The organism is Streptomyces lincolnensis, from assembly GCF_021173675.1.
Lineage (GTDB): Bacteria > Actinomycetota > Actinomycetes > Streptomycetales > Streptomycetaceae > Streptomyces > Streptomyces lincolnensis_B.
In genome coordinates, this window is the sequence record NZ_JAIHON010000002.1 from 399296 (window position 1) to 455837 (window position 56542).

The window sequence follows — 56542 nt, forward strand, 5'->3', positions numbered from 1 at the left end:
CGGGCAGCGCGGGTCCTCGTAGACCTTCAGGGTCTTCTTCGCGCTGCTCTTGCCTATGACGACGGTCGTGCCGTCGGTGCCCGTGGTGTTGGCCGGGGCGACGACCTTCTCGTCCTTGAGGGCCTCCCAGTGGCCCGGCTTGTTGGACTGCACGACGGCGTAGCCGATACCGCCGGCCAGGGCCAGCACACCGACGACCGAGCAGGCGACGACGACCTGCCGCTTGATCTTCGCGCGCTTGGCCTGCTTCTCGCGCTCCAGACGCAGCCGCTCCCGCGCGGCCGACTTCGCTGCCTGGCTGTTCCGCTTGCTCATGGTGATGTTCTCCGTAGGGGGACGCGCACACGTCGTGATCGCGTGCGGATACGTATGGGGACCGACTGGTGCTCAGACACTCGGACACGCAGATGCTCAGCCGCCGTGCGGGGTCGCTCGGGCTCAGGCGGCGGCGACCGGGCACGGCGGTCCACGCCGTCCCAGGGAGTGCACGAGGATCCGCTCGCGCGCGGTGGACGTACGACGGGCCGGGCGCCGCACGGAAGGTGCCGCGGGGGCCGTCCGTACCGTGACGGCTGCGACCGCCAGCAGCAGTGGCCGGAACGTGGTCGCGGCGACCGCGCTCAGCAGTTGGGCCAGCGCCCGCTCGCCGCGGCGCAGCCAGGCGGCGGCGGCCAGACCCACGCCGATGTGCGCGCCCAGCAGCAGCCAGGCGGTCCCCGGGCCGGACTGGGCGAGCAGGCTGCCGAGCCGGTCGGTGTCGGTGCCCGTCATCCGGGCCAGCGGGGCACCGACACCGGTACCGTCGCCGCACAGCACGTCGAAGCCGACGGAGCGCAGGGGACCGGTGACCGGGCCGCCGGCCGCGCCGTAGCAGACGTGCTGGCCGGTGGTGAACACCGTGTCGGCGGCCAGCTCCAGCGGGATCAGCACGGTGGCGATCCGGCCGAAGCCGCGCTCGCGGCCCGCGAGGGCGTAGGCGAGGAGGAACACGACGGCGGCGATCCCCGCCACCGTGTTCAACGGCAGCGGGGCCCGGGACAGCAGGACGTGCGACGCGCTGCTGAGCGTCACGACGAGCGCCGTGAACAGTGCCGCGCGGAGCACTCGTAGCTGGGTCCCGGATATGTCCATAGCGAAGAGAGTCTGTCATGTGGCCCTGTAAGGGACCCCTAAAGGATCCCTGTGAAGGGCCTACCGGCAGCGGATCGTCACAGACCCGGGATCCGGCCGTTGCGGAACAGGTCCACGAAGGTCTGGTGGTCGGCACGCGCGCGGGCGCCGTAGCCGTGCGCGAAGTCGACGAGCAGGGCCGCGAATCCGTCCTCGTCGGCGGCGATCGCCGCGTCGATGGCCCGCTCGGTGGAGAACGGCACCAGGGACTCGCCGGACTGGTCGTCCGCCGCCGCGTGCATGGTGGCCGTCGCCCGGCCCAGGTCGGCGACGACGCCCGCGATCTCCTCCGGGTCGTCTATGTCGCTCCAGTCGAGATCCACGGCGTACGGCGAGATCTCGGCGACCAGCTGGCCCGCGCCGTCCAGTTCGGTCCAGCCCAGCCACGGGTCGGCGTGCTGCTGGAGGGCGCGCTGGGAGATCACCGTGCGGTGGCCCTCGTGCTGGAAGTAGTCGCGGATCGCCGGGTCGGTGACATGGCGGGAGACGGCCGGGGTCTGGGCCTGCTTGATGTAGATGACGACGTCGTTCTCCAGGGCGTCGGTGTGGCCCTCCAGCAGGATGTTGTACGACGGCAGGCCGGCCGATCCGATGCCGATGCCGCGCCGGCCCACGACGTCCTTGACGCGGTAGGAGTCCGGGCGGGCCAGGGACGCCTCCGGGAGGGTCTCCAGGTAGCCGTCGAAGGCCGCGAGGACCTTGTAGCGGGTGGCGGCGTCCAGCTCGATGGAGCCGCCGCCGGGCGCGAAGCGGCGCTCGAAGTCGCGGATCTCGGTCATCGACTCCAGCAGGCCGAACCGGGTGAGCGAGCGGGCGTCCCGCAGCGCGTCCAGGAGCGGGCCCTGCGCGGTGTCCAGGGTGAAGGGCGGCACCTCGTCGCTCTTGGCGCCGGTGGCCAGGGCGTGGATCCGCTCGCGGTACGCGCCCGCGTACACCTGCACCAGCTCGGTGATCTGGTCGTCGCCGAGCGCCTTCGCGTAGCCGATGAGCGCCACGGAGGCGGCGAAGCGCTTGAGGTCCCAGGTGAAGGGGCCGACGTAGGCCTCGTCGAAGTCGTTGACGTTGAAGATCAGCCGGCCGTTGGCGTCCAGGTAGGTGCCGAAGTTCTCGGCGTGGAGGTCGCCGTGGATCCAGACGCGGGAGGTCCGCTCGTCGAGGTACGGTCCGGCGAGTATGCCGTCACTGCCGCGCGCGCCGCTCTCCGCGTCCAGGTCGTGGTAGAAGAGGCACGCCGTGCCCCGGTAGAACGCGAAGGCCGAGGCCGCCATCTTCCGGAACTTCACGCGGAACGCGGCCGGGTCGGCGGCGAGGAGCTGGCCGAAGGCGGTGTCGAAGACGGCGAGGATCTCCTCGCCGCGGTGCTCGTCGTTGAGCTGCGGGACCGACATCGCTGGGTGCCTCCTGGTACGGGTGGTGCGTGACGTGTGGAGCGGATCTTCTGCCCGGACCAACGTGCGGGGGTCCCGGGGAGTGCCCGTTCTTCTTCACACGAAGGTACGTGGGGGAGCCCGCCGAGTGTCAGTGCCGAGGCATAGACTTCGACGCTGTCCGCCAGACTGTCCGCAGCCTGTCGGGCCCTCGTCGACGCCCGTTTTCCTTGGAGGCCGAAGCCGTGTCAAAGCCGCCGTTCACGCACCTGCACGTCCACACCCAGTACTCGCTGCTGGACGGTGCCGCACGGCTGAAGGACATGTTCAACGCGTGCAACGAGATGGGCATGACCCACATCGCGATGTCCGACCACGGCAACCTGCACGGGGCGTACGACTTCTTCCACACCGCGCAGAAGGCGGGCGTGACGCCGATCATCGGGATCGAGGCGTACGTGGCGCCGGAGTCGCGGCGCAACAAGCGCAAGATCCAGTGGGGGCAGCCGCACCAGAAGCGGGACGACGTCTCGGGTTCGGGTGGTTACACCCACAAGACGATCTGGGCGGCGAACAAGACGGGGCTGCACAACCTCTTCCGGCTGTCCTCGGACGCCTATGCCGAGGGCTGGCTGCAGAAGTGGCCGCGGATGGACAAGGAGACCATCTCCCAGTGGTCGGAGGGGCTGATCGCCTCCACCGGCTGTCCGTCGGGGGAGCTGCAGACCCGGCTGCGGCTGGGCCAGTACGACGAGGCGCTGAAGGCGGCCGCCGACTACCAGGACATCTTCGGCAAGGACCGGTACTTCCTGGAGCTGATGGACCACGGCATCGACATCGAGCACCGGGTCCGTGACGGGCTGCTGGAGATCGGCAAGAAGCTCGGCATCCCGCCGCTGGTCACCAACGACTCGCACTACACGTACGCCCACGAGGCGACCGCGCACGACGCGCTGTTGTGCATCCAGACCGGCAAGAACCTCTCGGACCCGGACCGGTTCCGCTTCGACGGCACCGGCTACTACCTGAAGTCCACGGACGAGATGTACGCCGTCGACTCCTCGGACGCCTGGCAGGAGGGCTGCCGCAACACCCTCCTGGTGGCCGAGCAGATCGACACCACCGGCATGTTCGAGGCGAAGAACCTCATGCCGAAGTTCGACATCCCCGAGGGCTTCACCGAGGTCACCTGGTTCAAGGAGGAGGTCCGCCGGGGCATGGAGCGCCGCTTCCCCGGCGGTGTCCCGGAGGACCGGCAGAAGCAGGCCGAGTACGAGATGGACGTCATCATCCAGATGGGGTTCCCGGGCTACTTCCTCGTCGTCGCCGACTTCATCATGTGGGCCAAGAACCAGGGCATCGCGGTCGGCCCCGGCCGAGGCTCCGCGGCCGGTTCGATCGTCGCGTACGCCATGGGCATCACCGACCTCGACCCGATCCCGCACGGTCTGATCTTCGAGCGGTTCCTCAACCCCGAGCGTGTCTCGATGCCCGATGTCGACATCGACTTCGACGAGCGTCGGCGCGTCGAGGTGATCCGGTACGTGACGGAGAAGTACGGGGCCGACAAGGTCGCCATGATCGGCACCTACGGCAAGATCAAGGCCAAGAACGCGATCAAGGACTCCGCGCGCGTGCTGGGCTACCCGTACGCGATGGGCGACCGCCTCACCAAGGCCATGCCCGCCGACGTCCTCGGCAAGGGCATCGACCTCAACGGCATCACCGACCCCTCGCACCCGCGCTACAGCGAGGCCGGCGAGATCCGCGCGATGTACGAGAACGAACCGGACGTCAAGAAGGTCATCGACACCGCCAAGGGCGTCGAGGGCCTGGTCCGGCAGATGGGTGTGCACGCCGCCGGCGTGATCATGTCCAGCGAGCCCATCGTCGACCACGCCCCGATCTGGGTACGGCACACCGACGGCGTGACCATCACGCAGTGGGACTACCCGCAGTGCGAGTCGCTCGGCCTGCTGAAGATGGACTTCCTGGGCCTGCGCAACCTGACGATCATGGACGACGCCGTCAAGATGGTGAAGTCCAACAAGGGCATCGATCTCGACCTGCTGGCCCTGCCGCTCGACGATCCGACGACCTTCGAACTCCTCCAGCGCGGCGAGACCCTCGGCGTGTTCCAGTTCGACGGCGGCCCCATGCGCTCCCTGCTGCGCCTGATGAAGCCCGACAACTTCGAGGACATCTCCGCCGTCTCCGCGCTCTACCGTCCCGGCCCGATGGGCATGGACTCGCACACCAACTACGCGCTGCGCAAGAACAAGCTCCAGGAGATCACCCCCATCCACAAGGAGCTCGAAGAGCCCCTCAGGGAGGTCCTGGACGTCACCTACGGCCTGATCGTCTACCAGGAGCAGGTGCAGAAGGCCGCCCAGATCATCGCCGGGTACTCGCTCGGCGAGGCCGACATCCTGCGCCGCGTCATGGGCAAGAAGAAGCCCGACGAACTGGCCAAGAACTTCGTCCTCTTCCAGAAGGGCGCCCGCGACAAGGGCTACAGCGACGAGGCCATCCAGGCCCTGTGGGACGTGCTGGTCCCCTTCGCCGGCTACGCCTTCAACAAGGCGCACTCCGCCGCGTACGGCCTGGTCTCCTACTGGACCGCCTACCTCAAGGCCAACCACCCGGCCGAGTACATGGCGGCGTTGCTGACGTCGGTGAAGGACGACAAGGACAAGTCGGCGGTCTATCTGAACGAGTGCCGGCGCATGGGCATCAAGGTGCTGCCGCCGAACGTGAACGAGTCGGTGCACAACTTCGCCGCGCAGGGCGACGACGTGATCCTCTTCGGCCTGGAGGCGGTGCGCAACGTGGGCACCAACGTGGTCGAGTCGATCATCAAGAGCCGCAAGGCCAAGGGCAAGTACGCCTCCTTCCCCGACTACCTGGACAAGGTCGAGGCGGTGGCCTGCAACAAGCGGACCACGGAGTCGTTGATCAAGGCGGGCGCGTTCGACACCCTGGGGCACACCCGCAAGGGGCTGACCGCGCACTTCGAGCCGATGATCGACAACGTGGTGGCGGTCAAGCGCAAGGAGGCCGAGGGCCAGTTCGACCTGTTCGGCGGGATGGGTGAGCAGGAGTCCAGCGAGCCCGGGTTCGGCCTGGACGTGGAGTTCACCACCGAGGAGTGGGACAAGACCTATCTGCTCGCCCAGGAGCGGGAGATGCTCGGCCTGTACGTCTCCGATCACCCGCTGTTCGGTCTGGAGCACGTGCTCTCCGACAAGGCGGACGCGGGCATCGCGCAGCTGACCGGCGGTGAGCATGCCGATGGTGCGGTGGTGACGATCGGCGGGATCATCTCCGGGCTCCAGCGCAAGATGACCAAGCAGGGCAACGCCTGGGCGATCGCCACGGTGGAGGACCTGGCCGGCTCCATCGAGTGCATGTTCTTCCCGGCGACCTACCAGCTGGTCTCCACCCAACTCGTCGAGGACGCGGTGGTGTTCGTCAAGGGCCGCCTCGACAAGCGCGAGGACGTGCCGCGGCTGGTCGCGATGGAGCTCCAGGTCCCCGACCTGTCGAACGCGGGCACCAACGCGCCCGTGATCCTCACCATCCCGGCCACCCGGGTGACCCCGCCGATGGTCAGCCGCCTCGGCGAGATCCTCAGCCACCACAAGGGCGAGAGCGAGGTCCGGATCAAGCTCCAGGGGCCCCGCAAGACGACCGTGCTGCGCCTCGACCGGCACCGGGTCAAGCCCGACCCGGCCCTCTTCGGTGACCTGAAGGTGCTGCTGGGACCGTCCTGCCTGGCGGGCTGAGGCCGGGCGCCTGACGTGCGCGAGGGGCGCATCCGTGATCGGACGCGCCCCTCGCCGTGTGCCTGGCCTTCAACGGCCCGATATGCAGATGTCAGTTGTGGCCGAAGCGCTTCTGCTTGCCCTTGCGGGCCATGTCGCTCGGCGTCACCTGCGTCATGCGCTGTTCGGCCTGCGCCTCCATCGAGGACTGCTGCGCCTGCTGCTGACCACGCTCGGACTGCGGCTGCTTACGTTCACGGTTCTTGTTCTTGGCCATGGTGATCTGCCTCCTGTGGGGGATCTAGGGGCCAGGGCCGGGACCAGATTCACATAGGCTGACAAAGAGCGCATGTCGGATAATTACGGTGTGTGACAGGGAATGTCGCCGGGCGATGCCCCGAAACGCCACGCCGAAGATCGAGTTCCGGCCGTTAACCCCCGTACGGTCGGGCAGACTCGAAGCAAGCCCGAAGCAAACCTCCCGGGAAGAGGGTGAGTCGTGTGGACCGCTGCATCGTCCTGGTGGACGCCGGGTATCTGCTGGGGGCGGCGGCCAGCCTCCTCGCCGGGGAACCCTCGCGGTCCCGGATCACCGTGGATCACGCCGCCCTCATCCAAGGGCTGCGCGACCGTGCCGAGTCCGACACGGAACGGCCGTTGCTGCGCATCTACTGGTTCGACGGCGCCCCCGACCGCGTCCCGCAGCCCGAGCACCGCAGGCTGCGCGTGATGCCCCGGGTCACCGTCCGGCTGGGCGCCCTGACCCGCAGCGACGGACGCTGGGCCCAGAAGGGCGTGGACGCCGCCATGCACGCCGAGCTCACCGAACTGGCCCGCAACCGTGCCTGCTCCGACATCGTCCTGGTCACCGGCGACGGCGACCTGCTGCCGGGCATGATGGCCGCCAAGGAGCACGGCGTCGCCGTACACCTGTGGGCCGTGCAGGCGGCCGACGGGGACTACAACCAGTCCGAGGACCTGGTCGCCGAGGCCGACGAGCGGCGGGTGCTGGACCGGGCTTGGATCATCAAGGCCGTACGGGCCAAGGAGATCGGCGGGATCTGCGCGCCGCCGCCCGCGCCGCGGCCCGAGATCGCCGCGATCCTCTCCGCGCCGCTGCCCGAGTCCGCGCTCTCCTCGGGGGAGCGGCCCGCCGAGGAGAGCGAGCACGCGGCCGCCTCCGCCGCCTCGGAGAACGGCACCCAGGAGCGGGTGCCCGCGCCCAAGGGTGTGCCCACCCCCAAGGACCTGGCCGCGCTGCGCGCCCCCGGCGTCCAGCCCGCCCAGCCGCCGCAGACCGCGACCCTGCGCTGGTCCTCCGACAAAGGGTGGGTCGACCGGCCCGGAGTCACCGCGGAGCCCCCCGAGATCGCCACCATGCCGACGCTCGCCCAGCTGACCACCGCCGAGCAGCGGTGGGCCGACCGGGAGGAGGACATCACCACCGTCGGCGGCGATCCGTTCGAGGTGGGGCAGGTCTTCGCGCGCCGGTGGATGGAGCGGCTGGGCGACCCGAGCCATGTCCAGAAGCTGTCCGGCATGTACCCGCGGATCCCGCACCGCATAGACGGCGAGCTGCTGCGGTACGCCGCCCGCTTCGGCCTGCTCGCACACAAGGACGACCAGATCGACGAGCACGACCGTTACGCCATCCGGGCCGGCTTCTGGCGGGAGATCGACGCGCGTACGGCGGCCGAACACGCGCCCGCCGGTGAATGAGATCCTTACCGGCGGATCGACCGTCGTGAGCCGACCCGAGGGTCGGTGGGCGTTCCCGACCCCGTAGTCTCGTCCCTTGTGAGTACGCGCGCGGCACAGGCACTTCGACACGGTGGTGGCGTCGTGTGCGCGGTGCGCGGGCTGACGAAGACCTATCCGGCGGTACGGGGACGGCGGGGCACACCGGCAACACCCGAGGTGAGGGCCACCGACGACGTACGGCTGGACATCCGGGGCGGTGAGATCTTCGGGCTCCTGGGCCCGAACGGCGCCGGGAAGACAACCCTGGTGCGCCAGCTGACCGGGCTGATGCGGCCCGACCGCGGCAGCGTCGAGATCCTCGGCCACGACATCGTGCGCCACCCCGAGCGGGCCTCCCGGATCCTCGCCTACCTGGGCCAGGAATCCACCGCCCTCGACGAGCTGACCGTCTCGCTCGCCGCCGAGACCACCGGGCGGCTGCGCGGCCTGGAGGCCGCCCGGGCGCGGGCCGAGCGGGACGCCGTACTGGAGGAGCTGGGGCTCACCGCGCTCGCCGGGCGGCCGCTGAAGAAGCTCTCGGGCGGGCAGCGGCGGCTGGCGTGCTTCGCCGCCGCGCTGGTCGGGGAGCGGCCGCTGCTGGTGCTCGACGAGCCGACCACCGCGATGGACCCCGTGGCGCGGCGCGCGGTGTGGTCCGCCGTCGACCGGCGCCGGGCCGAGCGCGGTACGACCGTCCTGCTCGTCACCCACAACGTCATCGAGGCCGAGACCGTCCTCGACCGGGTCGCCGTCCTCGACCGGGGACGCGTCATCGCCTGCGACACGCCCGCCGGGCTCAAGGAGCAGGTCGCCGGGGACGTCCGGGTCGACCTGGTCTGGCGCGAGGCGGCCCCGCTGAACGTGCCCGAGGTCGCCGCGCTGCGCGACCGGGTCGTGGAGTCCGGGCGCCGCTGGACCCTCCGGCTCGCGCCGGAGGAGGCACGCGCGGTCGTCGCCACCGTCACCGGCGGGGCCGCCTTCGCCGCGCTCGACGACTTCACGCTGACCACGCCCAGCCTGGAGGACGTGTACCTGGCCCTGGGCGGTGCCGCACGGCAGGGGCTGGTGAAGGGGTGAGACGGGGTGAGCGCGTCTTGAGTGCACGGGCCGTCGAATCCGTACAGAACAAGCGGAACAGGACGTCTGCCGGAGTGAAACCGAGAGAGGGGAGCCGCACGAGGTGAGTGTCGTACCCGCCGAGGTTCTGCCGGGCAGTGCCCTGGCCGTGGAGGAGCCGGTCCGTGAGGCGGCCGAGCTCGGCCCGCGCGCGCGACTGTGGCCGGCGCTGGCGGCCGTGTACCGGGCGCAGCTGTCCCGGGCCCGGGTCGCGCGCATCCCGCTGCTGTTCGTGGCGACCTTCCAGTCCGTCGGGATCATGATCCTGATGCGCGGGGTCGTGGACGGTGGCGGTGAGGCGCAGGCGGTCGTGGCCGGCTCGGCGGTGCTCGTCGTCGCCTTCGTCGCGCTGAACCTGCTCGCGCAGTACTTCGGGCAGCTGCGGGCCAGCGGCGGGCTCGACCACTACGCGACCCTGCCCGTGCCGCCGGCGGCCGTGGTGCTCGGGGCGGCGGGCGCGTACGCCTCCTTCACCGTGCCCGGGACCGTCGTGACGGCCGTCTTCGGCTGTGTGCTGTTCGGGCTGCCGATCGCGCACCTGTGGGTACTCATCGCCGTGATCCCGCTCGCGGGCGCGGCCCTCGCCGGGCTCGGGGCCGCGTGCGGGCTGCTCGCGCCGCGGCCGGAGCTGGCCACGCTGCTCGGGCAGCTGGGGATGTCCGCCGCGCTGCTGCTGGGCGTGCTGCCGGCCGACCGGATGCCGGAGGCGGTGCGGTTCCTGCGGGATCTGCTGCCGTCGACGTACGGCGTGGATGCCTTTGCGCGGACCTTCGGGCCGCATCCCGACTGGGCCCTCGTGCTCGGGGATCTCGCCGTGTGCGGGGTGGTGGGCGTGGTGTCGTTGGCCGTCGCCACCTGGGCGTACCGTCGGGCGGCCGTCCGATGACGCGCCGCACAGGTGGGACTGGCACGATGTCAGGGTGACCGCACCGTTGACTCCTTCTCCGTCGCCGCACGAGCCGTCCTCCCAGGCCTCGCCGTCCTCGCAGAGCTCGTGGCAGGGGGCTGCCGACGGGTATGCCGCGCCGGCGCCTTTCGACTCCGGGTATGGACAGGATGGTCCCGGGATGAAGACCGAAGTGCGGGAGGCCGCGGTCGTCGCTGTCGCGGTGGCGCTCGGTGGGGTGTTGCTGGGGGTGCTGTGGTGGTGGCTGGCGCCGCGGGTGCCGCTGGTGGGGGATGTCGTCGACCAGAACTGGGTCGTCTATCTCAAGGACACCGAGGGGGAGCAGGCCGTCGGGGTGGATGGAACGTTCACTCTGCTGGGGCTGGCGTTCGGGGTGGTGACCGCGTTCGTCGTGTTTCTCGTGCGGCGGCGGGGTGGGGTGCCGCTGGTGGTGGCGCTCACTGTCGGGGGGCTGTTGGGGTCCTTGCTGGCCTGGCGGCTGGGGGTGTGGCTCGGGCCCGCGCAGGATGTGGTGGCGCATGCTCGGTCGGTGGGCAAGGGGGTGACGTTCTCCGCGCCGTTGAAGTTGGGGGCGAAGGGGGCGTTGCTGGCGTGGTCGCTGGCGGCGGTGCTGGTTCATCTCGGGCTGACGGGGTTGTTCGGGCCGCGGGATCCTGAGCCGGGGGGTTATGAGGCGGTGCCCAAGGATGGGTACGGGGCGCCGCTGGCCTAGGGGGTGGGGTGTGGTTGCTGTCTTTGGGTTTCGCCCCCGCCGCCCCTACCCGTCCCATCCCCAGGGGCTGCCGCCCCTTCGACCCCGCTCCCAGGGGGCTCCGCCCCCTGGACCCCCGATCGGCCCTGAAGGGGCCTCGTCCTCAAACGCCGGACGGGCTGGCAGTGCGGGTGGGTGGGGGATTGGGACGGTAAAGCCTGCGGCCTCGAACGCCGGACGGGCTGATAGTGCGGGACGGGCTGGCGGTGCGGGTGGGTGGGGGATTGGGACGGTAAAGCCTGCGGCCTCGAACGCCGGACGGGCTGATAGTGCGGGACGGGCTGGCAGTGCGGGTGGGTGGGGGATTGGGACGGTAAAGCCTGCGGCCTCGAACGCCGGACGGGCTGATAGTGCGGGACGGGCTGGCAGTGCGGGTGGGTGGGGGAACGGGACGGCCAGGCTCGCGGCCTCAAACGCCGGACGGGCTGGCAGTGCGGGTGGGTGGGGGACTGGGATGGTAAAGCCCGCGGCCTCGAACGCCTGATGGGCTGAAGACGCGGGCGGGTGGGGATGGGGGCGGCAGTAGCTCGTCCTCAAGCGCCGGACGGGTTGAAAACTGGTGGGTCAGGCTGGGCGGCTGCCGTGGTTGGAGCGGCCTTTTTTGGTGCGCCACTTGCGTTTTCGGGTTCGCTTCGACATGTCTTTGGTACTTAGCCGAGGAACGGGGGGCCGTCGAGGGGTCAGGCACGTCCGATGGGGGCGAGGACGGCGTCGGTGAGGTGGGTGAGGTCGGTGGGGGAGAGTTCGACTTCGAGGCCGCGGCGGCCGGCGGAGACGCAGATGGTGGGGTGGGTGGAGGCCGAGGCGTCGAGGACGGTGGGGAGCTTCTTGCGCTGGCCGAGGGGGGAGATGCCGCCGCGGACGTAGCCGGTGGTGCGTTCGGCGAGGGCGGGGTCGGCCATGGTGGCGCGTTTGCCGCCGACCGCCGCGGCGAGGGCCTTGAGGTCGAGGGAGCCCGCGACCGGGACCACGGCGACCGTCAGGGCGCCGTCGACGTCCGCCACCAGGGTCTTGAAGACCCGCTCCGGGGAGACGCCCATGGCCTCGGCGGCCTCCTCGCCGTAGGAGGGGTGGGCGGGGTCGTGGTCGTAGGAGTGGAGGGTGTACGGCGTGCCGGTGGCGGTGAGGGCGACCGTGGCCGGGGTGCCGCCCGCCTGCTGTTGCTTCTGCTTCTGCTTCTTCGCCATGACTGTTCCCGGGCTCAGTTCAGACTCGTCGGGCCGCGCGTCAGTTCCGACGCCGGCAACGACGGCAGATTACGGATGATCGCGGTCTCGGCGCGAAGGAGTTTCAGCTCGTCGCGCAGACGGGACGCGGTGTCCGGGGCCTGGAGCAGGCGCTGCTTCGTCGGGGTGTCGAGCATCATCGCGGCGGCCACCAGGTAGGAGACGACCGAGGGCTCGTCCGGCAGATCCGCGCCGGTCGACAGGGAGCGCTCGCGAGCGCCCGCCAGGCGCTTCTGGTACTGGCGGAAGGAGCGCAGGACGCCTTCCGCGAGGGCGCCGGCCTCCTCGCCCGGGTCTTCCGGAAGTTCCTCCAGCTCCGCGGTCAGGAAGGGGCCCGACGCGTCGACCGACAGCAGGCGGACGCGGCTGGTCCCGGTGGCCAGCACCTCGAAGGTGCCGTCGGCCCGTTCCCGGATCGTCGCCGCGTCCGCCACACAGCCGACGGAGTGGAACGCTTTGAGCGGGTCGTCGCCGAAACCGGCCGCGGGGCCGCGCTCGGGGACGGCCGTCTGGTCCGGCAGGCCGGGTCCGCTCGGCGCCACCTCGTGGCCGTCGCGGATCGTCACGACGGCGAACCGGCGCGGTTCCTCCTCGGGGGTCTTCTGCAACTCGCGCATCATGGCGCGGTAGCGCTCCTCGAAGACGTTCAGAGGAAGCACGAGCCCCGGGAACAGTACTGAGTTCAGGGGGAAGAGCGGGAGCCGCACGGTGGTCACGACGCAAGAGCCTAATGGTCGTCGGAGCGCGCGCGTCCGGCGTGCTCACTCCGTGGATGCAGGGAGGGCTCCCGCGGCAGATCCGAGCCCGTGCCCTGGTGGACCGCGTCGCGGACCTCCAGGAACCGGCCGAGCGGGTCGTCCGAGAACAGCTCCCAGGGGAACGAGGTGGCGTACGGGCCGATCAGGCACAGCTGTTCGTCGGCGTCCGCCCAGCGCTCCAGGCGTACCAGGACGTACAGCAGCTTGTTGCGGATCTCGGCCGGCCACGGGTCGGCGGCCGGGAGACGGGCGGAGAACGTGATCGCCCGGTCGGCCGCCGCGTCCAGCCGCTCGCGCGGCACCACGGGACCGCAGCCGTCGGTCAGATAGGACAGCGCGGCCCGGGCGGGCAGCGCCTGGACGAGCGAGCCGGCCGGGGCGTCCTGCGCGGCCCGCTCGGCGAAGTCGAAGCATGCCGGGTGGGCGCCGTGCCAGGCGGAGGCGAGGTACTTCAGCGCGGCCACATGGCAGCCGTAGTGGTGCGGGGCGCGGCGGATCGCCGCTTCCCACAGCTCCTCGAAGTACTTGTGGCCGGCCTGCGCGCCGCGGGCGTGGTCCAGCGCGATCCGCCACGGCACCGGGTCCCGGTCCTCGGCGCGGGCCGCCGCCGTGATCAGGGGGCTCACCTCGCGCAGCATCTCCGCCCGGGCCGGTGAGCGCCAGGCGCGGTCCACGGCGAGCTGGGCGCCGAGCAGCAGGGCGTCCGGGTCGTGCGGGGCGGCCGTACGCCAGTCGTCGAACCACTCGGGGCGGGAGCCGGCGAAGGAGGCGAGGCGACGCGCGTAGCGATCGCGGTTCTCCCAGTCGGTGTCGGCGCGGGTGCCCGCCAGCAGGGCGGACGCGGGCTCGTACTCGCCCCGGCCGGCCGCGACCAGCGCGGGGCCGAGCCGGTCGTCGGGCGCGTCGAGGAGTACCTCGTCGGCGGGCGGTCCGGCGGCGGGGTACGGGTCGTTCCGGTGCATCCGGGTCGCCCGGATAAACGGGGGCAGCAGAGCCATGGTGTCGACCATTGAAAGTCCCCTGGTCACGGCCGCGCCAGCCGGAACGCTGAACTCGCGGAAAGTTGTATGGCCCAAAGTCAAGGAACAGTAAAATGGTTACTGTTCAACAACTGGTGTGCCCATGGTCCCATCAGCGGTTTCACCGGTTCCTGCCATTCGGTTCACCAAGTCGGCGCACATGGGTGGGTTTGCTAATTTCGCCGCAGCAGGCGCGTCGCCCCCGCCGCCACCGTCGTCGCGAGGACCCAGCCCAGCAGGATCATCACCGTGGCCAGCCACTGCCACCCGCCGCTCAGCCGCCAGAACCCGACCTGCCCCAGATCGATGACCGGGAGCAGCAGATCCAGGGAGAAGAGGGCCGGATTCCACGGCGGGTGCTCGCCCCTCTTGAGCGGGGGGTGACCGGCGTGCGTGAAGGCCACCGAACTCGCCGCCCACAGCACGGCCATCCATACGGCCGCCCGGCCCGGCCGGTATCCGTAGGCGACCGTCCAGTCCTGGACGTACCCCCACAGCTTGGCGGCGATCGGCAGGCTCTCGCGGCGCCGGCGCTGCTTGGCGAGCAGTACCTCGCGCGCGTCCTCGTCCTCGCCGCCCGCCCGCAGTACGGCGGCCAGCCGCTCGTACGGTTCCGGGTTGTACTCGGCGGTCGCGGCGGCGACCCACTCCAGCCGCTCCTGGAGCGGGAACGGGCCGCGCGGCACCAGGTTCTCGTAGCCGAAGCCGCCCATGTGCAGCCGGCCCGGGCCCGGCCAGGCGTCCGCCCGGTCCATCAGGTTGACCACCTTCGCGCCGGACAGCACGACCGCGCCGCGCGCCGGCCGCTCCCCGAGGAAGCGCAGCTCGGGCGTCTGCACCCGGCGCAGCGACAGCTCCTGCTCGTCGGTGAGGGTGAACCGGGCCCGCTCCAGGTCGACCGCGTCCCCGAACCGTCCGTCGTCCAGACGCACCCCGCCCCGGCACTCGAAGCGCTGGATGCGCGTCCCGCGCGCGGGTGTCGTCCCGCTCAGCAGGATGTTGCCGACGCCCGCCGGCGTCAGGTACAGCGAGCGCCCCACGGTCAGCTGGGGGGCGTTCAGCGCGAACCGTGTGTACGGGTTGGCCAGCCGGGCGCCGCGCAGGCTCAGCGAGACACCGATCGTCGCGGCGCGCAGCCGCAGTTCGCCGTGCGACTCCAGCATCTCGGCCTGGAGGTCCTGGCCGATGGTCATGCCGTCCGCGGCGACCGAGCGGCCGGTGCGGTCGCGGTAGACGATCGCCTGGTTGAGCAGCAGGTCGGTGCCTATCTGCGCGTCGGTCAGCCGCACGCCGTTGTGGAACCGGCAGCGCGGCAGGTGCAGATCGCCCTCGGTGTGGATCCGGGCGGCCTCCAGGCGCGGTACCGCGCAGTCCACCAGTCGCAGGGTGGTGAACCGGGCCTCCGGCAGCAGGACGTCCTGTTCGAACCGGCAGCCGCGCATCTCGACGTACGGCACGACGGTGCCGCCCGCGAGGTCCAGGGAGCCGCTGATCCGCACCCCGGTGAGCTTCAGGGACGACACCCGGCCCGCGAGCGCGGGCGGTCCGTCCAGGAGGAGCCAGCACACGATGCGGGCCCGCACGGTCCGCTCGGGCCCCCAGGGGTGCCCGCCGTGCGGATCGTCGACGAGTGCGTCGCCGCTGCTCAGGTCGTACACGCTGCCGTTGCGGAAGGCCTGCCACATGCCGGCCTCGGTGGCGGTCAGATCGTCCGGCAGGTCTCCGCCCCGGATGCCGGCCCCTTCGGTCACGTCTCTTTCATCCCCCTCATCTACTCACGGGTTCGTACACCTGTTCATGCCCGCTGAGTAACCACTCGAACACCAAACGTGAAGGCGATCTTCCGAGTTCCCGCCGGTATCCGTATCAGCCAATGGAATGCGCGAACAGGCCCTGAGCGGCGTCTGAGAGAATTGACCACGTGATCTCCCGAATCGATCTGCGCGGCGACGCCCTTCCCGAGGGACCCGCCCTGCGCGACCTGCTGCCCCGAGCCGACTTCGACGTTGCGGCCGCCCTGGAGAAGGTGCGTCCGATCTGCGAGGCCGTGCATCATCGGGGCGACGCGGCGCTGATCGACTTCGCGGAGAAGTTCGACGGGGTCAGGCTCGACCAGGTGCGGGTGCCCGCCGAGGCACTGACCCGCGCCCTCGAAGAGCTCGACCCGGCCGTGCGCGCGGCCCTGGAGGAGTCCATCCGCCGCGCCCGCCTCGTCCACCGCGAGCAGCGCCGCACCACCCACACGACCCAGGTCGTGCCCGGCGGCTCCGTCACCGAGAAGTGGGTGCCGGTCGACCGGGTCGGGCTGTACGCGCCCGGCGGCCGGTCCGTCTACCCGTCCTCGGTGATCATGAACGTCGTCCCGGCCCAGGAGGCCGGCGTCGCGTCCATCGCGCTCGCCTCGCCCGCCCAGGCCGAGTTCGGCGGCCTGCCGCACCCGACGATCCTCGCCGCGTGCGCGCTGCTCGGCGTCCACGAGGTGTACGCCGCCGGTGGCGCGACCGCCGTCGCGATGTTCGCCCACGGCACCGAGTCCTGCCCGCCCGCCAACATGGTCACCGGCCCCGGCAACATCTGGGTCGCCGCCGCCAAGCGCTACTTCACCGGAAAGATCGGCATCGACGCCGAGGCGGGCCCGACCGAGATCGCCGTCCTCGCCGACGACACCGCCGACCCGGTGCACGTCGCCGCCGACCTGATCAGCCAGGCCGAGCACGACCCGCTGGCCGCCGCCGTGCTCGTCACCGACTCGGTCGCGCTGGCCGACGCGGTGGAGAAGGAACTGGAGCCGCAGGTCGCGGCCACCAAGCACATCGAGGACCGGATCCGCCCCGCCCTCGCGGGCCGCCAGTCCGCGATCGTGCTCGTCGACGGCGTCGAGGAGGGCCTCAGGGTCGTCGACGCGTACGGCGCCGAGCACCTGGAGATCCAGACGGCCGACGCCGCCGCGGTGGCCGACCGGGTCCGCAACGCGGGCGCGATCTTCATCGGCCCCTGGGCGCCGGTCTCCCTCGGCGACTACGCCGCCGGGTCCAACCACGTCCTGCCCACCGGCGGCTGCGCCTGCCACTCCTCGGGCCTGTCCGTCCAGTCCTTCCTGCGCGGCATCCACATCGTCGACTACACGAAGGACGCGCTGGCGGACGTCGCGCATCACGTGGTGACGCTGGCGGAGGCGGAGGACCTGCCGGCCCACGGGGCGGCAATCAAGGCGCGGTTCGGATGGAAGGTTCCCGAGAGCAAGTGACAGGCATCGACGATCTCCCCGTACGGGACGAGCTGCGCGGCAAGTCCCCCTACGGCGCGCCCCAGTTGGACGTCCCCGTACGGCTGAACACCAACGAGAACCCCTACCCGCTGCCCGAGGCGCTGGTCGAGCGGATCGCCGAGCGGGTGCGCGAGGCGGCCCGCAACCTCAACCGCTACCCCGACCGGGACGCCGTCGAACTGCGCACGCAGCTCGCCAAGTACCTCACCGACACCGCGGGCCGCCAGGTGGGCCTCGCCAACGTCTGGGCCGCCAACGGCTCCAACGAGGTCATCCAGCAGCTGCTCCAGACCTTCGGCGGACCGGGCCGGACGGCGATCGGATTCGAGCCGTCGTACTCGATGCACGGCCTCATCGCGCGCGGGACAGGCACCGGATGGATCTCCGGTCCTCGCAACGAGGACTTCACGATCGACCTGGCCGCCGCCGAGCAGGCGATCGCCGAGCACCGGCCGGACGTCGTCTTCGTCACGACCCCCAACAACCCCACGGGCAACGCGGTCCCGCCCGGGACGGTCCTCGCGCTGTACGAGGCCGCGCAGGCGGCCAAGCCGTCGATGGTGGTCGTGGACGAGGCGTACATCGAGTTCAGCCACGGCGACTCGCTGCTGCCCCTCATCGAGGGACGCCCGAACCTCGTCGTCTCACGGACGATGTCCAAGGCGTTCGGGGCGGCCGGCCTGCGCCTGGGCTACCTCGCCGCGCACCCGGCCGTCGTGGACGCCGTGCAGCTCGTACGGCTGCCCTACCACCTGTCGGCCGTCACCCAGGCGACCGCGCTGGCCGCCCTGGAACACACCGAGACGCTGCTGAAGTACGTCGAGCAGCTGAAGTCCGAGCGGGACCGGCTGGTGGGCGAGCTGCGGGCGATCGGCTACGACGTCGTCGAGTCCGACGCGAACTTCGTGCAGTTCGGGCGATTCGACGGCGCGGGCGGCTCGCACGCGGCCTGGCAGAAGATCCTCGACCGGGGCGTCCTGGTCCGGGACAACGGCATTCCGGGGTGGCTGCGGGTCTCCGCCGGAACCCCCGAAGAGAACGACGCGTTCCTCGACGCGGTACGTGAACTCAACAAGGAGCAGAGCACATGAGCCGCGTGGGACGCGTGGAACGAGTCACGAAGGAGACCTCCGTACTCGTCGAGATCGATCTCGACGGATCCGGCAAGGTCGATGTGTCGACAGGGGTCGGTTTCTACGACCACATGCTCGACCAGCTCGGCCGGCACGGTCTGTTCGACCTGACGGTCAAGACCGAGGGCGACCTGCACATCGACTCGCACCACACCATCGAGGACACCGCCCTCGCCCTCGGCGCCGCCTTCAAGCAGGCGCTCGGCGACAAGGTGGGCATCTACCGCTTCGGCAACTGCACGGTCCCCCTGGACGAGTCCCTCGCCCAGGTCACCGTCGACCTGTCGGGCCGCCCCTACCTCGTGCACACCGAGCCCGAGAAGATGGCGCCGATGATCGGCGAGTACGACACCACGATGACCCGGCACATCCTGGAGTCCTTCGTGGCCCAGGCGCAGATCGCGCTGCACGTGCACGTGCCCTACGGGCGCAACGCGCACCACATCGTGGAGTGCCAGTTCAAGGCGCTGGCCCGGGCCCTGCGGTACGCCTCCGAACGCGACCCGCGCGCGGCCGGCATCCTCCCCTCCACGAAGGGCGCGCTGTGAACAGCCTGTCGACCCTGCTGATCGTCGTCGGCCTTTTCCTGGCCGGGGGCGTGTACTCCTTCGTCAAGCAGAAGATGCCGAAGAGCCTGGTCGTGCTGCTCTCGATCGGCTCGGCGCTGTGCCTCGCCGCGGGCATCCTGAGGCTGGAGGTGTTGTGGAGTTGAGTACGTCCAAAAAGGTCGTCGTCTTCGACTACGGCTTCGGCAATGTGAGGTCCGCCGAACGCGCTCTCGCGCGCGCGGGAGCCGACGTCGAGATAACGCGCGACTTCGACACGGCCATGAACGCCGACGGCCTGCTGGTGCCGGGCGTCGGTGCCTTCGCCGCCTGCATGAACGGCCTGCGCGCGGCGCGCGGCGACTGGATCGTCGACCGCCGGCTGGCCGGCGGCCGCCCGGTGATGGGCATCTGCGTCGGCATGCAGATCCTCTTCGCGCGCGGTATCGAGCACGGCGTGGAGAGCGAGGGCCTGGACGAGTGGCCCGGCGCCGTCGAGCCGCTCCAGGCCGACATCGTGCCCCACATGGGCTGGAACACCGTCGAGGCGCCGGCCGGCTCCGAGCTGTTCGCCGGCCTGGACGCCGACGCCCGCTTCTACTTCGTGCACTCCTACGCCGTCCACGACTGGACCCTGGAGACGCGCAACGAGGCGATGCGGGCCCCCAAGGTCACCTGGTCGACCCACGGCAAGCCCTTCGTGGCCGCCGTGGAGAACGGCGCGCTGTGGGCCACGCAGTTCCACCCCGAGAAGTCCGGCGACGCCGGCGCCCAGCTCCTCACCAACTGGATCGGAACACTGTGAGCAAGCTCGAACTCCTCCCCGCCGTCGACGTCCGCGACGGCCAGGCCGTCCGTCTCGTGCACGGCGAGTCCGGGACCGAGACCTCCTACGGCTCCCCCCTGGAGGCCGCCCTCACCTGGCAGCGGGCCGGCGCCGAGTGGCTGCACCTGGTCGACCTGGACGCCGCGTTCGGCACCGGCGACAACCGGGCCCTGGTCCGTGAGGTCACCGAGGCGATGGACATCAAGGTGGAGCTGTCCGGCGGCATCCGGGACGACGCCTCCCTGGCCGCCGCGCTCGCCACCGGCTGCACCCGGGTGAACCTCGGCACGGCCGCCCTGGAGACCCCGGAGTGGGTCGCCAAGGTCATCGCCGAGCACGGCGACAAGATCGCGGTCGGTCTCGACGTACGCGGTACGACCCTGAAGGGCCGCGGCTGGACCCGGGACGGCGGCGACCTCTTCGAGACGCTGGAGCGGCTCAACTCCGAGGGCTGCGCGCGGTACGTGGTGACGGACATCGCCAAGGACGGCACGCTCCAGGGCCCCAACCTGGAGCTGCTGCGCACGGTCTGCGCGGCGACGGACCGTCCGGTCGTGGCCTCCGGCGGCGTGTCCTCGCTGGACGACCTGCGGGCCATCGCCGAGCTGGTCCCCCTCGGTGTCGAGGGCTCCATCGTCGGGAAGGCCCTGTACGCGAAGGCGTTCACCCTGGAAGAGGCCCTGGAGGCGGTGGCGAAGTGAGCGATCTGCGACGCGTCACGACCGGCGCGCCCTGGGAGGAGACCTTCGGCTACTCCCGCGCGGTGGAGCTCCCCAACGGCCTGGTGCTCGTCTCCGGCTGTACGTCGATCGTGGACGGCCAGATCGCCGGCGGCGACCCCTACGAGCAGACGGTCAATGCCTTCGGTGTCGCGTTCGCGGCGCTGGAGGAGCTGGGTCTGGGCCGCGAGGACGTCGTGCGCACCCGCATGTACCTCACCCACGCGCGGGACGTGGAGGAGGTCGGACGCGCCCACAAGGAGCTGTTCGACGCCGTCCGGCCCGCCGCATCGATGATCATCGTCTCCGGCTTCGTGGACCCGAGTCTGGTCGTCGAGGTCGAGGTGGAGGCGTTCCGAGGAGAAGCAGCCGTATGACCCTGGCCGTACGAGTCATCCCCTGCCTGGACGTGGACAACGGCCGGGTCGTCAAGGGCGTCAACTTCCAGAACCTGCGCGACGCGGGCGATCCCGTCGAGATGGCCAAGGTCTACGACGCCGAGGGCGCCGACGAGCTGACGTTCCTGGACATCACCGCCTCGTCGGGCAACCGCGAGACGACCTACGACGTGGTGCGCCGGACCGCCGAGCAGGTGTTCATCCCCCTCACGGTCGGCGGCGGTGTCCGCACCGCCGAGGACGTGGACAGGCTGCTGCGGGCGGGCGCGGACAAGGTCGGCGTCAACACCGCCGCCATCGCCCGTCCCGACCTGATCCGCGAGATCGCCGAGCGCTTCGGCCGGCAGGTGCTGGTCCTGTCGGTGGACGCCCGCCGGACCGAGTCGGGCTCCTTCGAGGTCACCACCCACGGCGGCCGCAAGGGCACCGGCATCGACGCCGTCGAGTGGGCGCACCGGGCCGCCGAGCTGGGCGCGGGGGAGATCCTGCTCAACTCGATGGACGCGGACGGCACGAAGGACGGCTACGACCTGGAGATGATCGCCGCCGTCCGCAAGCACGTCACCGTCCCCGTGATCGCCTCCGGCGGCGCGGGCAGGCTGGCCGACTTCCCGCCGGCGATCGTGGCGGGCGCGGACGCGGTCCTGGCCGCCTCCGTCTTCCACTTCGGAGACCTGCGGATCGGCGAGGTGAAGAACGCGCTGCGCGAGGCGGGGCACACCGTGCGCTGACGTCGGACCGAGCCCCGGTCGCCCTGGAGGCGGCCGGGGCTTTCTCATGGGCGGATGCGCACGCATGGGCAGATACGAAAGAGAAGTTGCGCAAAATATATTGCGCAACTTTTTCTTCGTATCTACCGTGGAGGCATGGCCGAGAAGGAGAGAGACCGCCGGATCAAGGACGTGGGCACGCTCAAGGCGCTCGCGCACCCGCTGCGGATGAAGCTGTACCGGGCCCTGACCCTCGCCCGCACGGCGACCGCCTCGCAGCTGGCCGACCAGGTCGACGAGGCCGTCTCCCTGGTCAGCTACCACCTGCGCAAGCTCGCCGAGCACGAGCTGATCGAGGAGGCCGAGCCGCAGAGCGCGGACGCCCGCGAGCGCTGGTGGCAGCCCGCCTCCCACGGCGTGTCCATCCATGACGAGGACTTCCGCGACGCGCCCGAGAAGGCCGCCGCCCACACCGCCGCCAGCCGCCTCTTCTTCGAGCAGCGCGCCGACATGTACCGCCGCTTCCTGGACGAGCGCGCCCACTGGAGCGCCGCCTGGAACACGGCCTCCGACTCCTCCGAGTGGCTGATGCGGCTCACCTCGGACGAACTGAGCGAGCTGTCCAAGGAGTTGTACGCCGTCTGCCGCCGGTACGAGGAACTCGGCCGCGCCGCCGACACCGCGGGCGACAGCGAGGGCCGCGAGAACGTCGCGGTGCACACGTACGGCTTCCCGTTCCGCCCCTGAGCCTCCCGTTCCGTCGCCGAGTCTTCCCCTCCGCCTCCGAGAGGACCGCCCCCTCGTGACCACCACGCTCGCGCGCCCGGCCGCCCTGGACGACAGACCGGCCCACCGCGACCCCAACGTCCTGCGCTGGCTCGGCGCCTACGGCGCGTCCGCGATCGGCGACAACGTCTACTACATCGCCCTGTCCTGGGCGGCCGTGCAGGCGGGGACCCCGACCCAGGCCGGGCTGGTGACCGCGGTCAGCGCCGTACCGCGGGCACTGCTGATGCTCGGCGGGGGAGTGGTCGCCGACCGCTACGGGCCGCGCCGGGTCGTCCTCGGCAGCAGTGCCGCACGCTGCCTGCTCGTCGTCGCCGCGGCCGGGCTGCTCCTGGCCACCAGCCCCGGACTCTGGGCGCTCGGCGCGGTGGCGGTCCTGTTCGGGATCGTGGACGCGGTGTTCCTGCCGGCCGCCGGCGCCCTGCCCACCCGGATCACCGGCCGGAGCCAGCTGGCGCGGGTGCAGGGCATGCGGGGCTTCGCCGTCCGGCTCGCCAACGTCCTCGGCGGACCGCTCGGCGGTCTCGGCGTGGCGGTCGGCGGCACCGCCGGAGCGTTCGGGCTCGCCGCCCTGCTGATCGGGGTGTCGCTGCCGCTGCTGTGGGCGGTACGGGTCGGGCCGCTGCCGCCGGACGACGCCAAGGCCCGGGGCGCGGTCCTGGACGACCTGAAGGACGGGCTGCGGCACATCGCCCGGGACCGGGTGCTCCGCCCGCTCGTGCTCGCCATGGCCCTGGTCGACCTCGGCTTCGTCGGGCCGATGAACCTGGGGCTGATCCTGCTCGCCGAGGAGCGCGGCTGGGGTTCGGCCGGCATGGGCTGGGTGATCGCCGGATTCGGCATCGGCGCCGGGGCCGCGTCCCTGCTGCTCACCTGGCGCGGCCGGATACCCCGCGCCGGGCTCGTCATGGCGGTGGCGGAACTCGGGGCCTGTGCGGCCATCGCCGCCCTCGCCCAGGTCGCGTCGGTGCCCGGCGCGGCCGGTGTGGCCCTCCTCGTCGGCCTGCTGGCCGGACTGGGCGGTGCGCTCAGCGCGGCCCTGGTGCAGGCACAGGCGGGCCCCGCCTACGCCGGCCGCGTCACCGCGGTCTCCACCCTGGTCGGCTTCGGTGTCGCCCCGCTCACCTTCCCGCTGGTCGGCGCGGCGGCCGACCGCTGGGGCACCGGGCCCGTCTTCGCGTCCTGCGCCGCCCTGTGCGCGACGGGCTCGCTCCTGGCCCTGTGCACCCGCTCGCTCCGCCGCGCCGAACTCCCCGGCTGACCGCTCGCCCCCTCGCCTCGGCTCCTCGCCGCTCAGATCCCCAGCTGCTTGGTGTCGTGCAGGCGGGCGATCGCGTCCTTGTCGCCGTCCAGTTCGACCTCGGCCGCGTTCTGCCGGCCGTACAGGAACAGCAGCAGCTCCGAGGGCTCGCCGGTGACCGTGACGACCGGGGCGCCGCGGTGGGCGACCGCCGTCTGGCCGTCCGGGCGGCGCAGCACCAGGCCGGTGGGGGCGCCGCGGCCCATCAGGCGGGCGCTGCGTTCCAGGCGGGACCACAGGGCGTCCTGGAAGACCGGGTCGAGCTCGCGGGGCGCCCAGTCGGGCCGGGCCCGGCGGACGTCCTCGGTGTGGACGTAGAACTCGACCGTGTTCGACAGCTCGTCGAGCTGCTTGAGATTGAACGGCGAGAACCGCGGCGGTCCGGTCCTGATCAGCTGGATCAGTTCCTCGTACGGCTTGGCCGCGAACTCCTCCATCACCTTGTCCAGGCGGGAGGCGAGCTGCTTGAGGAGCAGACCGCCGGCGGCGTCGGGGCGACGCTCACGCACCACCACGTGCGCGGCGAGGTCACGGGTCTGCCAGCCCTCGCACAGGGTCGGGGCCTCGGGGCCCTCGGCCTCCAACAGGTCGGCGAGGAGAAGTCGTTCACGCTTGGCGAAAGTCGACATGGCAGCCAGCCTACGACCGCCGGGGCCGTCCGCACAGCGGACGGCGCGCCAGGTCTGTCAGTGGCACGCGGCACAATGGCACCCATGACCAGCACGCCCCCGCCCAGCAACCTCGCCCCGGACATCGCGGCGCGCCTCAAGCGCAGCGCCGACGGGCTCGTCCCGGCCATCGCCCAGCAGTACGACACCGGTGAGGTGCTCATGCTCGGCTGGATGGACGACGAGGCGCTGCACCGCACCCTCACCACCGGCCGCTGCACGTACTGGTCGCGCAGCCGCCAGGAGTACTGGGTCAAGGGCGACACCTCCGGCCACTTCCAGTGGGTCAAGTCCGTCGCCCTCGACTGCGACGCGGACACCGTGCTGGTCAAGGTCGACCAGGTCGGCGCCGCCTGCCACACCGGCGCGCGCACCTGCTTCGACGCGGACGTGCTGCTCAAGGACGCCGATTCCGGTGTCGCGACCCCGGATCAGTAAGGTCTGCCGCCATGGACCTCGAGACCTTCCGCAAGCTCGCCACCGACCGGCGCGTCATCCCGGTCACGCGCAAGCTCCTCGCCGACGGTGACACCCCCGTCGCGCTCTACCGCAAGCTCGCCGCCGAGCGACCCGGCACCTTCCTGCTGGAGTCCGCGGAGAACGGCCGCTCGTGGTCCCGGTACTCCTTCGTGGGCGTGCGGTCCGCGGCGACGCTGACCGCACGCGACGGCCAGGCCCACTGGCTCGGCACCCCGCCCGTCGGCGTCCCCACGGACGGCGACCCGCTCGCCGCCCTGCGCGCCACCATCGAGGCCCTGCACACGCCCCACCAGGAGGGCCTGCCGCCCTTCACCGGCGGCATGGTCGGCTATCTGGGCTACGACATCGTGCGCCGCCTGGAGAAGATCGGCCCCGGCGAGCGGGACGACCTCGCCCTGCCCGAGCTGACCATGCTCCTGACCAGCGACCTCGCCGTCATGGACCACTGGGAGGGCTCGGTCCTGCTGATCGCCAACGCGATCAACCACAACGACCTCGACACCGGCGTCGACGAGGCCTACACCGACGCGGTGGCCCGCCTGGACGCCATGGAGGCCGACCTCTCGCGCGCGGTCGCCCAGCCCCCGGCCGTCCTGCCGCCCTCCGAGCTCCCCGAGTACACGGCCCTGTGGGGCGGCCCGGACTTCCAGGCGGCCGTCGAGGACATCAAGGAGCGCATCCGCGCGGGCGAGGCCTTCCAGGTCGTCCCCTCGCAGCGCTTCGAGACGCCGTGCACCGCGAGCGCGCTGGACGTCTACCGGGTGCTGCGGGCCACCAACCCCTCGCCGTACATGTACCTGTTCCGCTTCGACGGCTTCGACGTCGTCGGCTCGTCCCCCGAGGCCCTGGTGAAGGTCGAGGACGGGCGGGCCATGGTGCACCCCATCGCCGGCACCCGGTGGCGCGGGGCCACCCCGCAGGAGGACCAGGCCCTCGCCGACGAACTCCTCGCCGACCCCAAGGAGCGCGCCGAGCACCTCATGCTCGTCGACCTCGGCCGCAACGACCTGGGGCGGGTCTGCGAACCCGGCTCGGTCGAGGTCGTCGACTTCATGTCCGTCGAGCGGTACTCCCACGTCATGCACATCGTCTCGACGGTCACCGGCAAGGTCGCCGCGGGCCGCACCGCCTTCGACGTCCTGACGGCCTGCTTCCCCGCGGGCACGCTCTCCGGCGCCCCCAAGCCGCGCGCGATGCAGATCATCGACGAACTGGAGCCGTCCCGGCGCGGGTTGTACGGCGGCTGTGTCGGCTACCTCGACTTCGCGGGCGACTCCGACACCGCCATCGCCATCCGCACGGCCCTCCTGCGCGGCGGCACCGCCTACGTCCAGGCGGGGGCCGGCATCGTCGCCGACTCCGACCCGGTCGCCGAGGACACCGAATGCCGCAACAAGGCGGCGGCGGTCCTGCGGGCGGTGCACACGGCCAACCGGCTCGGAAACTAGGACGCTTCCGGGGAAGTGGGGCGCTTCTCACGTGAACCCCGGGTGACGGTTCGGCCGGGGTTCGGGTGATAGTGGAGTACGTGACTGCTGTTCCTCACCCCCGTTCCGAAGCCGCAGGACCCGCAAGGGCCGGCCGCCGGAGTCTCGCCGTAGCCCTCCTGTCCGGTGCGCTCGGCGCCGCCGTGGCGTTGCTGGCGACCCGCCAGCAGTGGTCGGAGGGCACCGCGACCGTGGCCGGCGGCGCCTTCCCCCTGACCGCCAAGGGCAGCGACGTCACCGGCGTCCCCGCCGCCCTGGCGATAGTGGGCCTCGCCGCGCTCGTCGCCGTCTTCGCCGTCCGCAGGGCCGGGCGCGTCCTGGTCGCCGCGCTCCTCACGCTCTCCGGCGCGGGGATCGTGGCCGCCGCCCTCCTCGGCGCGTCCGACAGCGCGGCGCTCGACGAGCAGGCGGCGCGCGCGTCCGGTGACACCTCCGCCACCGTGCACGCGCTGAGCCACACGGCGTGGCCGTACGTGGCGGTGGCCGGCGGCGCGCTGATCCTGCTCGCCGGGTTGCTCGCCCTGCGGTACGGCCGCTCCTGGCCCGCGATGTCCGGGCGGTACGAGCGGGACGGGGCGCCCCGGGTGCGGCGCAAGCCGGTGGTGGTGGATCCCGACCGGCCCGAGGACATCTGGAAGGCGCTGGACCGCGGGGAGGATCCGACGGGCGCGTAAGAGGCGACCCCCGGGTACGACGCACCCTCGCGTGCGGAACAATGGACGTCGAGCGTTCCGCTCAGACACGCATACAGCAACGAGGAGCAAGTCATGGCGGGCAGCAGCCACGGTCACACCCCGGCCGCCTGGACCGGTGTCACCATCGCAATCATCGGTTTCTGCGTCGCGGGCGCCTTCATGGTGCTGGCCAACCCGTTGGGCTTCTGGGGCGGCATGGCGATCGTGATCCTCGGTGGCGTCGTCGGCTGGATCATGAGCGCGATGGGCATGGGGCAGCCGAAGAAGACCCACCCCGTGCACCGCACCGCGGAGCAGCGCGAGCCGGCGAGCGCCGAGAGCTGAACCGCGGACGAACCTCGTGGAGGGGCGGACCGGCCACCGTGCCGGGAACCGCCCCTCACGCGCGTTCGGGGCCGCGGCGCGGCACAATGCCAGACGTGGACGCCGACAGCCCGAGCGTGGCACCGAACACCTCCCTCGCGGGACGGCTGGCCGTACCCGTGGGGGTGCTGGCCGCGGTGGCCGGGGCCTTCGCGTACGTGGGGACGGTGGACCCCAACGAGGCCGGCCACTACCCCGTCTGCCCGCTGCTGCGCTACACGGGTATCTACTGCCCCGGCTGCGGCGGACTGCGCAGCGCGCACGCCTTCGTCCACGGGGACCTCCTCACCGCTCTCCAGGCCAACGCGCCGGCCGTACTGGGCTATCTGGCCTTCGCCGTGCTGTGGACCGTCTGGGTGGTCCACGCGGCGCGCGGACGACGGCTGCGGATCGATCCCCCGCCCGCGCTGCTGTGGTCGCTGGGCGCGTTGCTGCTGGTCTTCACGGTTGTCCGGAACCTGCCGTTCGGTGGCTGGCTACATCCTTGATCAACTCGTGAATGTCCAGGTAATGGAACCGGCGTCAACCGGATGCGAGGGCTACGCCCTCCTGCGGATACCATCACAGTGACCATCGGTTTCGTCCGAGTGAGGCGGGCCGGTCACCAGAAGCTCAACCGCTTGAACAGTCAACCGTCTGGAAGGGGGCCGCTCGCGTGAGTGTGCTCGACGAGATCATCGACGGAGTCCGTGCCGACCTCGCGGAACGGCAGGCGCGCGTCAGCCTCGACGAGCTCAAGGAGCGCGCGGCGAAGGCTCCCGCCGCCAAGGACGGCGTGGCGGCCCTCCGCGGCGACGGCGTCAAGGTCATCTGCGAGGTCAAGCGCTCCAGCCCGTCCAAGGGCGCGCTGGCCGCGATCGCCGACCCGGCCGGGCTCGCCGCGGACTACGAGGCGGGCGGCGCGGCCGTCATCTCCGTCCTCACCGAACAGCGCCGCTTCGGTGGCTCGCTGGCCGATCTGGAGGCCGTCCGCGCCCGCGTGGACATCCCCGTCCTGCGCAAGGACTTCATCGTCACCTCGTACCAGCTGTGGGAGGCCCGCGCCTACGGCGCCGACCTCGTCCTGCTGATCGTGGCCGCCCTGGAGCAGCCCGCCCTGGAGTCCCTCATCGAGCGCGCCGAGTCCATCGGGCTCACCCCGCTCGTCGAGGTCCACGACGAGGACGAGGTCGAGCGTGCCGTCGACGCGGGCGCGAAGATCATCGGCGTCAACGCGCGTAACCTCAAGACCCTTGAGGTCGACCGCGGCACCTTCGAGCGCGTGGCCCCCGAGATCCCCGCCCACCTCGTCAAGATCGCCGAGTCGGGCGTCCGCGGCCCCCACGACCTCATCGCCTACGCCAACGCCGGCGCCGACGCCGTCCTGGTCGGCGAGTCCCTCGTCACCGGCAAGGACCCCAAGTCCGCGGTCTCCGACCTGGTGGCGGCGGGCGAACACCCGGCCTTGCGACACGGCCGCGGATGATCATTCGATAGGCTTGCCACGATGAACCTCACGACGACCACCACGGACAGGTACGCCCGCCTCGCGCGCGGCTGCCGCCCCCGTGGCTGCCGCGCGCCCGCCCGCAGGGTGCACGGCCGTCGTGTGCGGTACGTGATCGGTGACGAACCTGGTCAAGTGAATGGCATGCGATGGCAGCGCCCCGTCAGGGGTGCGGGGAACTGCGCGACCAGACACAACGGTCCCGCAGCCGTCTGACGATCTCCGCCCCCACGGCGATTAGTGCTCTCCACACACCACTCACCGTGAGGTACACGCATGCCCAGCGAATTCTTCATCCCCGACCCGGAGGGTCAGATCCCCAGCCCCGAAGGCTACTTCGGAGCGTTCGGCGGCAAGTTCATCCCGGAGGCCCTCGTCGCCGCCGTGGACGAGGTCGCCGTCGAGTACGACAAGGCCAAGCACGACCCCGAGTTCGCCAAGGAACTCGACGACCTGCTGGTCAACTACACCGGCCGCCCGTCGGCGCTCACCGAGGTCCCCCGATTCGCCGCGGAAGCGGGCGGCTGCCGCGTTTTCCTCAAGCGCGAGGACCTCAACCACACCGGCTCGCACAAGATCAACAACGTGCTCGGCCAGGCGCTGCTCACCAAGCGCATGGGCAAGACCCGTGTGATCGCCGAGACCGGCGCCGGCCAGCACGGCGTCGCGACGGCCACGGCCTGCGCGCTGTTCGGCCTCGAATGCACCATCTACATGGGCGAGATCGACACCCGGCGCCAGGCGCTGAACGTGGCCCGGATGCGCATGCTCGGCGCCGAGGTCATCGCCGTGAAGTCCGGCAGCCGCACGCTCAAGGACGCGATCAACGAGGCGTTCCGCGACTGGGTCGCCAACGTCGACCACACGCACTACCTCTTCGGCACGGTCGCAGGACCGCACCCCTTCCCGGCCATGGTCCGCGACTTCCACCGGGTGATCGGCGTCGAGACCCGCCGCCAGCTCCTGGAGCGGGCCGGCCGGCTGCCCGACGCGGCCGTCGCCTGCGTCGGCGGCGGCTCCAACGCCATCGGCCTGTTCCACGCCTTCATCCCGGACGCGGGCGTCCGTCTCATCGGCTGCGAACCGGCGGGCCACGGCGTCGAGACCGGCGAACACGCGGCCACCCTGACCGCAGGCGAGCCGGGCATCCTGCACGGCTCCCGCTCCTACGTCCTCCAGGACGAGGAGGGCCAGATCACCGAGCCGTACTCGATCTCGGCCGGTCTGGACTACCCGGGCATCGGGCCCGAGCACTCCTACCTCAAGGACAGCGGCCGCGGCGAGTACCGCGCGGTCACCGACGACGCGGCCATGCAGGCCCTGCGCCTGCTCTCGCGCACCGAGGGCATCATCCCGGCCATCGAGAGCGCGCACGCGCTGGCCGGGGCCCTGGAGGTCGGCCGTGAACTGGGCGAGGACGGCCTGATCGTCGTCAACCTGTCCGGGCGCGGCGACAAGGACATGGACACGGCCGCGCGCTACTTCGGCCTGTACGACACCGACGCCGCCGTCGCGGCGGACGAGGCCGGCACCGGCGCGGAGATCGAGGGGGACGCCAAGTGAGCGGGAACATCCAGCTGTTGAGCGACACCCTGGCCGCCGCCAAGGCCGAGGGCCGTTCCGCGCTCATCGCCTACCTCCCGGCCGGGTTCCCGACCGTGGACGGCGGCATCGAGGCGATCAAGGCCGCCTTCGACGGCGGCGCGGACGTCGTCGAGGTCGGACTGCCGCACAGCGACCCCGTCCTCGACGGCCCCGTCATCCAGACCGCCGACGACATCGCCCTGCGCGGCGGCGTCAAGATCGCGGACGTCATGCGGACGGTGCGGGAGGCCTACGAGGCCACCGGGAAGCCGGTGCTCGTCATGACGTACTGGAACCCCATCGACCGCTACGGCGTCGAGCGGTTCACCGCCGAGCTCGCCGAGGCGGGCGGCGCCGGGTGCATCCTGCCCGACCTGCCCGTGCAGGAGTCGGCGCTGTGGAGGGAGCACGCCGAGAAGCACGGGCTCGCCACGGTCTTCGTGGTCGCGCCCAGCAGCAGGGACGCGCGGCTCGCCGAGATCACCGCGGCGGGCAGCGGCTTCGTCTACGCCGCGTCGCTCATGGGCGTCACCGGCACCCGTGAGTCGGTCGGCGCGCAGGCGCAGGACCTGGTCGAGCGCACCCGGGCCACCGGCACCGGCCTGCCCGTCTGCGTTGGCCTCGGTGTCTCCAACGCGGTGCAGGCCGCCGAGGTGGCCGGCTTCGCCGACGGCGTGATCGCCGGCTCGGCCTTCGTCAAGGGGATGCTGGACGCTCCGGACGACGCGGCCGGCGTCGAGGCGGTCCGCGCGCTCGCCGGGCAGCTCGCCAAGGGCGTGCGGGGACAGGCGTAACAGAGAACGCCAGATAACGTTACGGACAATACGGTCACCCGTACGGGTGGACCTGGGACCGGGGAGGCGCGCTGCGCCTCCCCGGTTCGTTTCCGGGGTGTGAGTGAGAAGAACCGTGAGGGAAAGCGCACCGCCCGCGAGCGACTGGCGGAAGAGCGCGAGAAGCAGAAGTCCGCGGAGAAGCGCCGCCGGGTGCTGATCGTGGGCGCGAGTGTCGTCTGCGTTCTGGGGCTCGCGGCGGTGATCGGCGTGGTCGCGGCGAACGCGGGCAAGGACGACGGCAGCGAGTCCAAGGGCCCGGTCGTGGCGCCCTCGGGGGCGAACGGCAAGGACGGCCTGGCCATCCCCGTCGGCAAGGAGAGCGCCAAGTCGACGCTCACGGTGTGGGAGGACTTCCGCTGCCCGGCCTGCAAGTCCTTCGAGACGACGTACCGCCCGGTCATCCACGAGCTGGTCGACTCCGGTGAGCTGAAGGTCGAGTACCACCTGGCCACGATCATCGACGGCAACATGGGCGGCACCGGCTCCCGCAAGGCCGCCAACGCCGCGGCCTGCGCCCAGGACACCGGGAAGTTCACCGCGTACCACGACGTGCTCTACGACAGCCAGCCCGCCGAGACCGACGACGCCTACGCCAAGGACAGCAAGCTCGTCGAGCTGGCCGGCAAGGTCGACGGTCTCGACACGCCCGCGTTCCGTACGTGTGTCGAGAAGGGCACGCACAACAGCTGGGTGGAGAAGTCCGCCGCGGCCTTCCGCAACGGCGGTTTCAGCGGCACCCCGACCGTGATCCTCAACGGCACGAACATCTACGCGGACCAGTCGATGACCCCGATGAAGCTGAAGCAGCTGGTCCAGCAGGCAAGTAAGGGATAAGGAGGAGGGCGGGTTCTCACACCCGCCCGTTATGGACCCGTAGCCGGGCCGCCTGCCGTGGGCCCGGTCCGGCACGGTAGCGTCGACCCTGCCATGGAACTTGCCTACATTCCCAGCCCGTCGCGCGGAGTGATCCACCTCGGTCCCATTCCGCTGCGCGGCTACGCGTTCTGCATCATCATCGGCGTCTTCGTAGCCGTCTGGATCGGCAACAGGCGCTGGGTCGCCCGGGGCGGGCAGGCCGGCACGGTGGCCGACATCGCTGTCTGGGCCGTCCCCTTCGGTCTGCTCGGCGGTCGGCTCTACCACGTCATCACGGACTACGAGCTGTACTTCAGCGAGGGCCGTGACTGGGTGGACGCCTTCAAGATCTGGGAGGGCGGTCTCGGCATCTGGGGCGCGATCGCGCTCGGCGCGGTGGGCGCGTGGATCGGCTGCCGTCGCCGTGGCATCCCGCTGCCCGCCTACGCCGACGCCATCGCACCCGGTATCGCCGTCGCGCAGGCGATCGGCCGCTGGGGCAACTGGTTCAACCAGGAGCTGTACGGCAAGCCGTCGGATCTGCCCTGGGCGCTGGAGATCACGTCCTCCTCGGACGGGCGGATCCCGGGCACCTACCAGCCGACGTTCCTGTACGAGTCGCTGTGGTGCGTCGGCGTCGCCCTCCTCGTCATCTGGGCGGACCGCCGCTTCAAGCTGGGCCACGGACGGGCGTTCGCGCTGTACGTCGCCGCCTACTGCGTGGGCCGGTTCTGGATCGAGTACCTGCGCATCGACGACGCCCACCACATCCTGGGCCTGCGCCTGAACAACTGGACCGCGCTGATCGTCTTCGTACTCGCGGTGGTCTACATCGTGATGTCGGCGAAGAAGCGGCCGGGCCGGGAGGACGTGGTCGAGCCGGGTGCCGCCGGTGGTCCCGCCGAGGACGGCGCCAGGACCGACGCGGCGGGCGAGACCGACGAGGCCGAGAAGACCGAGGCGGAGAAGACCGAGGGCGTGAGGTCCGAGGCGAAGGACGAGGCCGAGTCGGCCAAGAAGACCTGACGGTTCGTCGTACGTCGCTGAGGGCGCCCCGGGAATCCCGGGGCGCCCTCAGTGTGTGCGGCGGTCAGCGGCGGCGGGCCAGGGACAGCGTGCGCTGGGCCGTCGCCACCACGGCCGCGTCGACGAACCGGCCGTCGGGCAGGGCCTGGGCGCCCTGGTCCGCCGACGCCGCCTTGACGATCGTCTCCGCCGCCTCGATCTCCGCTTCCGTGGGCAGGTAGGCGCGCTCGATCACCGGGAGCTGGCGGGGGTGGATCGCGGCGCGGCCGAGGAAGCCGAGGGCACGGCCGCGGGCACAGGAGGCGGCGAGCCCTTCCAGGTCGCGGATGTCGGGATGCACGGACTGCGGCGGTGGGGCGAGGCCCGCCGCCCGCGCGGCCACGATCACGCGGGAGCGGGACCAGTCGAGGCCGCTGTCCTCACGTACGCCGAGGTCGGCGCGGAGGTCGGCCTCCCCGAGCGCGACACCGCGCACGGCGGGGTGGGCGGAGGCGATCGCGTGGGCGCGTTCGACACCCAGGGCGGTTTCCAGCAGGGCGTAGAGCGCGGGCGCGCCGCCGTCGGCGGGGGACGTGCGCGCGGCGACGCGGACGATCTGCTCGGCGGAGGTCACCTTGGGCAGGCGCAGGCCCGAGACTCCGGGGAGGGCGGCCACCGCCGCCAGGTCCGCCGCGGCGGCCGGGGAGTCCAGGGCGTTCACGCGGACGTGGACCGGGACCGGGTGCGGTGCGGCGAGGAGATCGGCGGTGGCCGCGCGGGCGTACTCCTTGCGGTCGGGGGCGACCGCGTCCTCCAGGTCGACGATGACGACGTCGGCGCCGGCGGTCAGGGCCTTCGCGACGACCTGCGGGCGGTCGCCGGGGGCGTACAGCCAGGTCAGCCAGGTCGGCGTGGTCGACGTGGTCATACGGCGCCCTCCTCGCGCAGCGCGGCCACGTCCGCCGGGGTCAGGCCCAGCTCGGTCAGGACCTCCTCGGAGTCCGCGCCGTGCGGGCGGCCCGCCCAGCGGATGCCGCCGGGGGTGGCGGATAGCCGGAAGAGGACGTTCTGCATGCGCAGCGGGCCCAGGTCGGGGTCGTCGACCGTGGTGACGGTGCCGAGGGCCTGGTACTGCGGGTCCGCCATGACGTCCCGGACGTCCTGGATCGGGGCGACCGCCGCCTGGGCCTTCTCGAACGCGGCCAGCACCTCGGTGCGGGTGCGCTCGGCGATCCAGGCGCCGACCGCCTTGTCGAGGACGTCGGCGTGGGCGGCGCGGCCGGCGCCGGTGGCGAACCAGGGTTCGTCGATCACGTCCGGGCGGCCGACCAGGCGCATCACGCGCTCGGCGATCGACTGCGCGGAGGTGGAGACGGCCACCCAGGTGCCGTCCGCCGTGCGGTAGGTGTTGCGCGGGGCGTTGTTGGCGGACCGGTTGCCGGTGCGCTCCTGGACGTAGCCCAGCTGGTCGTACCAGGTCGGCTGGGGGCCGAGGACGGCCAGCATCGGTTCGATGATGGCCATGTCGACCACCTGGCCCTCGCCGGTGCGGTCGCGGGCGGCGAGGGCCGTCAGCACCGCGTACGCCGTCGCCAGGCCCGCGATCGAGTCGGCGAGGCCGAACGGCGGGAGCGTGGGCGGCGCGTCCGGCTCGCCGGTGATCGCCGCGAAGCCGCTCATCGCCTCGGCCAGGGTGCCGAAGCCGGGACGGTGGGCCGAAGGGCCGAACTGGCCGAAGCCGGTGACCCGGGTGAGGACCAGGCGCGGGTTGGCGGCGGAGAGCTCCGGCCAGCCGAGGTCCCACTTCTCCAGGGTGCCGGGGCGGAAGTTCTCGATGATCACGTCGGCGGTGGCGGCGAGCCGCAGGAGGGTGGCGCGGCCGCCCGGTTTCGACAGATCGAGGGTGAGCGTGCGCTTGTTGCGGCCCAGCACCTTCCACCACAGGCCGATCCCGTCCTTCGACGGGCCGTGGCCGCGGGACGGGTCCGGCTTGCGGGGGTGCTCGATCTTGATGACCTCGGCGCCGAAGTCGCCGAGCATGGTGGCGGCGATCGGACCGGCGAAGAGCGTGGCGAGGTCGAGGACGCGCAGGCCGGTGAACGGTGGGAAGGTGTCCTCGGTCATGACGTGTACCTCGCCTCGATCTCCGGGCGGTACGGCATCGACGCCGACGCGCCCTCCTTCTGGACGGAGAGGGCGGCCGCCGCGGCCGCCCAGGTCAGCGCCTCCCGGATCGGCCGTTCCTCGCCGAGGGCCACCGCGAGCGCGCCGACGAAGGTGTCGCCCGCGCCGGTGGAGTCCACCGCGGTGACCGGTGGCGCCGGGATGGCGAGCGGGCCGGCGTCCCGGGTCAGACGGAGGCTGCCCGCCGCGCCCAGGGTGATCACCACCTGGGGGACGCTGTCGAGGAGGGCGGTGCCCGCCTCGAACGGGTCGGTGCGGCCGGTGAGCGTGGTCGCCTCGTGTTCGTTCGGCACCAACAGGTCGGTGGCGGCGAGGAGTTCGGGGGGCAGCGGCCGGGCGGGCGCGGGCGTGAGGATCGTACGGACGCCATGGGCGCGGGCCGCCCGCGCGCCCGCGAGGACCGCGGCCAGGGGGATCTCCAGCTGGAGGAGGAGGGTGTCGGCGGAGGCGATGAGGGCCTCGTCGCCGGGCGCGAGGTGGTCGACGGTGGCGTTGGCGCCGGGGACGACGACGATCGCGTTGCCGCCCTCGTCGTCCACGACGATGTGGGCGGTGCCGGAGGGGCCCTCGACCGTGCGCAGGTGGTCGGTGGTGACGCCGGACTGTTCGAGGGTGGAGCGGAGCCGGGTGCCGAAGGCGTCGTGGCCGACCGCGCCGATCATCGAGACGGTGGCGCCGGCGCGGGCCGCGGCGATCGCCTGGTTGGCGCCCTTGCCGCCGGGGATCGTGCGGAACTCGCGGCCCGTCACCGTCTCCCCGAGCTGCGGGGCCTTCTCGACGTACGTGACGAGGTCCATGTTCGTGCTGCCGAGCACGACGATGTGGGTCATGGGCGCGTTGCCTCCACGAGTGTGAGGTGGGCCAGGGTGTCGAAGCCGGTGCCGTCGAAGTCGCCGACGGTGGTGGACAGGCGGTTCTTCAGGGGTGCCGTCCAGCGGTCGGGGAGCTCTTCCGGGGTGCCGGTGAGGAGGGCGGCGATGCTGCCCGCCGTGGCGCCGTTGGAGTCGGTGTCCCAGCCGCCCGACACGGCGCGGCAGACGGAGCCGGTGAAGTCGCCGTGCGCGTGGGTGAGGGCGGCGGCGATCAGCGCGGTGTTGGGGATCGCGTGGACCCAGTGGTGGGTGTCGGCGTAGGTGGCGTGGAGTTCGTCCACGACCGTGTCGAAGTCCTCGTGGTCGTGGGCGAGTCGGATGCCGTGCGTGATCGCTGTGGCCAGGCGGCTGTGCGGCGGGATCACCGTCAGGCCCGTGCGGAGGCAGCTGTGGATGTCGGCGGTGCCGGTCGTCGCGTGGGCGATGGCGGCCGCGATGAACATCGCCGCGTAGACGCCGTTGGCGGTGTGGGTGAGGGTGGCGTCCCTGTGCGCCTGTTCCGCGGCGGCGGCCGGGTCGCCGGGGTTCGTCCAGCCGTGGACGTCCGCGCGGATCAGGGCGCCGATCCATTCGCGGAACGGGTTGCGCTGCCGGGCCGTTCGTGGGGGGTTCAGGCCGAGGAGGAGGTTGCGGTAGGCGATGCGTTCCGCGGTGAACGTGCGGCCCGCGGGGAGTTCTTCCAGCCAGAGGGTGGCCACGTCCGTGGTCGTGAAGGTCCTGCCGTGCCGTTGCAGCAGGAGGAGGTTGAGGAGGGGGTAGTTGAGGTCGTCGTCCTCGGGCATGCCGTCGATGTTCTCGGCGAGGGATGTGGGGGCGGAGCGGCGGTTCCAGGGGTGGGCGGCGAGGAGGTCTTGGGGGACGCCCTTTGCTGTGAAGTAGGTGGTGAGGGGCCAGTTGCCGGTGGATCTGGCGAGGGCGCGGATGGCGGTGAGGGGGAGCTTTTCGACCGGCTTGCCGAGGAGGCAGCCTGCTGCTCGGCCCAGCCAGGCGGCTTCGAGGGCGGCGTGGGTGGGGGGTGCTGTGGGGGTGGGGGGCGGAGTGGGCCAGTTGGGGCAGGCGGCCCTGATGTCGGCCAGGGATGTGGGTTCGGACTCGGCCAACGTGCTGGGCAGGTCGGCCAGTTCGTCCAGTAGGTCGTTCGCGAGGTGCCGTAGGTATCTCGTTGCCGGTTCCGGGGAGGCGCCCGCCCGCAAGGGGGCTTCTTCGCCGCCTGCCGCTTTCCACCGTGCCGCGATCGCCGACGGCTGTCGGCCGTCCTGTGTCGCCTGGCGCAGTTCGTGGCCGAGGAGGTCTTCCGGTTGGACCCAGGTCAGGCGGTGCATCCGGGGCCTCCGAGGGCGGTGAAGGCGGTCTCGTGGGCTCGGCGGTGGTGGGTGTCGCGGGTGAAGATCTCGCGGGTCACGGCGGTGAGGGCGGCCGCCGGTTCCCAGAGGTCCAGGCGGCTGGCCTCCGCGACCGTCTTGGACCAGTCCTCGGGGACGGGGGAGCCGAGGGCGCCCGCGAGTGCTCCGGCCATCGTGGCGATCGAGTCGCAGTCCCGGCCGTAGTTCACGGAGCCGAGGACCGCGTGGCGGTAGTCGCCGGCCGCCACGACCACCATGCCCAGCGCGATGGGCAGTTCCTCGATCGCGTGCAGGCGGGAGGGGCGGCGGGCGGCCAGGGAGGGGCTGCGGTAGTCGTCGCCCACGGTGTCGTACGGGGCGACGGCCGCGCGCAGGGGTCGTAGGGCCGATTCGAAATCCGTGTGACGGGCGGCCACTTCGCAGACGCGGTCGATCGCTTCCCGGGTGCCGTCCTTCGCGAGGCGCAGACAGGCGGTCACCACGGAGTCCGGGGTCGCGCCCGGTGCGGTCGCCGCCGCCACCGCCGCCGCGAAGACGCCCGCCGCCTCGCGGCCGTAGGAGGACTGGTGGGCGGAAGCGATGTCCAGGGCCTCGGTGTAGGCGGCCGTGGGGTTGGCCGCGTTGACCAGGCCGACCGGGGCCATGTACATCGCGGCGCCGCAGTTGACGATGTTGCCGACGCCGGCCTCACGCGGGTCGACATGGCCGTAGTGGAGGCGGGCGACCAGCCACTTCTCCGCCAGGAAGACGCGGTGCAGGGGGAGGGCCTCCGCCTCCAGCTCCGGGATCCAGCGCGGGTTCGTCATCAGGTCCGGGACCAGGTGGTCGGCGATCGCGTACGCGTCGAGGTGGTCGCGGACCCGGGCGTAGACGCGGACCAGCGCGTGGGTCAGCAGGGTGTCGTCGGTGACGTGGCCGTCGCCCTTGTGGTACGGCGCGATGGGGCGGGCGGTGCGCCAGGCGTCGCCGTTCCAGGGGCCGACGATGCCGTGGACGCGGCCGGCGTGACGTTCGAGGATCTGGTCGGGGGAGTAGCCCTCGACGGGGCCGCCGAGGGCGTCGCCCACCGCCGCGCCCACGAGGGCTCCGGTGATCCGCTCCTCAAGGGTGATTTGTTGGTTTTCGGGCGTCATGCAGCGAATCATCCTCCTGGGAGGGGCCGTTGTGTGGCTTCCAGGAGTTCGGCGAGTTCCACCAGGTCGGTGCCGGTGAGGCGGGGGAGGGCGCAGCCGGAGAGGGTGCGGCAGGCCTCGCGCCAGGAGGCGGGGATCGAGGCGCCGCCGCCCAGCGCGCCGGTGAGGGCGCCGGCGAGGGCCGGGGCGGAGTCGGCGACGCGGGACAGACAGGCCGCCGCCGGGACCGCCTCGGCGATACGGCCGCCCGCCGCGGTGGCCAGGGCGAGGGCCACGGGGACCGTCTCGGCGGCTGCGATGCCGTAGCTGTAGACGTGGTCGACGATCTGGTGTTCGAGGAGGGGGATCAGGGCGAAGGCGTTCTCCGCGTCGTGGGCGAGTTTCAGGGCGTGGCGGGCGTTGCGGCCGATCTCGGTGTGCTCGGGGAGTTCGTCGAGGGCCGCGTTCACGCAGGTCGTCACGTCGGCGCCGGTGAGGGCGAGGGAGACGGCCGCCGCCATCGCCCTGGCGCCGTGCACGCCGTCGCCGTCCTGGGTGTAGCGGGCGTCGAACTCGGCGAGGTCGGCGGCGGGGCGGGGGGCGCCGGGGTGGGCGACGGCGAGGACACAGGCGCGGACGCAGGCCGCGTCGTCGAAGTAGTGGGGGTTGTCGTGGCCGGTGGCGGGTGGGCGCAGGCCGGTGGCGAGGTTCCCCAGGCCGGCTCTCACCGAGATGCGGGCGCGGAGTTGGAGGACGGCGGACTCGATCTCGGGGGCGCGGTCCGCTGCCGCGGCGACTTCGCAGGCCAGGGCGTTCCATGTGAGGTCGATGGCGGCTCTGGTACGGCGTTCTCGGCTGAGGTCGGCGAGGGCGGTGGCGTCGCCTGCGCGGAGGAGGGCCTCGGCGGTGAAGGTGGCCCATTCGGCGTCGTCGGAGGGGCCGAGGCGGAGGGGTTCGGGGGGTTGGTTGAGGGCGATGGGGACGGGGAGGGTGGTCGTCGCGTTCTGTTCGGCGAAGGTGTCGAGTTCTCGGGTGAGGCGGCGGGTCCAGTCGGGCATGCGGGTGGCTCTGTGGCGGGCGGCGGGCCAGCCGGCGGCGTCGCCTGCGGCGAGGCCGAGGAGGAGGCCTTCGGTGCGTTTCTCTGTTCTGGCCTCGGCTTCGCCTTCGGCCTGTTGTTTCCCACCCGCACCACCCGTGCGGCCATCGTTGTCGGGTGCGGGTGGCCCCTGTGGGGCGGACCCGCCGTCGGCGGCCGCGGGGTCGACGGGCTTCGCCCCGAACGCCGTTTCAAGGGACACGACCCTGCCGGCTGACTCCGCGCCGCCGGTCCTGCGCGCCGGTTCCGCGCCTCCGGTCCTGCCCCGGGGGTCCGCGCGGCCGGTCCTGCCTGCTGCCTCGGCGCCGGTGGTCGTCCCCGTCGATTCCGCGGCGCCGCTCCTGTCTGCTGACTTGGCGCCTTCGGTGCTGCCCCCTGGGTCCGCGCCGCCACTCCTGCCCGCTGCCCCCGCGCCGCCGGTCCTCCCCGTCGATTCCGTGCCGCCGGTCACTCCCTCGTCCCATGGTCCCGGTGGTCTCATGACAGGGCTCCCGGCTTGTCGTCCGCGGCCAGGGTGAAGGTGGTCGGGTCCGGTGGGGGTGGGGTCCAGGGCTCGTCGCCGCCCGGGGTCAGGAGTTCTGCCACGTCCAGGATGTGGTGGCCGGCCATGGAGGGGAGGCAGCTGCCGCGGGCGGGGCCGATGGCGGTCGCCCAGTCGGTGGGGATGGCACAGGCGCCGTGGGTGGCGCCGGCCAGGGCGCCCGCGACCGCGGCCGTGGTGTCGGCGTCGCGGCCCATGTTGACGGCGGTGAGGACGGCTTGGGTGAAGTCGCCGTCGGCGGCGGCGTAGGCGCCGAAGGCGAGGGCGACGGCCTCGGGGGCGAGGTCGGTCCAGGGGTAGCCGCCGATGACGACCGCCGAGCGGACCGCGCGTTCGCCGCGGTGGGCCACCGCCACGGCTCGGCGCAGGGAGCGGGCGGTCCAGGAGTCGTCGGGGATGACGGCCAGCGCCGAGGCCACCACCGCGATCGTCGGTGCGCCCGCCATCGCCGCCGCGACGCCCGCCGCGACCGCCTGGCCGCCGTAGATGCCCTCGCCGGCGTGGCTGACCGAGCCGTCGATGGCCACCAGGCGGGCGGCCTCGGCGGGGCGGCCCGCGGCGAAGACGCCGAAGGGGGCCGCGCGCATGGCCAGGCCGTCGCTCCAGGCGTGGCGGTGCTGGGCGGAGATGGGGGCGGCCAGGCCCCGGCGGAGGTTCTCCAGGGTGCCGCGTTCGCTGAAGCCGGCGCCTCGGAAGGGGCCCTCGTCGAGGTCCGCGATCCAGGCGTGCCAGGCGGCTTCCACGCGCGCCGGGGTGAGGGCGGAGCCGTGCCGGGCCAGCAGCAGGCCCGAGAAGATCGCGTACTCGGTGTCGTCCGTGCCGGCGGGGTGTTCGGCGACGTAGCCCGTGATGCGGCCCCAGCGGGCTCGGATCTCCGAGGGTTTCATGTTCTCGGCGGGGGCCCCGAGGGCGTCTCCGACGGCCAGGCCGAGCAGGGCGCCGCGGGCCCGGTCACGGAGTTCGGCGGCGTCACCGGGCGCCGGGACCGAGGGAATGCAGGCGATCGATGCCATACGCGGCTTCTCCTCTCAGGGGCGCCACCCAAGGCGCTGATCCCTTTGCGGAACTGTCCCCGGTGCGCTGGGCCGCGCAGCCTCACGCGGCCCAGCGTCACCCGGTCGACATCTGTGCGAGGGCTTGATCGAATGAGCGTGCGGCGGTAAAAGGCCAGGTGAGGGGAGCCTTTCCTTGCTGGCGAGCGGGAATTCGGTGACGTAGTCTCGATGTTGTCAAAAGGTGGAATCAGTCTAAAGAAGCTCTCTGGGGGATCCCGTGGCGATCATCGAGACCGAGGCGGCGCTGCACGAGGCGCACCGCGACAACCACACGCACCGGGACGTCAGCGGCGGCTGGCTGCGCCCCGCCGTGTTCGGGGCGATGGACGGACTGGTCTCCAACCTCGCCCTGATGACCGGTGTCGCGGGCGGTTCGGTCGGTCATCGGACGCTCGTCGTCACCGGGCTCGCGGGCCTGGCCGCCGGCGCCTTCTCCATGGCGGCCGGCGAGTACACCTCCGTCGCCTCGCAGCGCGAGCTGGTCGAAGCCGAGCTGGACGTGGAGCGCCGGGAGCTGAGAAAGCACCCCCAGGACGAGGAGGCCGAACTCGCCGCCCTGTACGAAGGGCGGGGCGTGGAGCCGGGGCTGGCCCGCGAGGTCGCCCGGCAGCTGTCCCGGGATCCCGAGCAGGCTCTGGAGATCCATGCCCGCGAGGAGCTCGGTGTCGACCCCGGTGATCTGCCCTCGCCGCTGGTGGCCGCCGTCTCCTCCTTCGGGTCGTTCGCGCTGGGTGCCCTGCTTCCCGTACTGCCGTATCTGCTCGGCGCCACCGCGTTGTGGCCGGCCGTGCTGCTGGCGCTGCTCGGGCTGTTCGCGTGCGGTGCGGTGGTGGCCAGGGTGACGGCGCGGAGCTGGTGGTTCAGCGGACTGCGACAGCTCGCCCTCGGGGGTGCGGCGGCCGGTGTGACGTACGCCCTGGGCAGCTTGTTCGGGACGGCCGTAGGATAGGTCGGCTGCATGTTATGCGTGGGACCGCATAAGTAGCCGTTACTCGCTGGTTTCGAACGCTTAACGGCGGGGCATGAGCCGTAAGCGCTGTGGGCAATGACGCCTGCGGCGCACTCGCGGGGTCGGCGACGGCGCCTCCTCCGCCCCTTCGGACCGATGGACATCGATCTGTCCCGCTCGGTCCCCACATACTTCAAGCCACGTGCGCGAGACCCCTGTCGCCACCGCGTGGCGTCCGCATGTTGGAACGCGGTATCCGGTTCCCGAGATCCGCTCCATCATGTAACCTGCACGAAATTTTGCACTCACGCAGAGGGCCAACGTCGTCCCTCGGCAATCTGCATATGCCACATGACGACGACGGGAGAGCCGATGCGTACGCCGCGCCAGCCGTCCCAGCACTCCACGAATGGCCAGAACTGGTCGTTCATGGATGCTCGCCCTGCTGCGCAGGGTATGTACGACCCCCGCAACGAGCACGACGCCTGTGGTGTCGGCTTCGTGGCGACCCTCACCGGCGAGGCGAGCCATGCGCTGGTCGAGCAGGCGCTCACCGTTCTGCGCAACCTGGAGCACCGCGGTGCCACCGGCTCCGAGCCCGACTCGGGTGACGGCGCGGGCATCCTGTCCCAGGTACCGGACACCTTCTTCCGCGAGGTCGCCGGCTTCGAACTGCCCGCCGCCGGTGCGTACGCGGTCGGCAACGCCTTCCTGCCGGAGGACGGCACCGAGGACGCCGTCTCGCGCATCGAGACGATCGCCGCCGAAGAGGGCCTGACCGTCCTCGGCTGGCGCGAGGTCCCCGTCGCCCCCGAGCTGCTCGGCGCCACCGCCCGCTCCACCATGCCGGTCTTCCGGCAGATCTTCGTCAGCGACGGTTCCGCCGCGCCCGCGACGGACATCGACCTCGACCGCAAGGCGTTCGTGCTGCGCAAGCGCGCCGAGCGCGAGGTCGGCGTCTACTTCTCGTCGCTGTCCGCGCGGACCATCGTCTACAAGGGCATGCTGACCACCGGCCAGCTGGAGCCCTTCTTCCCGGACCTGTCCGACCGCCGCTTCGGCTCGGCGATCGCGCTCGTGCACTCCCGCTTCTCCACGAACACCTTCCCGTCGTGGCCGCTCGCGCACCCGTACCGCTTCGTCGCGCACAACGGTGAGATCAACACCGTCAAGGGCAACCGCAACTGGATGGCCGCGCGTGAGTCGCAGCTGGTCTCGGACCTGTTCGGCAACGACGACAAGGCCATCGAGCGGGTCTTCCCGATCTGCACGCCCGACGCCTCCGACTCGGCGTCCTTCGACGAGGTCCTCGAACTCCTGCACCTGGGCGGCCGTTCGCTGCCGCACTCCGTGCTGATGATGATCCCGGAGGCGTGGGAGAACCACGACTCCATGGACCCGGCCCGGCGCGCCTTCTACCAGTTCCACTCCAACCTGATGGAGCCCTGGGACGGCCCGGCCTGTGTCACCTTCACCGACGGCAAGCAGGTCGGCGCGGTCCTCGACCGCAACGGCCTGCGCCCCGGCCGCTACTGGGTCACCGACGACGGCCTGGTCGTCCTCGGCTCCGAGGTCGGCGTCCTCGACATCGACCCCGCCAAGGTGGTCCGCAAGGGCCGCCTCCAGCCCGGCCGGATGTTCCTCGTCGACACCGTCGAGCACCGCATCATCGAGGACGACGAGATCAAGGCCCAGCTCGCCGCCGAAGCGCCCTACGCGGAGTGGCTGGAGGCCGGCGAGATCGAGCTGTCGGACCTGCCCGAGCGCGAGCACATCGTGCACACGCACGCCTCGGTCACCCGTCGCCAGCAGACCTTCGGCTACACCGAGGAGGAACTGCGCGTCATCCTCGCGCCGATGGCCAAGGCCGGTGCCGAGCCGATCGGTTCGATGGGCACCGACTCGCCGATCGCCGCGCTCAGCGAGCGCCCGCGGCTGCTCTTCGACTACTTCACCCAGCTGTTCGCGCAGGTCACCAACCCGCCGCTGGACGCGATCCGCGAGGAGCTCGTCACCTCGCTCAGGAGCTCCCTCGGCCCGCAGGGCAACCTGCTGGAGCCGACCGCCGCCTCCTGCCGGTCCGTCGTGCTGCCCTTCCCGGTGATCGACAACGACGAGCTGGCCAAGCTCATCCACATCAACGCCGACGGCGACATGCCCGGCATGAAGGCCGCGACCCTCTCCGGCCTGTACCGGGTCTCCGGCGGCGGTGACGCCCTCGCCGCGCGCATCGAGGAGATCTGCGCCGAGGCCGACGCCGCCATCGACAACGGCGCCCGGCTGATCGTCCTGTCGGACCGCCACTCCGACGCCGAGCACGCGCCGATCCCGTCGCTGCTGCTCACCGCGGCCGTCCACCACCACCTCATCCGCACCAAGCAGCGCACCCAGGTGGGCCTGCTGGTCGAGGCCGGTGACGTCCGCGAGGTCCACCACGTCGCCCTGCTGATCGGCTTCGGCGCCGCGGCCGTCAACCCGTACCTGGCCATGGAGTCCGTCGAGGACCTGGTCCGCGCGGGCACCTTCCTGCCCGGTATCGAGGCCGAGCAGGCCATCCGCAACCTGATCTACGCCCTCGGCAAGGGCGTCCTGAAGGTCATGTCGAAGATGGGCATCTCGACCGTCGCCTCCTACCGCGGCGCCCAGGTCTTCGAGGCCGTCGGTCTCGACGCGGCCTTCGTCGAGAAGTACTTCAACGGCACCGCCACCAAGATCGGCGGCGTCGGCATCGACGTCATCGCCAAGGAGGTCGCCGCCCGCCACGCCAAGGCGTACCCGGCGTCCGGCATCGCGCCGGCCCACCGCGCCCTGGAGATAGGCGGCGAGTACCAGTGGCGCCGCGAGGGCGAGCCGCACCTGTTCGACCCGGAGACGGTCTTCCGCCTCCAGCACTCCACGCGCAGCGGCCGGTACGACATCTTCAAGAAGTACACCGAGCGCGTGAACGAGCAGTCCGAGCGGCTCATGACCCTGCGCGGCCTGTTCGGCTTCACCTCCGACAGGCAGCCCATCTCCCTCGACGAGGTCGAGTCGGCCGACGAGATCGTCAAGCGGTTCTCCACCGGCGCCATGTCGTACGGCTCCATCTCCAAGGAGGCGCACGAGACCCTCGCCATCGCCATGAACCAGCTGGGCGGCAAGTCCAACACCGGTGAGGGCGGCGAGGACGCGGACCGGCTCTACGACCCCGCGCGGCGCTCCAGCATCAAGCAGGTCGCCTCCGGCCGCTTCGGTGTGACCTCCGAGTACCTGGTCAACGCGGACGACATCCAGATCAAGATGGCCCAGGGCGCCAAGCCCGGCGAGGGCGGCCAGCTGCCCGGCCACAAGGTCTACCCGTGGGTCGCCAAGACCCGTCACTCGACCCCGGGTGTCGGTCTGATCTCCCCGCCGCCGCACCACGACATCTACTCCATCGAAGACCTGGCCCAGCTGATCCACGACCTGAAGAACGCGAACCCGCAGGCGCGGATCCACGTCAAGCTGGTCTCCGAGGTCGGTGTCGGCACGGTCGCCGCGGGTGTCTCCAAGGCGCACGCGGACGTCGTCCTCATCTCCGGCCACGACGGCGGTACGGGCGCCTCCCCGCTGACCTCGCTCAAGCACGCCGGCGGTCCCTGGGAGCTCGGCCTCGCCGAGACCCAGCAGACCCTGCTGCTCAACGGCCTGCGCGACCGGATCGTCGTGCAGACCGACGGTCAGCTCAAGACCGGCCGTGACGTCGTCATCGCCGCGCTGCTCGGCGCCGAGGAGTTCGGTTTCGCGACCGCGCCGCTCGTCGTCTCCGGCTGCGTCATGATGCGCGTCTGCCACCTCGACACCTGCCCGGTCGGCATCGCCACCCAGAACCCGACGCTCCGCGACCGGTTCAACGGCAAGGCCGAGTACGTCGTGAACTTCTTCAAGTTCATCGCCGAGGAGGTCCGCGAGATCCTCGCCGAGCTGGGCTTCCGGTCCATCGAGGAGGCCGTCGGTCACGCCGAGGCCCTCGACGTGACCCGCGCGGTCGACCACTGGAAGGCACAGGGCCTGGACCTGGAGCCGCTCTTCTACGTGCCCGAACTGCCCGAGGGCGCCGCGCTGCACCAGGTCATCGAGCAGGACCACGGCCTGGAGAAGGCGCTCGACAACGAGCTGATCAAGCTCGCCGCCGACGCCCTGGCCGCCGACTCGGCGACCGACGCCCAGCCGGTCCGCGCCCAGGTCGCCATCCGCAACATCAACCGCACGGTCGGCACCATGCTCGGCCACGAGGTGACCAAGAAGTTCGGTGGCGCGGGCCTGCCCGAGGACACCATCGACATCACCTTCACCGGGTCCGCGGGCCAGTCCTTCGGCGCCTTCCTGCCGCGCGGTGTCACGCTGCGCCTGGAGGGCGACGCCAACGACTACGTCGGCAAGGGCCTCTCCGGCGGCCGGGTGATCGTCCGCCCCGACCGGGGCGCCGACCACCTCGCCGAGTTCTCCACGATCGCGGGCAACACCATCGCCTACGGCGCGACCGGCGGCGAGCTGTTCCTGCGCGGTCGTACGGGTGAGCGGTTCTGTGTCCGCAACTCCGGTGCCACGGTCGTCTCCGAGGGCGTGGGCGACCACGGCTGCGAGTACATGACCGGCGGTCACGCGGTCGTCCTCGGCGAGACGGGACGCAACTTCGCGGCCGGCATGTCCGGCGGCATCGCCTACGTCATCGACCTCGACCCGGACAACGTCAACGTCGGCAACGTCGGCGCCGTGGAGGCCCTCGACGACACCGACAAGCAGTGGCTGCACGACGTCGTGCGCCGCCACCAGGAGGAGACCGGATCCACGGTCGCCGAGAAGCTGCTCGCCGAGTGGGACACCGCCGTGGACCGCTTCAGCAAGATCATCCCCAGCACGTACAAGGCAGTGCTCGCCGCCAAGGACGCCGCCGAGCAGGCGGGACTCACCGAGTCCGAGATCACCGAGAAGATGATGGAGGCGGCGATCAATGGCTGACCCGAAGGGCTTTTTGAACCACGGCCGCGAGGTCGCCAAGTCCCGCCCCGTCGACGTGCGCCTGAAGGACTGGAACGAGGTCTACGTCCCCGGCTCCCTGCTGCCGATCATCAGCAAGCAGGCCAGCCGCTGCATGGACTGCGGCATCCCGTTCTGTCACAACGGCTGTCCGCTCGGGAACCTCATTCCCGAGTGGAACGACTACGCCTACCGCGAGGACTGGACGGCCGCGAGCGAGCGTCTGCACGCGACCAACAACTTCCCCGAGTTCACCGGTCGGCTGTGCCCGGCTCCCTGCGAGTCGGCGTGCGTGCTCGGCATCAACCAGCCCGCGGTGACCATCAAGAACGTCGAGGTCTCCATCATCGACAAGGCGTGGGACAGCGGTGACGTCGCGCCGCAGATCCCGGAGCGCCTGTCCGGCAAGACCGTCGCGGTCATCGGGTCCGGCCCCGCCGGACTCGCCGCCGCCCAGCAGCTCACCCGGGCCGGTCACACCGTCGCCGTCTACGAGCGCGCGGACCGCATCGGAGGTCTCCTCCGGTACGGCATCCCCGAGTTCAAGATGGAGAAGCGGCACATCAACCGCCGTATCGAGCAGATGCGCGCGGAAGGCACCCGCTTCCGCACCGGCATCGAGATCGGCCGCGACCTCAAGGCGACCGACCTGAAGAAGCGGTACGACGCGGTCGTCATCGCCGCCGGTGCCACCACCGCCCGTGATCTGCCCGTCCCCGGGCGGGAGCTGAACGGCATCCACCAGGCGATGGAGTACCTGCCCCTGGCCAACAAGGTCCAGGAGGGCGACTACGTGGCGCCCCCCATCACGGCCGAGGGCAAGCACGTCGTGGTCATCGGCGGTGGCGACACCGGCGCCGACTGCGTGGGCACCGCCCACCGCCAGGGCGCGGCCTCCGTCACGCAGCTGGAGATCATGCCCCGCCCGAACGACGAGCGGAACCCGGTCTCCCAGCCCTGGCCGACCTTCCCGATGCTCTACAAGGTCACCTCCGCGCACGAGGAGGGCGGCGAGCGGGTCTACTCCGTCTCCACCACCCACTTCGAGGGCGACGAGGACGGCAACGTCCAGTGGCTGCACGTGACCGAGGTCGAGTTCGTCGAGGGCAAGCTGACCCAGAAGCCGGGCACGGAGCGCAAGATCCCCGCCCAGCTGGTCACCCTCGCGATGGGCTTCACCGGCACCGACCGCGAGAACGGCCTGGTCGAGCAGTTCGGCCTGGACCTCGACGAGCGCGGCAACGTCGCCCGCGACGCCGACTTCCAGACCAACGTGCCCGGCGTGTACGTCGCCGGTGACGCCGGTCGCGGCCAGTCGTTGATCGTGTGGGCGATCGCCGAGGGCCGCTCGGCCGCCCGCGGTGTCGACCGCTTCCTCACCGGGGCCAGTGACCTGCCGGCCCCGATCCGCCCGACGGACCGCTCGCTGATGGTCTGACGGCACCACCAGGGACCTGCCGGTCCCTCGACAAACGTCCCGTACAACGGCGTACGGAACACTGGACGGCGTCTGCCCCTTGTCCCCGACCGGACGAAAGGGCGGGCGCCGTCGCCTTTCCGTGGGAACCTGGGGCATGCCCGCGATCAGTCTCAGCAAGGTCCAGGAGCGCGCGCCCGCGCTGGTCAGCCTCTACAAGACCGCCGGGGAGTCACTGGAGAAGCACGGCCTGGAGGGACTGCGGGCGGCGGTCTACCTGGTCGTCGACTACTCCGGCTCCATGCGGTCGTACTACCGCAACGGCACCGTGCAGGCGCTCGCGGACCGGGTGCTGGGGCTGTCCGCCCACCTCGACGACGACGGAACCGTGCCGGTGGTGTTCTTCTCCACCGACATCGACGCCGTGGACGACATCGACCTCGCCGGGCACGAGGGGCGGATCGAGCGGATCGTGGCCGGTCTCGGCCCCATGGGCATGACCAACTACCACGTGGCGATGGACGCCGTCATCGACCACTACCTCGACAGCGGCACCCGCGAGCCCGCCCTCGTCGTCTTCCAGACCGATGGCGCGCCCAGCAGCAGGCGGGCCGCCGAGCAGTACGTGTGCCGGGCGGCCGGGCTGCCGCTGTTCTGGCAGTTCGTCGGCTTCGGCAAGGCCCGCAGCCCGCACTTCGAGTTCCTGCGCAAGCTGGACGAACTGGTGGTGCCGCAGCGGCGGGTGGTCGACAACGCCGGGTTCTTCCCGGCCGGCGCGAACCCGCGGCGGATGTCCGACGCCGAGCTCTACGACCGGCTGCTCGGCGAGTTCCCGAGGTGGCTGGCCGCCGCGCGGGAGCGGGGGATCGTACGGGCCCACTGAGCGTGTACGCACCGTTGGCTTGGCCGGTCCGGCGTGCCACCCTGTGGGTGATCCGACGGGGAGGCGACGACGTATGGACGGCGCACGATCGGGGAACGGCGGGACGGGGACGCGGCGGGCCGCGCCGCCCGGCAAGGGCGAGAAGGTGGCCGACTGGGCCGACGGACGGCTCGGGCTGTACGCGCTGGCCAAGGCCAACATGCGCAAGGTGTTTCCGGACCACTGGTCGTTCATGCTGGGCGAGGTCTGCCTCTACAGCTTCCTCGTCCTGATCCTCACCGGTGTCTTCCTCACCCTGTTCTTCGACCCGAGCACCACCGAGGTCGTCTACAACGGCACCTACGAGCCGCTCAACGGCGTCCTGATGACCAGGGCCTACGAGTCCACGCTCGACATCAGCTTCGACGTGCGCGGCGGGCTGCTCATCCGGCAGATCCACCACTGGGCCGCGCTGGTCTTCGTCACCGGCATGCTGGTGCACATGATGCGGGTGTTCTTCACCGGCGCCTTCCGCAAGCCGCGCGAGCTCAACTGGGTGTTCGGCTGGACCCTGTTGATGCTGGGCATCATCACCGGCCTCACCGGTTACTCCCTCCCCGACGACCTGCTGTCCGGCACCGGGCTGCGCTTCGCGCACGGCGCCATCCTGTCCGTGCCGATCGTGGGCACGTACCTGGCGTTCTTCCTCTTCGGCGGGGAGTTCCCCGGGGACGACTTCATCGCGCGGCTGTACCCCGTGCACATCCTGCTGCTGCCGGGGATCATGCTGGGGCTGGTGGTCGCCCATCTGATCCTGGTCTTCTACCACAAGCACACGCAGTTCCCGGGGCCCGGCCGCGACAACAAGTCCGTGGTCGGTATGCCCTTCCTGCCGGTCTACATGGCGAAGGCGGGCGGCTTCTTCTTCCTGGTCTTCGGCGTGCTGACCCTGATGGGTGCCATCGCCAGCATCAACCCCGTGTGGGCCTTCGGGCCCTACCGCCCGGACCTGGTGACCACCGGTGCCCAGCCCGACTGGTATCTGGGCTTCTCCGAGGGGCTGATCCGGGTGATGCCGGGATGGGAGCTCAACTTCTGGGGCCACACCCTGGAGTTGGGCGTCTTCATCCCCTTCTCCCTCTTCCCGCTGATCCTGATGGCCCTCGGCGCCTATCCGTTCATCGAGGCGTGGATCACCGGCGACAAGCGCGAGCACCACATCCTGGACCGGCCCCGCAACGTGCCCGTGCGCACCGGACTGGGCGTGGCCTGGCTGAGCCTGTACGCGGTACTGCTGATCGGCGGCGGCAACGACATCGTGGCCACGCATCTGCATCTGTCCATCAACGCGATCACCTGGTTCGTGCGGATCTCGGTGTTCGTGGTGCCCGTCCTCGCGTTCGTCGTGACGAAACGGATCTGTCTCGGGCTCCAGCGCCGGGACCGGGACAAGGTGCTGCACGGCCGCGAGACCGGCACCATCAAACGGCTCCCGCACGGGGAGTACGTCGAGGTCCACGAGCCTCTCTCGCAGCAGCAGCTGCACATCCTGACCCAGCACGAGCAGAACCCGCCCTACGAGGTCGGGCCGCTCGTCGACGCGAACGGCGTGCGGCGGCCGGTCAAGGCGTCCCAGCGGGTGCGGGCCCGGCTGGCGCGGGCGATGTTCGGGCCCGACACGCGGATCGAGAAGCCGACGGTGGAGGAGTACCGGCAGGTCACCAGCGGGGATCACCACCACTGAGGACGGTGGAGCGGCAGGCGTCCGGGGTGCCCCACGCGGTGCGCAGGGCGCGGGCCTTGGTCAGCCACAGCGACAGGTCGTACTCCGCCGTGTAGCCGATCGCGCCGTGCAGTTGGAGCGCGGTGCGGGCCGTCCTGTACGCCGCGGTGCACGCCGTGAGTTTGGCGGCGGCCACGTCCGACTCCGTCAGGGTGAGGGCGGCGCCGAGGAGGAGGGGGCGGGCGAACTCCAACGCGATCTTGGCGTCGGCCAGTTGGTGTTTGACGGCCTGGAACGAGCCTATGGGGGCGCCGAACTGGGTGCGCTGCTTGACGTACGCGACCGTCCTGTCGAGGAGCGTCAGGCCGACGCCGAGGGCCTGGGCGGCGGTGGTGAGGCGGGCCAGGAGGAGGGGGGTGGTGAGGGGCGGGGCGGTGGTGAGGAGTTCGCCGCGGGGGGAGTGGTGCGTCGGGAAGAGGCGGCGGGCGGGGTCGAGGGAGGGGTGGGGAGGGGTGTCGGGTGGGGGCGCGAGGTGCAGCTGCGTGGCTTCGGCCGTCCCAGGGGGCGCTGCCCCCTGGACCCCCGTCGGCCCTGAAGGGGCCTCGTCCTCAAACGCCGGACGGGCTGAAAGTGCTGGGCGAGCTGAGAGTGCCGGGTGAGCTGGGAGCGCCGGACGGGCTGAGAGGCGTATGTCTGCCATGTCGGCGTCCAAGGCGTACCCGCCCGTGGTCAGGGTCGCCACCGACTCGCCCGAGGCCAGTGCGGGCAGCAGGCGCTTCGCCGGGCCGGGGTCGTCCAGTCCGGCGAGCAGCGTGGCCGCGGCGACCGTCTCCACCAGGGGGCCCGGTACCGCGTGGCGGCCCAACTCGATGAAGGCGAGGGTGAGTTCGACGGGGCGCAGGCCCAGGCCGTCGTAGGGCTCGGGGACGGCCAGGGCGAAGACGCCCGCGTCGGCGAGGCGGGACCACAGGGCGCGGCCGCCGGTGTGGTCGCCGCGGGCCCAGTCGCGGATCACCGTCGGTGTGTCGGCCGCCGTCAGCAGGGCGTCCAGGGAGCCGGTGAACGCGCGCTGTTCGGGGTCGAGGAGGAAACGCATCAGCGGCGGCCTTTCGGCAGGCCGAGCAGGCGCTCGGCGACGATGTCGCGCTGGATCTCGTTGGTGCCGGCGTAGAGGGGGCCGGCCAGGGCGAAGACGTAGCGCTCGGCCCAGTCCGTGTCCGCCGACTCGCCCTCCTCGCCCAGGAGATCGAGGGCGGTCTCGGTGAGGGCGATGTCGTACTCGGACCAGAAGACCTTGTTCAGGCTGGACTCCGGGCCGATGGTCTCGCCGTCCAGGAAGCGGGAGGCGGCGGCGTGGGTGAAGAGCTGGTAGGCGCGAGCACCGATCAGGGCGTCGGCCACGCGGTCCCGCGTGAACGCCGGGCTGCCCTGTGTCCGCCAGAGGTCGAGCAGGCGGTCGGCGGCGGCCAGGTAGCGGCCGGGGGAGCGGAGCATCAGCCCGCGTTCGTTGCCGGCCGTCGACATGGCGATCCGCCAGCCCTGGCCGGGCTCGCCGATGACGTCCTCGTCCGGGACGAACACCTCGTCCAGGAAGAGTTCGGCGAAGGCGGGCTTGCCGTCGAGGCGGGCGATCGGGCGGACCGTGACACCGGGGGCCCGCAGGTCGAACATCAGGTAGGTCAGGCCCTGGTGGGGTTTCTCCATGTCCGGGTCGGTGCGGAACAGGCCGAAGGCGCGGTCGGCGAAGGCGGCCCGGGAGGACCAGGTCTTCTGGCCGGACAGCAGCCAGCCGCCGTCCGTGCGCAGCGCCTTCGACCTCAGGGACGCCAGGTCCGAGCCCGCCTCCGGTTCCGACCAGGCCTGCGCCCAGACCGTACGACCGGACGCCATGGGCGGCAGCACGCGCGCGCGTTGCTCCTCGGTGCCGTGGTCGAAGAGGGTCGGCGCGAGCAGGCTGATGCCGTTCTGGCCGACGCGGCCCGGGGCGCCCGCCGCGTGGTACTCCTCCTCGAAGAGCAGCCAGCCGGTCAGACCGGCGTCGCGTCCGCCGTACGCGGCCGGCCAGTTGACCACCGACCAGCGGTCCTCGGCGAGTTCGGCTTCCCAGGCGCGATGGGCGGCGAAGCCCTCCTCGGTCTCCAGAGAGGGCAGCGGAACGGTCGGCACGTGCGCACGCAGCCAGGAGCGGGCCTCGGCGCGGAAGGCCTCCTCTTCCCGGGTGAAGGCCAGATCCATGGGCGTCCATCCTTCCCTAACAAGTGTTTGGTAGGTTAGCGTGGCGGTATGACAGGCGTCGAGAGTCCGGCCTACGTGCCCGGACACGGGCTGCTGGCGGGGCGCACGGCTGTCGTCACGGCGGCCGCGGGCGCCGGGATCGGCGGGGCGACCGCACGCCGCTTCCTGGAGGAGGGCGCGCGCGTGCTGATCAGCGACGCGCACACCCGCCGGCTGAAGGAGTACGAGGCGGAGCTCGCCGGGGAGTTCGGGGCTGAGCGGGTGACCGCGGTGCCCTGCGACGTCACCGACGAGAAGCAGGTGCGGGTCCTCTTCGACACCGCCCTGCGGGAGCACGGACGCCTCGACGTCGTGGTCAACAACGCCGGCCTGGGCGGGACCTCCTCCCTCGTCCACATGACCGACGACCAGTGGACACGCGTACTCGACGTGACGCTGAACGGCACGTTCCGGTGCACCCGGGCCGCCCTGCGCCGGATGCGGGAGGCGGGCGCGGGCGTGATCGTCAACAACGCCTCCGTGGTGGGCTGGCGGGCCCAGCCGGGACAGGCCCACTACGCCGCCGCGAAGGCCGGGGTGATGGCGCTGACGCGCTGCGCGGCGCTGGAGGCGGCCGAGTACGGGGTGCGGGTGAACGCCGTTTCGCCGAGCCTGGCCATGCACCCGCACCTGGTGAAGGTGACGACCCCGGAGCTGCTGGAGGAACTGACCGCGCGCGAGGCCTTCGGGCGGTACGCCGAGCCCTGGGAGGTGGCCAACGTGATCGTGTTCCTGGCCTCGGACTACTCCTCGTACATGACGGGCGAGGTCGTCTCCGTCAGCAGCCGGCACCCCTAGGGCAAGGGACAGCGGGACAGTGGACAGCAGGACAATGGACAGCGTGCCGACCAAGAAAAAGCCCCAGGTGAGCGTCGCCGCTCCGGACCGCCGCCGTGAACTCCTCGGCACCGCCGCCGAGGTCTTCGCCGAGCAGGGCTACAACGCCACCACCGTACGCAAGATCGCCGACCACGCGGGCATGCTCGCGGGCAGTCTCTACTACCACTTCGACTCCAAGGAATCGATGCTGGAGGAGATCCTGCGGACCTTCCTCGACGAGCTCTGGGACGGCTACGACACCGTCCTCGGTGCCGGGACAGGGCCGCGCGAGACGCTCGAAGCCCTGGTCACCGAGTCGTTCCGGGAGATCGACCGGCACCGCGCCGCCGTCGCGATCTACCAGAAGGAGAGCAGGCAGCTGGTGGCGCAGGAGCGGTTCGCGTTCCTCGCCGACTCGCAGCGCAGGTTCGAGAAGGCCTGGCTGTCCACGCTGGAGCGCGGGGTGGCGGCCGGGGTGTTCCGGGCCGACCTCGACGTCCGGCTCACCTACCGGTTCGTCCGCGACACGGTGTGGGTCGCCGCGTCCTGGTACCGGCCCGGCGGACAGCACAGCCCGGAGGAGATCGCCCGGCAGTACCTGTCGATGGTGCTGGACGGGATCGCCGTACGTACATAACCCACTATCGCCGTACGCACGTGACTCACTGGGGAGTTGCCATGGCCGAGGCCTACATCGTCGGAGCGGTCCGCACGCCCGTCGGGCGGCGCGGGGGAGGACTGAGCGGGGTCCACCCGGCCGATCTGGGCGCGCATGTGCTGCGCGCGCTGGTCGAGCGGACCGGGGTCGATCCCGGGGCCGTCGAGGACGTCGTCTTCGGCTGCCTGGACGCGGTCGGGCCGCAGGCCGGGGACATAGCGCGGACCTCATGGCTCGCGGCCGGGCTGCCCGAGGAGGTGCCGGGCGTCACGGTCGACCGGCAGTGCGGATCCTCGCAGCAGGCCGTGCACTTCGCGGCCCAGGGCGTGCTGTCGGGGACGCAGGACCTCGTCGTCGCCGGCGGTGTGCAGAACATGTCGATGATCCCGATCGCCTTCGCCACCCGGCAGGCCGCCGAACCGCTGGGACTGACGCAAGGGCCCTTCGCGGGCAGCGAGGGCTGGCGGGCGCGCTACGGCGACCGGGCGGTCAACCAGTTCGTCGGCGCAGAGATGATCGCCGGCAAGTGGGGGATCAGCCGCGAGGACCAGGAGGAGTTCGCGCTGCGCTCGCACCGGCGGGCGCTGAGCGCCATCGACGAGGGGCGCTTCGAGCGCGAGATCGTGCCCTACGGCCAGGTCGGCGTCGACGAGGGGCCGCGCCGGGACACCTCCCTGGAGAAGATGGCCGGCCTGAAGCCGGTCATCGACGGCGGCACGATCACCGCGGCCTGCTCCTCGCAGGTCTCCGACGGGGCCGCCGCCATGCTGCTCGCCTCCGAGGACGCGGTCCGCGAGCACGGGCTGACGCCCCGCGCGCGCGTGCACCACCTCTCCGTCCGCGGCGAGGACCCCATCCGCATGCTCACCGCGCCCATCCCGGCCACCGCCCACGCCCTGAAGAAGACCGGCCTCACCATCGACGACATCGACCTCGTCGAGATCAACGAGGCCTTCGCCCCGGTCGTCCTGGCCTGGCTCAAGGAGACCGGCGCCGACCCGGACAAGGTCAACGTCAACGGCGGCGCGATCGCCCTCGGACACCCGCTCGGGGCGACGGGGGTGAAGCTGATGACGACCCTGCTGCACGAACTGGAGCGCAGGGGCGGGCGGTTCGGGCTTCAGACGATGTGCGAGGGCGGGGGGCAGGCGAACGTGACGATCATCGAGCGACTGTGAGGGGGGCGGGGCAGGCGGGCGTGATGGTCATCGGGTGGCTGTGAGGGGGGCGGGCAGGCGGGCGTGATGGTCATCGGGTGGCTGTGAGGGGGGCGGGCAGGCGGGCGTGATGGTCATCGGGTGGCTGTGAGGGGGGCGGGCAGGCGGGCGTGACGGTCATCGAGCGGCTGTGACGGTGGCAGGCAGGCCGACGCGACGATCACCGAGTCGCTGTGAGGGCGCCCAGGGACTCAAGGATCTCCTCCGCCTCCTTCATGATCCGTCCCACCAGCTCCGCGCACGACGGCAGGTCGTCGATCACTCCGGCGACCTGGCCGGAGGCCATCACGCCGAGGTCCGTGCGGCCGTCCACCATCGCCGATCTGAGGAGCATCGGGGTGTTGGCGGCGAGGAGGACCTGGCTGAAGGTGAGGTCCTTGCCGTGGCGCAGGGCGAGGCCGTCGCGGAGCAGTGTGCGCCAGGTCAGCCCGGACAGCCTGCGGAAGCCCGCCGCGTGGCG

General features: G+C 71.5%; 53 protein-coding genes and 1 pseudogene (2 of these 54 cut by a window edge). 35 read left to right on the forward strand and 19 right to left on the reverse strand.

Annotation, left to right across the window (positions count from 1 at the left end; all coding sequences use genetic code 11):
* The 3 genes from K4B79_RS05330 to K4B79_RS05340 form a co-directional block, all read right to left on the reverse strand.
* Positions 1 to 315: the start of a thioredoxin domain-containing protein gene (locus K4B79_RS05330; protein WP_232025073.1), read on the reverse strand. It extends 528 nt beyond the left edge of the window; only the first 315 of its 843 coding nucleotides appear in the window; it begins with the start codon at positions 313 to 315; the stop codon falls past the left edge of the window.
* Between the two features lie 123 nt (positions 316 to 438).
* The gene (locus tag K4B79_RS05335; RefSeq protein WP_232025074.1) at positions 439 to 1131 is read right to left on the reverse strand and encodes a hypothetical protein; all 693 of its coding nucleotides are present in this window, start codon (positions 1129 to 1131) and stop codon (positions 439 to 441) included.
* A 77-nt stretch (positions 1132 to 1208) separates the two neighbouring features.
* The gene (locus tag K4B79_RS05340; protein WP_232025075.1) at positions 1209 to 2558 is read right to left on the reverse strand and encodes a DUF2252 domain-containing protein; all 1350 of its coding nucleotides are present in this window, start codon (positions 2556 to 2558) and stop codon (positions 1209 to 1211) included.
* 224 nt (positions 2559 to 2782) lie between these two features.
* Between K4B79_RS05340 and dnaE the strand changes: the two genes are divergently transcribed.
* On the forward strand, positions 2783 to 6322 hold the full coding sequence (gene dnaE / locus K4B79_RS05345) for a DNA polymerase III subunit alpha (RefSeq protein ID WP_232025076.1): 3540 nt from the start codon (positions 2783 to 2785) through the stop codon (positions 6320 to 6322).
* Positions 6323 to 6413: 91 nt separating this feature from the next.
* Here the strand turns inward: dnaE and K4B79_RS05350 are convergent, their stop codons facing one another.
* Positions 6414 to 6578 (reverse strand): hypothetical protein, encoded by a 165-nt coding sequence (locus tag K4B79_RS05350; RefSeq protein ID WP_232025077.1) that lies wholly within the window; start codon positions 6576 to 6578, stop codon positions 6414 to 6416.
* A 224-nt stretch (positions 6579 to 6802) separates the two neighbouring features.
* Here K4B79_RS05350 and K4B79_RS05355 point away from each other — a divergent pair, with 224 nt between their 5' ends.
* The 5 genes and pseudogenes from K4B79_RS05355 to K4B79_RS48545 all read left to right on the forward strand — a co-directional run.
* Positions 6803 to 8020: an NYN domain-containing protein gene (locus K4B79_RS05355; RefSeq protein WP_232025078.1), complete on the forward strand. Its 1218-nt coding sequence runs from the start codon at positions 6803 to 6805 to the stop codon at positions 8018 to 8020.
* Between the two features lie 123 nt (positions 8021 to 8143).
* Complete coding sequence (locus K4B79_RS05360) at positions 8144 to 9118, forward strand: ABC transporter ATP-binding protein (RefSeq protein WP_232025079.1); 975 nt, start codon at positions 8144 to 8146, stop codon at positions 9116 to 9118.
* 103 nt (positions 9119 to 9221) lie between these two features.
* Positions 9222 to 10043 carry an ABC transporter permease gene (locus K4B79_RS05365; protein ID WP_232025080.1) on the forward strand — a complete coding sequence of 274 codons (822 nt, stop codon included), beginning with the start codon at positions 9222 to 9224 and terminating at the stop codon, positions 10041 to 10043.
* 34 nt (positions 10044 to 10077) lie between these two features.
* Complete coding sequence (locus tag K4B79_RS05370; protein ID WP_232025081.1) at positions 10078 to 10776, forward strand: AAA family ATPase; 699 nt, start codon at positions 10078 to 10080, stop codon at positions 10774 to 10776.
* A gap of 12 nt (positions 10777 to 10788) precedes the next feature.
* Positions 10789 to 10964: pseudogene (locus K4B79_RS48545) on the forward strand (cobyrinate a,c-diamide synthase); the annotation flags it as partial.
* A gap of 531 nt (positions 10965 to 11495) precedes the next feature.
* Here K4B79_RS48545 and ybaK read toward each other — a convergent pair.
* The 4 genes from ybaK to K4B79_RS05390 all read right to left on the reverse strand — a co-directional run bounded on the left by ybaK (position 11496) and on the right by K4B79_RS05390 (position 15569).
* Complete coding sequence (ybaK, locus tag K4B79_RS05375) at positions 11496 to 12002, reverse strand: Cys-tRNA(Pro) deacylase (RefSeq protein ID WP_232025082.1); 507 nt, start codon at positions 12000 to 12002, stop codon at positions 11496 to 11498.
* A 14-nt stretch (positions 12003 to 12016) separates the two neighbouring features.
* Positions 12017 to 12757, reverse strand: coding sequence for an LON peptidase substrate-binding domain-containing protein (locus K4B79_RS05380; protein ID WP_232025083.1), 741 nt, complete (start codon positions 12755 to 12757; stop codon positions 12017 to 12019).
* A gap of 11 nt (positions 12758 to 12768) precedes the next feature.
* On the reverse strand, positions 12769 to 13809 hold the full coding sequence (locus tag K4B79_RS05385) for a hypothetical protein (protein ID WP_232025084.1): 1041 nt from the start codon (positions 13807 to 13809) through the stop codon (positions 12769 to 12771).
* 182 nt (positions 13810 to 13991) lie between these two features.
* Positions 13992 to 15569 carry an oxidoreductase gene (locus tag K4B79_RS05390; protein ID WP_232025085.1) on the reverse strand — a complete coding sequence of 526 codons (1578 nt, stop codon included), beginning with the start codon at positions 15567 to 15569 and terminating at the stop codon, positions 13992 to 13994.
* Positions 15570 to 15739: 170 nt separating this feature from the next.
* On the opposite strand from K4B79_RS05390, the gene hisD reads away from it, so the two are divergent.
* From hisD to K4B79_RS05440, 10 genes are all read left to right on the forward strand, one after another.
* Complete coding sequence (gene hisD, locus K4B79_RS05395) at positions 15740 to 17065, forward strand: histidinol dehydrogenase (protein WP_232025086.1); 1326 nt, start codon at positions 15740 to 15742, stop codon at positions 17063 to 17065.
* Positions 17041 to 18177 carry a histidinol-phosphate transaminase gene (locus tag K4B79_RS05400; protein WP_374208424.1) on the forward strand — a complete coding sequence of 379 codons (1137 nt, stop codon included), beginning with the start codon at positions 17041 to 17043 and terminating at the stop codon, positions 18175 to 18177. Before hisD ends, K4B79_RS05400 begins: the two co-directional genes overlap by 25 nt.
* Positions 18174 to 18767 carry an imidazoleglycerol-phosphate dehydratase HisB gene (gene hisB, locus K4B79_RS05405; RefSeq protein WP_020137489.1) on the forward strand — a complete coding sequence of 198 codons (594 nt, stop codon included), beginning with the start codon at positions 18174 to 18176 and terminating at the stop codon, positions 18765 to 18767. Before K4B79_RS05400 ends, hisB begins: the two co-directional genes overlap by 4 nt.
* On the forward strand, positions 18764 to 18931 hold the full coding sequence (locus K4B79_RS05410) for a hypothetical protein (RefSeq protein ID WP_170068267.1): 168 nt from the start codon (positions 18764 to 18766) through the stop codon (positions 18929 to 18931). Before hisB ends, K4B79_RS05410 begins: the two co-directional genes overlap by 4 nt.
* Positions 18922 to 19569: an imidazole glycerol phosphate synthase subunit HisH gene (gene hisH / locus K4B79_RS05415; protein WP_232025088.1), complete on the forward strand. Its 648-nt coding sequence runs from the start codon at positions 18922 to 18924 to the stop codon at positions 19567 to 19569. The genes K4B79_RS05410 and hisH overlap by 10 nt, the downstream gene beginning before the upstream one ends.
* On the forward strand, positions 19566 to 20291 hold the full coding sequence (gene priA, locus K4B79_RS05420; protein ID WP_232025089.1) for a bifunctional 1-(5-phosphoribosyl)-5-((5-phosphoribosylamino)methylideneamino)imidazole-4-carboxamide isomerase/phosphoribosylanthranilate isomerase PriA: 726 nt from the start codon (positions 19566 to 19568) through the stop codon (positions 20289 to 20291). The genes hisH and priA overlap by 4 nt, the downstream gene beginning before the upstream one ends.
* On the forward strand, positions 20288 to 20686 hold the full coding sequence (locus K4B79_RS05425; protein ID WP_232025090.1) for a RidA family protein: 399 nt from the start codon (positions 20288 to 20290) through the stop codon (positions 20684 to 20686). The genes priA and K4B79_RS05425 overlap by 4 nt, the downstream gene beginning before the upstream one ends.
* Entirely contained in the window at positions 20683 to 21438 is a 756-nt protein-coding gene (gene hisF, locus K4B79_RS05430) for an imidazole glycerol phosphate synthase subunit HisF (RefSeq protein WP_232025091.1), read from the forward strand. The genes K4B79_RS05425 and hisF overlap by 4 nt, the downstream gene beginning before the upstream one ends.
* Before the next feature lie 135 nt (positions 21439 to 21573).
* Positions 21574 to 22164 (forward strand): winged helix-turn-helix domain-containing protein, encoded by a 591-nt coding sequence (locus tag K4B79_RS05435; protein WP_232025092.1) that lies wholly within the window; start codon positions 21574 to 21576, stop codon positions 22162 to 22164.
* A 55-nt stretch (positions 22165 to 22219) separates the two neighbouring features.
* Complete coding sequence (locus K4B79_RS05440; protein ID WP_232025093.1) at positions 22220 to 23464, forward strand: MFS transporter; 1245 nt, start codon at positions 22220 to 22222, stop codon at positions 23462 to 23464.
* 32 nt (positions 23465 to 23496) lie between these two features.
* On the opposite strand, the gene K4B79_RS05445 is transcribed toward K4B79_RS05440, so the two are convergent.
* Entirely contained in the window at positions 23497 to 24132 is a 636-nt protein-coding gene (locus K4B79_RS05445) for a TIGR03085 family metal-binding protein (RefSeq protein ID WP_232025094.1), read from the reverse strand.
* An 84-nt stretch (positions 24133 to 24216) separates the two neighbouring features.
* Here K4B79_RS05445 and hisI point away from each other — a divergent pair, with 84 nt between their 5' ends.
* The 11 genes from hisI (at position 24217) to lgt (ending at position 32983) form a co-directional block, all read left to right on the forward strand.
* Positions 24217 to 24609: a phosphoribosyl-AMP cyclohydrolase gene (hisI, locus tag K4B79_RS05450; RefSeq protein WP_232025095.1), complete on the forward strand. Its 393-nt coding sequence runs from the start codon at positions 24217 to 24219 to the stop codon at positions 24607 to 24609.
* Between the two features lie 11 nt (positions 24610 to 24620).
* The gene (locus tag K4B79_RS05455) at positions 24621 to 26099 is read left to right on the forward strand and encodes an anthranilate synthase component I (RefSeq protein WP_232025096.1); all 1479 of its coding nucleotides are present in this window, start codon (positions 24621 to 24623) and stop codon (positions 26097 to 26099) included.
* 71 nt (positions 26100 to 26170) lie between these two features.
* Complete coding sequence (locus K4B79_RS05460) at positions 26171 to 26812, forward strand: TIGR02234 family membrane protein (RefSeq protein ID WP_232025097.1); 642 nt, start codon at positions 26171 to 26173, stop codon at positions 26810 to 26812.
* Positions 26813 to 26905: 93 nt separating this feature from the next.
* Positions 26906 to 27157, forward strand: a complete 252-nt coding sequence (locus K4B79_RS05465) for an HGxxPAAW family protein (protein WP_232025098.1) — start codon at positions 26906 to 26908, stop codon at positions 27155 to 27157.
* Between the two features lie 86 nt (positions 27158 to 27243).
* Positions 27244 to 27684: a DUF2752 domain-containing protein gene (locus tag K4B79_RS05470; RefSeq protein WP_232025099.1), complete on the forward strand. Its 441-nt coding sequence runs from the start codon at positions 27244 to 27246 to the stop codon at positions 27682 to 27684.
* A 167-nt stretch (positions 27685 to 27851) separates the two neighbouring features.
* On the forward strand, positions 27852 to 28661 hold the full coding sequence (trpC, locus tag K4B79_RS05475; RefSeq protein ID WP_232025100.1) for an indole-3-glycerol phosphate synthase TrpC: 810 nt from the start codon (positions 27852 to 27854) through the stop codon (positions 28659 to 28661).
* 21 nt (positions 28662 to 28682) lie between these two features.
* Positions 28683 to 28898 (forward strand): tryptophan biosynthesis modulator TrpM, encoded by a 216-nt coding sequence (trpM, locus tag K4B79_RS48550; protein WP_374208425.1) that lies wholly within the window; start codon positions 28683 to 28685, stop codon positions 28896 to 28898.
* Between the two features lie 60 nt (positions 28899 to 28958).
* Positions 28959 to 30245, forward strand: a complete 1287-nt coding sequence (gene trpB, locus K4B79_RS05480) for a tryptophan synthase subunit beta (protein WP_232025101.1) — start codon at positions 28959 to 28961, stop codon at positions 30243 to 30245.
* The gene (trpA, locus tag K4B79_RS05485) at positions 30242 to 31060 is read left to right on the forward strand and encodes a tryptophan synthase subunit alpha (RefSeq protein ID WP_232025102.1); all 819 of its coding nucleotides are present in this window, start codon (positions 30242 to 30244) and stop codon (positions 31058 to 31060) included. The genes trpB and trpA overlap by 4 nt, the downstream gene beginning before the upstream one ends.
* A gap of 99 nt (positions 31061 to 31159) precedes the next feature.
* Entirely contained in the window at positions 31160 to 31936 is a 777-nt protein-coding gene (locus K4B79_RS05490) for a DsbA family protein (RefSeq protein ID WP_232025103.1), read from the forward strand.
* Positions 31937 to 32029: 93 nt separating this feature from the next.
* Entirely contained in the window at positions 32030 to 32983 is a 954-nt protein-coding gene (lgt, locus tag K4B79_RS05495) for a prolipoprotein diacylglyceryl transferase (protein WP_232025104.1), read from the forward strand.
* A gap of 64 nt (positions 32984 to 33047) precedes the next feature.
* On the opposite strand, the gene K4B79_RS05500 is transcribed toward lgt, so the two are convergent.
* Genes K4B79_RS05500 through K4B79_RS05530 form a run of 7 tightly spaced genes read right to left on the reverse strand, consistent with a single transcriptional unit; the run spans position 33048 to position 41123 of the window.
* Positions 33048 to 33890 carry an HpcH/HpaI aldolase/citrate lyase family protein gene (locus tag K4B79_RS05500; protein ID WP_232025105.1) on the reverse strand — a complete coding sequence of 281 codons (843 nt, stop codon included), beginning with the start codon at positions 33888 to 33890 and terminating at the stop codon, positions 33048 to 33050.
* The gene (locus K4B79_RS05505) at positions 33887 to 35086 is read right to left on the reverse strand and encodes a CaiB/BaiF CoA transferase family protein (protein WP_232025106.1); all 1200 of its coding nucleotides are present in this window, start codon (positions 35084 to 35086) and stop codon (positions 33887 to 33889) included. Before K4B79_RS05505 ends, K4B79_RS05500 begins: the two co-directional genes overlap by 4 nt.
* Positions 35083 to 35976 (reverse strand): ribokinase, encoded by an 894-nt coding sequence (gene rbsK / locus K4B79_RS05510; protein ID WP_232025107.1) that lies wholly within the window; start codon positions 35974 to 35976, stop codon positions 35083 to 35085. Before rbsK ends, K4B79_RS05505 begins: the two co-directional genes overlap by 4 nt.
* On the reverse strand, positions 35973 to 37340 hold the full coding sequence (locus K4B79_RS05515) for an ADP-ribosylglycohydrolase family protein (protein ID WP_232025108.1): 1368 nt from the start codon (positions 37338 to 37340) through the stop codon (positions 35973 to 35975). Before K4B79_RS05515 ends, rbsK begins: the two co-directional genes overlap by 4 nt.
* Positions 37328 to 38494: an ADP-ribosylglycohydrolase family protein gene (locus K4B79_RS05520; RefSeq protein WP_232025109.1), complete on the reverse strand. Its 1167-nt coding sequence runs from the start codon at positions 38492 to 38494 to the stop codon at positions 37328 to 37330. Before K4B79_RS05520 ends, K4B79_RS05515 begins: the two co-directional genes overlap by 13 nt.
* Positions 38495 to 38502: 8 nt before the next feature.
* Positions 38503 to 40050, reverse strand: coding sequence for an ADP-ribosylglycohydrolase family protein (locus tag K4B79_RS05525; RefSeq protein ID WP_232025110.1), 1548 nt, complete (start codon positions 40048 to 40050; stop codon positions 38503 to 38505).
* Positions 40047 to 41123 carry an ADP-ribosylglycohydrolase family protein gene (locus K4B79_RS05530; protein WP_232025111.1) on the reverse strand — a complete coding sequence of 359 codons (1077 nt, stop codon included), beginning with the start codon at positions 41121 to 41123 and terminating at the stop codon, positions 40047 to 40049. Before K4B79_RS05530 ends, K4B79_RS05525 begins: the two co-directional genes overlap by 4 nt.
* A 259-nt stretch (positions 41124 to 41382) precedes the next feature.
* Between K4B79_RS05530 and K4B79_RS05535 the strand changes: the two genes are divergently transcribed.
* The 5 genes from K4B79_RS05535 (at position 41383) to qcrB (ending at position 51135) form a co-directional block, all read left to right on the forward strand.
* Positions 41383 to 42114, forward strand: a complete 732-nt coding sequence (locus K4B79_RS05535; RefSeq protein ID WP_232025112.1) for a VIT1/CCC1 transporter family protein — start codon at positions 41383 to 41385, stop codon at positions 42112 to 42114.
* A gap of 372 nt (positions 42115 to 42486) precedes the next feature.
* Positions 42487 to 47094, forward strand: coding sequence for a glutamate synthase large subunit (gene gltB, locus K4B79_RS05540; protein WP_232025433.1), 4608 nt, complete (start codon positions 42487 to 42489; stop codon positions 47092 to 47094).
* A complete protein-coding gene (locus K4B79_RS05545; RefSeq protein ID WP_232025113.1) occupies positions 47087 to 48550 on the forward strand; it encodes a glutamate synthase subunit beta in 1464 nt (487 codons plus the stop codon). Before gltB ends, K4B79_RS05545 begins: the two co-directional genes overlap by 8 nt.
* A gap of 136 nt (positions 48551 to 48686) precedes the next feature.
* Positions 48687 to 49412 carry a vWA domain-containing protein gene (locus K4B79_RS05550; protein WP_232025114.1) on the forward strand — a complete coding sequence of 242 codons (726 nt, stop codon included), beginning with the start codon at positions 48687 to 48689 and terminating at the stop codon, positions 49410 to 49412.
* A gap of 73 nt (positions 49413 to 49485) precedes the next feature.
* Complete coding sequence (qcrB, locus tag K4B79_RS05555; RefSeq protein WP_232025115.1) at positions 49486 to 51135, forward strand: cytochrome bc1 complex cytochrome b subunit; 1650 nt, start codon at positions 49486 to 49488, stop codon at positions 51133 to 51135.
* On the opposite strand, the gene K4B79_RS05560 is transcribed toward qcrB, so the two are convergent.
* Positions 51110 to 52210, reverse strand: coding sequence for an acyl-CoA dehydrogenase family protein (locus K4B79_RS05560; RefSeq protein WP_232025116.1), 1101 nt, complete (start codon positions 52208 to 52210; stop codon positions 51110 to 51112). The genes qcrB and K4B79_RS05560 overlap by 26 nt on opposite strands.
* Positions 52210 to 53349, reverse strand: a complete 1140-nt coding sequence (locus K4B79_RS05565) for an acyl-CoA dehydrogenase family protein (RefSeq protein WP_232025117.1) — start codon at positions 53347 to 53349, stop codon at positions 52210 to 52212. The genes K4B79_RS05560 and K4B79_RS05565 overlap by 1 nt, the downstream gene beginning before the upstream one ends.
* Positions 53350 to 53397: 48 nt before the next feature.
* Between K4B79_RS05565 and K4B79_RS05570 the strand changes: the two genes are divergently transcribed.
* Genes K4B79_RS05570 through K4B79_RS05580 form a run of 3 tightly spaced genes read left to right on the forward strand, consistent with a single transcriptional unit; the run spans position 53398 to position 56043 of the window.
* Complete coding sequence (locus K4B79_RS05570; protein ID WP_232025118.1) at positions 53398 to 54186, forward strand: SDR family oxidoreductase; 789 nt, start codon at positions 53398 to 53400, stop codon at positions 54184 to 54186.
* Between the two features lie 43 nt (positions 54187 to 54229).
* On the forward strand, positions 54230 to 54844 hold the full coding sequence (locus K4B79_RS05575) for a TetR/AcrR family transcriptional regulator (protein ID WP_232025119.1): 615 nt from the start codon (positions 54230 to 54232) through the stop codon (positions 54842 to 54844).
* A gap of 41 nt (positions 54845 to 54885) precedes the next feature.
* Complete coding sequence (locus K4B79_RS05580) at positions 54886 to 56043, forward strand: acetyl-CoA C-acetyltransferase (protein WP_232025120.1); 1158 nt, start codon at positions 54886 to 54888, stop codon at positions 56041 to 56043.
* 199 nt (positions 56044 to 56242) lie between these two features.
* Here K4B79_RS05580 and K4B79_RS05585 read toward each other — a convergent pair whose 3' ends face one another.
* A protein-coding gene (locus K4B79_RS05585) for an NAD(P)H-dependent flavin oxidoreductase (protein WP_232025121.1) crosses the window boundary here: on the reverse strand, positions 56243 to 56542 show its 3' end. It continues 759 nt past the right edge of the window; 300 of the gene's 1059 nt are visible here — the last part of the coding sequence; the start codon falls outside the window, past its right edge; the stop codon is at positions 56243 to 56245.

Bases quoted from the DNA above. Each gene is read 5' to 3' on its own strand.
- K4B79_RS05335 (WP_232025074.1), bottom strand. From the start codon at position 1,131: ATGGACATATCCGGGACCCAGCTACGAGTGCTCCGCGCGGCACTGTTC.
- ybaK (WP_232025082.1), bottom strand. From the start codon at position 12,002: ATGGCGAAGAAGCAGAAGCAGAAGCAACAGCAGGCGGGCGGCACCCCG.
- K4B79_RS05570 (WP_232025118.1), top strand. From the start codon at position 53,398: ATGACAGGCGTCGAGAGTCCGGCCTACGTGCCCGGACACGGGCTGCTG.
- K4B79_RS05550 (WP_232025114.1), top strand. From the start codon at position 48,687: ATGCCCGCGATCAGTCTCAGCAAGGTCCAGGAGCGCGCGCCCGCGCTG.
- K4B79_RS05455 (WP_232025096.1), top strand. From the start codon at position 24,621: ATGGACCTCGAGACCTTCCGCAAGCTCGCCACCGACCGGCGCGTCATC.
- K4B79_RS05515 (WP_232025108.1), bottom strand. From the start codon at position 37,340: ATGCACCGCCTGACCTGGGTCCAACCGGAAGACCTCCTCGGCCACGAA.
- K4B79_RS05445 (WP_232025094.1), bottom strand. From the start codon at position 24,132: ATGTCGACTTTCGCCAAGCGTGAACGACTTCTCCTCGCCGACCTGTTG.
- trpB (WP_232025101.1), top strand. From the start codon at position 28,959: ATGCCCAGCGAATTCTTCATCCCCGACCCGGAGGGTCAGATCCCCAGC.
- hisI (WP_232025095.1), top strand. From the start codon at position 24,217: ATGACCAGCACGCCCCCGCCCAGCAACCTCGCCCCGGACATCGCGGCG.
- K4B79_RS05525 (WP_232025110.1), bottom strand. From the start codon at position 40,050: ATGAGACCACCGGGACCATGGGACGAGGGAGTGACCGGCGGCACGGAA.
- trpM (WP_374208425.1), top strand. From the start codon at position 28,683: ATGAACCTCACGACGACCACCACGGACAGGTACGCCCGCCTCGCGCGC.
- K4B79_RS05500 (WP_232025105.1), bottom strand. From the start codon at position 33,890: ATGACCACGTCGACCACGCCGACCTGGCTGACCTGGCTGTACGCCCCC.
- K4B79_RS05545 (WP_232025113.1), top strand. From the start codon at position 47,087: ATGGCTGACCCGAAGGGCTTTTTGAACCACGGCCGCGAGGTCGCCAAG.
- K4B79_RS05385 (WP_232025084.1), bottom strand. From the start codon at position 13,809: ATGGTCGACACCATGGCTCTGCTGCCCCCGTTTATCCGGGCGACCCGG.
- K4B79_RS05340 (WP_232025075.1), bottom strand. From the start codon at position 2,558: ATGTCGGTCCCGCAGCTCAACGACGAGCACCGCGGCGAGGAGATCCTC.
- K4B79_RS05465 (WP_232025098.1), top strand. From the start codon at position 26,906: ATGGCGGGCAGCAGCCACGGTCACACCCCGGCCGCCTGGACCGGTGTC.
- K4B79_RS05565 (WP_232025117.1), bottom strand. From the start codon at position 53,349: ATGGATCTGGCCTTCACCCGGGAAGAGGAGGCCTTCCGCGCCGAGGCC.
- rbsK (WP_232025107.1), bottom strand. From the start codon at position 35,976: ATGACCCACATCGTCGTGCTCGGCAGCACGAACATGGACCTCGTCACG.
- lgt (WP_232025104.1), top strand. From the start codon at position 32,030: ATGGAACTTGCCTACATTCCCAGCCCGTCGCGCGGAGTGATCCACCTC.
- hisF (WP_232025091.1), top strand. From the start codon at position 20,683: ATGACCCTGGCCGTACGAGTCATCCCCTGCCTGGACGTGGACAACGGC.
- K4B79_RS05505 (WP_232025106.1), bottom strand. From the start codon at position 35,086: ATGACCGAGGACACCTTCCCACCGTTCACCGGCCTGCGCGTCCTCGAC.
- K4B79_RS05580 (WP_232025120.1), top strand. From the start codon at position 54,886: ATGGCCGAGGCCTACATCGTCGGAGCGGTCCGCACGCCCGTCGGGCGG.
- K4B79_RS05470 (WP_232025099.1), top strand. From the start codon at position 27,244: ATGCCAGACGTGGACGCCGACAGCCCGAGCGTGGCACCGAACACCTCC.
- K4B79_RS05560 (WP_232025116.1), bottom strand. From the start codon at position 52,210: ATGCGTTTCCTCCTCGACCCCGAACAGCGCGCGTTCACCGGCTCCCTG.
- K4B79_RS05520 (WP_232025109.1), bottom strand. From the start codon at position 38,494: ATGACGCCCGAAAACCAACAAATCACCCTTGAGGAGCGGATCACCGGA.
- qcrB (WP_232025115.1), top strand. From the start codon at position 49,486: ATGGACGGCGCACGATCGGGGAACGGCGGGACGGGGACGCGGCGGGCC.
- K4B79_RS05435 (WP_232025092.1), top strand. From the start codon at position 21,574: ATGGCCGAGAAGGAGAGAGACCGCCGGATCAAGGACGTGGGCACGCTC.
- hisB (WP_020137489.1), top strand. From the start codon at position 18,174: ATGAGCCGCGTGGGACGCGTGGAACGAGTCACGAAGGAGACCTCCGTA.
- K4B79_RS05530 (WP_232025111.1), bottom strand. From the start codon at position 41,123: ATGGCATCGATCGCCTGCATTCCCTCGGTCCCGGCGCCCGGTGACGCC.
- gltB (WP_232025433.1), top strand. From the start codon at position 42,487: ATGCGTACGCCGCGCCAGCCGTCCCAGCACTCCACGAATGGCCAGAAC.
- K4B79_RS05350 (WP_232025077.1), bottom strand. From the start codon at position 6,578: ATGGCCAAGAACAAGAACCGTGAACGTAAGCAGCCGCAGTCCGAGCGT.
- K4B79_RS05400 (WP_374208424.1), top strand. From the start codon at position 17,041: ATGGAAGGTTCCCGAGAGCAAGTGACAGGCATCGACGATCTCCCCGTA.